Source organism: Streptosporangiales bacterium, from assembly GCA_009379955.1.
Lineage (GTDB): Bacteria > Actinomycetota > Actinomycetes > Streptosporangiales > WHST01 > WHST01.
Genome location: WHST01000019.1, coordinates 1 through 56154, shown reverse-complemented (window position 1 = coordinate 56154; position 56154 = coordinate 1). Strand labels below are relative to the sequence as shown.

The 56154-nt window shown below is 71.8% G+C and carries 57 protein-coding genes and 1 pseudogene (1 of these 58 only partly in view); 33 read left to right on the top strand and 25 right to left on the bottom strand.

The window, feature by feature from the left end; all coding sequences use genetic code 11:
• The 4 genes from GEV10_08440 to GEV10_08425 form a co-directional block, all read right to left on the bottom strand.
• A protein-coding gene (locus GEV10_08440) for a DUF4237 domain-containing protein (GenBank protein MQA78493.1) crosses the window boundary here: on the bottom strand, positions 1–3112 show its 5' portion. The gene continues 431 nt to the left of window position 1, outside the view; the window shows 3112 of its 3543 coding nt (coding positions 1–3112); its start codon is at positions 3110–3112; its stop codon lies off the left edge, out of view.
• Positions 3112–3684: a hypothetical protein gene (locus GEV10_08435; GenBank protein MQA78492.1), complete on the bottom strand. Its 573-nt coding sequence runs from the start codon at positions 3682–3684 to the stop codon at positions 3112–3114. The genes GEV10_08440 and GEV10_08435 overlap by 1 nt, the downstream gene beginning before the upstream one ends.
• On the bottom strand, positions 3681–5084 hold the full coding sequence (locus GEV10_08430) for a TraM recognition domain-containing protein (GenBank protein ID MQA78491.1): 1404 nt from the start codon (positions 5082–5084) through the stop codon (positions 3681–3683). The genes GEV10_08435 and GEV10_08430 overlap by 4 nt, the downstream gene beginning before the upstream one ends.
• A gap of 111 nt (positions 5085–5195) precedes the next feature.
• Positions 5196–6764 (bottom strand): M48 family metalloprotease, encoded by a 1569-nt coding sequence (locus GEV10_08425; protein ID MQA78490.1) that lies wholly within the window; start codon positions 6762–6764, stop codon positions 5196–5198.
• An 81-nt stretch (positions 6765–6845) separates the two neighbouring features.
• Between GEV10_08425 and GEV10_08420 the strand changes: the two genes are divergently transcribed.
• Positions 6846–7760, top strand: a complete 915-nt coding sequence (locus GEV10_08420; GenBank protein ID MQA78489.1) for a hypothetical protein — start codon at positions 6846–6848, stop codon at positions 7758–7760.
• Between the two features lie 7 nt (positions 7761–7767).
• Here GEV10_08420 and GEV10_08415 read toward each other — a convergent pair whose 3' ends face one another.
• From GEV10_08415 to pdhA, 3 genes are all read right to left on the bottom strand, one after another.
• The gene (locus tag GEV10_08415) at positions 7768–9144 is read right to left on the bottom strand and encodes a 2-oxo acid dehydrogenase subunit E2 (protein ID MQA78488.1); all 1377 of its coding nucleotides are present in this window, start codon (positions 9142–9144) and stop codon (positions 7768–7770) included.
• Between the two features lie 11 nt (positions 9145–9155).
• Complete coding sequence (locus tag GEV10_08410) at positions 9156–10130, bottom strand: alpha-ketoacid dehydrogenase subunit beta (protein ID MQA78487.1); 975 nt, start codon at positions 10128–10130, stop codon at positions 9156–9158.
• Between the two features lie 118 nt (positions 10131–10248).
• On the bottom strand, positions 10249–11334 hold the full coding sequence (gene pdhA, locus GEV10_08405) for a pyruvate dehydrogenase (acetyl-transferring) E1 component subunit alpha (GenBank protein ID MQA78486.1): 1086 nt from the start codon (positions 11332–11334) through the stop codon (positions 10249–10251).
• A 432-nt stretch (positions 11335–11766) separates the two neighbouring features.
• Between pdhA and GEV10_08400 the strand changes: the two genes are divergently transcribed.
• The 4 genes from GEV10_08400 to GEV10_08385 are packed head-to-tail and all read left to right on the top strand — an operon-like array spanning position 11767 to position 14411.
• Positions 11767–12525 carry an arginase family protein gene (locus tag GEV10_08400; protein ID MQA78485.1) on the top strand — a complete coding sequence of 253 codons (759 nt, stop codon included), beginning with the start codon at positions 11767–11769 and terminating at the stop codon, positions 12523–12525.
• 29 nt (positions 12526–12554) lie between these two features.
• Positions 12555–13013 carry a GNAT family N-acetyltransferase gene (locus tag GEV10_08395; protein ID MQA78484.1) on the top strand — a complete coding sequence of 153 codons (459 nt, stop codon included), beginning with the start codon at positions 12555–12557 and terminating at the stop codon, positions 13011–13013.
• Positions 13010–13999, top strand: coding sequence for a hypothetical protein (locus GEV10_08390; protein MQA78483.1), 990 nt, complete (start codon positions 13010–13012; stop codon positions 13997–13999). The genes GEV10_08395 and GEV10_08390 overlap by 4 nt, the downstream gene beginning before the upstream one ends.
• Positions 14000–14027: 28 nt before the next feature.
• Positions 14028–14411 (top strand): hypothetical protein, encoded by a 384-nt coding sequence (locus GEV10_08385; protein ID MQA78482.1) that lies wholly within the window; start codon positions 14028–14030, stop codon positions 14409–14411.
• An 87-nt stretch (positions 14412–14498) separates the two neighbouring features.
• On the opposite strand, the gene hisC is transcribed toward GEV10_08385, so the two are convergent.
• Positions 14499–15569, bottom strand: a complete 1071-nt coding sequence (gene hisC / locus GEV10_08380) for a histidinol-phosphate transaminase (protein ID MQA78481.1) — start codon at positions 15567–15569, stop codon at positions 14499–14501.
• A gap of 57 nt (positions 15570–15626) precedes the next feature.
• Between hisC and GEV10_08375 the strand changes: the two genes are divergently transcribed.
• The 7 genes from GEV10_08375 (at position 15627) to GEV10_08345 (ending at position 20177) form a co-directional block, all read left to right on the top strand.
• On the top strand, positions 15627–16442 hold the full coding sequence (locus GEV10_08375) for a hypothetical protein (protein ID MQA78480.1): 816 nt from the start codon (positions 15627–15629) through the stop codon (positions 16440–16442).
• Positions 16443–16576: 134 nt separating this feature from the next.
• The gene (locus GEV10_08370) at positions 16577–16780 is read left to right on the top strand and encodes a cold-shock protein (protein MQA78479.1); all 204 of its coding nucleotides are present in this window, start codon (positions 16577–16579) and stop codon (positions 16778–16780) included.
• A 70-nt stretch (positions 16781–16850) separates the two neighbouring features.
• Entirely contained in the window at positions 16851–17633 is a 783-nt protein-coding gene (locus tag GEV10_08365; GenBank protein ID MQA78478.1) for a methyltransferase domain-containing protein, read from the top strand.
• A gap of 39 nt (positions 17634–17672) precedes the next feature.
• Positions 17673–18557, top strand: a complete 885-nt coding sequence (pdxS, locus tag GEV10_08360; GenBank protein ID MQA78477.1) for a pyridoxal 5'-phosphate synthase lyase subunit PdxS — start codon at positions 17673–17675, stop codon at positions 18555–18557.
• 2 nt (positions 18558–18559) lie between these two features.
• Positions 18560–19099, top strand: a complete 540-nt coding sequence (gene pdxT / locus GEV10_08355) for a pyridoxal 5'-phosphate synthase glutaminase subunit PdxT (GenBank protein ID MQA78476.1) — start codon at positions 18560–18562, stop codon at positions 19097–19099.
• A 306-nt stretch (positions 19100–19405) separates the two neighbouring features.
• Complete coding sequence (locus GEV10_08350) at positions 19406–19615, top strand: hypothetical protein (GenBank protein ID MQA78475.1); 210 nt, start codon at positions 19406–19408, stop codon at positions 19613–19615.
• 187 nt (positions 19616–19802) lie between these two features.
• The gene (locus tag GEV10_08345; protein MQA78474.1) at positions 19803–20177 is read left to right on the top strand and encodes a VOC family protein; all 375 of its coding nucleotides are present in this window, start codon (positions 19803–19805) and stop codon (positions 20175–20177) included.
• Positions 20178–20209: 32 nt separating this feature from the next.
• Here the strand turns inward: GEV10_08345 and GEV10_08340 are convergent, their stop codons facing one another.
• From GEV10_08340 to GEV10_08330, 3 genes are read right to left on the bottom strand one after another with little or no spacing between them, the layout of a single operon-like run.
• Positions 20210–20983, bottom strand: a complete 774-nt coding sequence (locus GEV10_08340; protein MQA78473.1) for an SDR family NAD(P)-dependent oxidoreductase — start codon at positions 20981–20983, stop codon at positions 20210–20212.
• Complete coding sequence (locus GEV10_08335) at positions 20976–22184, bottom strand: AMP-binding protein (protein ID MQA78472.1); 1209 nt, start codon at positions 22182–22184, stop codon at positions 20976–20978. Before GEV10_08335 ends, GEV10_08340 begins: the two co-directional genes overlap by 8 nt.
• Complete coding sequence (locus GEV10_08330; GenBank protein MQA78471.1) at positions 22181–22432, bottom strand: acyl carrier protein; 252 nt, start codon at positions 22430–22432, stop codon at positions 22181–22183. The genes GEV10_08335 and GEV10_08330 overlap by 4 nt, the downstream gene beginning before the upstream one ends.
• 147 nt (positions 22433–22579) lie before the next feature.
• Between GEV10_08330 and GEV10_08325 the strand changes: the two genes are divergently transcribed.
• Both GEV10_08325 and pseI read left to right on the top strand, forming a co-directional pair.
• A complete protein-coding gene (locus GEV10_08325; GenBank protein MQA78470.1) occupies positions 22580–23104 on the top strand; it encodes a GNAT family N-acetyltransferase in 525 nt (174 codons plus the stop codon).
• Positions 23101–24156, top strand: coding sequence for a pseudaminic acid synthase (gene pseI / locus GEV10_08320; protein MQA78469.1), 1056 nt, complete (start codon positions 23101–23103; stop codon positions 24154–24156). The genes GEV10_08325 and pseI overlap by 4 nt, the downstream gene beginning before the upstream one ends.
• On the opposite strand, the gene GEV10_08315 is transcribed toward pseI, so the two are convergent.
• The gene (locus GEV10_08315) at positions 24153–24593 is read right to left on the bottom strand and encodes a hypothetical protein (GenBank protein ID MQA78468.1); all 441 of its coding nucleotides are present in this window, start codon (positions 24591–24593) and stop codon (positions 24153–24155) included. The two genes, pseI and GEV10_08315, sit on opposite strands and share 4 nt — an antisense overlap.
• 247 nt (positions 24594–24840) lie before the next feature.
• Between GEV10_08315 and uxaC the strand changes: the two genes are divergently transcribed.
• The gene (gene uxaC, locus GEV10_08310) at positions 24841–26256 is read left to right on the top strand and encodes a glucuronate isomerase (protein ID MQA78467.1); all 1416 of its coding nucleotides are present in this window, start codon (positions 24841–24843) and stop codon (positions 26254–26256) included.
• A gap of 177 nt (positions 26257–26433) precedes the next feature.
• Here uxaC and GEV10_08305 read toward each other — a convergent pair whose 3' ends face one another.
• Complete coding sequence (locus GEV10_08305) at positions 26434–27447, bottom strand: spore coat protein (GenBank protein ID MQA78466.1); 1014 nt, start codon at positions 27445–27447, stop codon at positions 26434–26436.
• A complete protein-coding gene (locus GEV10_08300) occupies positions 27444–28175 on the bottom strand; it encodes an NTP transferase domain-containing protein (protein MQA78465.1) in 732 nt (243 codons plus the stop codon). Before GEV10_08300 ends, GEV10_08305 begins: the two co-directional genes overlap by 4 nt.
• Before the next feature lie 135 nt (positions 28176–28310).
• On the opposite strand from GEV10_08300, the gene pseB reads away from it, so the two are divergent.
• The 12 genes and pseudogenes from pseB (at position 28311) to GEV10_08240 (ending at position 39730) form a co-directional block, all read left to right on the top strand.
• Entirely contained in the window at positions 28311–29300 is a 990-nt protein-coding gene (gene pseB, locus GEV10_08295) for a UDP-N-acetylglucosamine 4,6-dehydratase (inverting) (GenBank protein ID MQA78464.1), read from the top strand.
• Positions 29301–29310: 10 nt separating this feature from the next.
• The gene (locus tag GEV10_08290; GenBank protein ID MQA78463.1) at positions 29311–30435 is read left to right on the top strand and encodes a UDP-4-amino-4,6-dideoxy-N-acetyl-beta-L-altrosamine transaminase; all 1125 of its coding nucleotides are present in this window, start codon (positions 29311–29313) and stop codon (positions 30433–30435) included.
• 106 nt (positions 30436–30541) lie between these two features.
• A pseudogene (locus GEV10_08285) lies at positions 30542–31351 on the top strand (hypothetical protein).
• A gap of 227 nt (positions 31352–31578) precedes the next feature.
• Positions 31579–33243, top strand: a complete 1665-nt coding sequence (locus GEV10_08280; protein ID MQA78462.1) for a hypothetical protein — start codon at positions 31579–31581, stop codon at positions 33241–33243.
• Positions 33243–34451 (top strand): hypothetical protein, encoded by a 1209-nt coding sequence (locus GEV10_08275; GenBank protein MQA78461.1) that lies wholly within the window; start codon positions 33243–33245, stop codon positions 34449–34451. The genes GEV10_08280 and GEV10_08275 overlap by 1 nt, the downstream gene beginning before the upstream one ends.
• On the top strand, positions 34448–35521 hold the full coding sequence (locus GEV10_08270) for a hypothetical protein (GenBank protein MQA78460.1): 1074 nt from the start codon (positions 34448–34450) through the stop codon (positions 35519–35521). The genes GEV10_08275 and GEV10_08270 overlap by 4 nt, the downstream gene beginning before the upstream one ends.
• A 77-nt stretch (positions 35522–35598) precedes the next feature.
• Positions 35599–35799, top strand: a complete 201-nt coding sequence (locus GEV10_08265) for a hypothetical protein (GenBank protein MQA78459.1) — start codon at positions 35599–35601, stop codon at positions 35797–35799.
• 97 nt (positions 35800–35896) lie between these two features.
• The gene (locus tag GEV10_08260; GenBank protein ID MQA78458.1) at positions 35897–37381 is read left to right on the top strand and encodes a flotillin family protein; all 1485 of its coding nucleotides are present in this window, start codon (positions 35897–35899) and stop codon (positions 37379–37381) included.
• Positions 37381–37881, top strand: a complete 501-nt coding sequence (locus tag GEV10_08255) for a low molecular weight phosphotyrosine protein phosphatase (GenBank protein MQA78457.1) — start codon at positions 37381–37383, stop codon at positions 37879–37881. Before GEV10_08260 ends, GEV10_08255 begins: the two co-directional genes overlap by 1 nt.
• A 55-nt stretch (positions 37882–37936) precedes the next feature.
• Complete coding sequence (locus GEV10_08250) at positions 37937–38434, top strand: carbonic anhydrase (protein ID MQA78456.1); 498 nt, start codon at positions 37937–37939, stop codon at positions 38432–38434.
• Between the two features lie 35 nt (positions 38435–38469).
• Positions 38470–39315 carry a phosphotransferase gene (locus tag GEV10_08245; GenBank protein MQA78455.1) on the top strand — a complete coding sequence of 282 codons (846 nt, stop codon included), beginning with the start codon at positions 38470–38472 and terminating at the stop codon, positions 39313–39315.
• Positions 39316–39340: 25 nt separating this feature from the next.
• Positions 39341–39730, top strand: a complete 390-nt coding sequence (locus GEV10_08240) for a phage holin family protein (GenBank protein MQA78454.1) — start codon at positions 39341–39343, stop codon at positions 39728–39730.
• 30 nt (positions 39731–39760) lie between these two features.
• Here GEV10_08240 and GEV10_08235 read toward each other — a convergent pair whose 3' ends face one another.
• The 4 genes from GEV10_08235 to GEV10_08220 are packed head-to-tail and all read right to left on the bottom strand — an operon-like array spanning position 39761 to position 44629.
• Positions 39761–40948, bottom strand: coding sequence for a hypothetical protein (locus GEV10_08235; GenBank protein ID MQA78453.1), 1188 nt, complete (start codon positions 40946–40948; stop codon positions 39761–39763).
• Positions 40908–42254: an MFS transporter gene (locus GEV10_08230; protein MQA78452.1), complete on the bottom strand. Its 1347-nt coding sequence runs from the start codon at positions 42252–42254 to the stop codon at positions 40908–40910. Before GEV10_08230 ends, GEV10_08235 begins: the two co-directional genes overlap by 41 nt.
• A gap of 24 nt (positions 42255–42278) precedes the next feature.
• Positions 42279–43844, bottom strand: a complete 1566-nt coding sequence (locus GEV10_08225) for a propionate CoA-transferase (protein ID MQA78451.1) — start codon at positions 43842–43844, stop codon at positions 42279–42281.
• The gene (locus tag GEV10_08220) at positions 43841–44629 is read right to left on the bottom strand and encodes an enoyl-CoA hydratase/isomerase family protein (protein MQA78450.1); all 789 of its coding nucleotides are present in this window, start codon (positions 44627–44629) and stop codon (positions 43841–43843) included. Before GEV10_08220 ends, GEV10_08225 begins: the two co-directional genes overlap by 4 nt.
• Between GEV10_08220 and GEV10_08215 the strand changes: the two genes are divergently transcribed.
• Positions 44618–45430: an FCD domain-containing protein gene (locus GEV10_08215; protein ID MQA78449.1), complete on the top strand. Its 813-nt coding sequence runs from the start codon at positions 44618–44620 to the stop codon at positions 45428–45430. The genes GEV10_08220 and GEV10_08215 overlap by 12 nt on opposite strands.
• A gap of 36 nt (positions 45431–45466) precedes the next feature.
• Here the strand turns inward: GEV10_08215 and GEV10_08210 are convergent, their stop codons facing one another.
• The 3 genes from GEV10_08210 to GEV10_08200 all read right to left on the bottom strand — a co-directional run bounded on the left by GEV10_08210 (position 45467) and on the right by GEV10_08200 (position 47511).
• Positions 45467–45751, bottom strand: coding sequence for a molybdopterin synthase sulfur carrier subunit (locus GEV10_08210; protein MQA78448.1), 285 nt, complete (start codon positions 45749–45751; stop codon positions 45467–45469).
• Positions 45751–46839 (bottom strand): exo-alpha-sialidase, encoded by a 1089-nt coding sequence (locus tag GEV10_08205; protein MQA78447.1) that lies wholly within the window; start codon positions 46837–46839, stop codon positions 45751–45753. The genes GEV10_08210 and GEV10_08205 overlap by 1 nt, the downstream gene beginning before the upstream one ends.
• 156 nt (positions 46840–46995) lie before the next feature.
• Positions 46996–47511 (bottom strand): AAA family ATPase, encoded by a 516-nt coding sequence (locus GEV10_08200; protein ID MQA78446.1) that lies wholly within the window; start codon positions 47509–47511, stop codon positions 46996–46998.
• 75 nt (positions 47512–47586) lie between these two features.
• On the opposite strand from GEV10_08200, the gene GEV10_08195 reads away from it, so the two are divergent.
• The gene (locus GEV10_08195; protein ID MQA78445.1) at positions 47587–48315 is read left to right on the top strand and encodes a VIT family protein; all 729 of its coding nucleotides are present in this window, start codon (positions 47587–47589) and stop codon (positions 48313–48315) included.
• 10 nt (positions 48316–48325) lie between these two features.
• Here the strand turns inward: GEV10_08195 and GEV10_08190 are convergent, their stop codons facing one another.
• Genes GEV10_08190 through GEV10_08180 form a run of 3 tightly spaced genes read right to left on the bottom strand, consistent with a single transcriptional unit; the run spans position 48326 to position 50509 of the window.
• Positions 48326–49132, bottom strand: a complete 807-nt coding sequence (locus GEV10_08190; protein MQA78444.1) for an ABC transporter permease subunit — start codon at positions 49130–49132, stop codon at positions 48326–48328.
• Positions 49107–50018, bottom strand: coding sequence for an ATP-binding cassette domain-containing protein (locus GEV10_08185; protein ID MQA78443.1), 912 nt, complete (start codon positions 50016–50018; stop codon positions 49107–49109). The genes GEV10_08190 and GEV10_08185 overlap by 26 nt, the downstream gene beginning before the upstream one ends.
• Before the next feature lie 5 nt (positions 50019–50023).
• Entirely contained in the window at positions 50024–50509 is a 486-nt protein-coding gene (locus tag GEV10_08180) for a MarR family transcriptional regulator (GenBank protein ID MQA78442.1), read from the bottom strand.
• Between the two features lie 209 nt (positions 50510–50718).
• Here GEV10_08180 and GEV10_08175 point away from each other — a divergent pair, with 209 nt between their 5' ends.
• The 3 genes from GEV10_08175 to GEV10_08165 are packed head-to-tail and all read left to right on the top strand — an operon-like array spanning position 50719 to position 54297.
• Complete coding sequence (locus tag GEV10_08175) at positions 50719–51915, top strand: amidohydrolase (protein MQA78441.1); 1197 nt, start codon at positions 50719–50721, stop codon at positions 51913–51915.
• A gap of 2 nt (positions 51916–51917) precedes the next feature.
• Positions 51918–53072 (top strand): hypothetical protein, encoded by a 1155-nt coding sequence (locus GEV10_08170; protein ID MQA78440.1) that lies wholly within the window; start codon positions 51918–51920, stop codon positions 53070–53072.
• A 37-nt stretch (positions 53073–53109) separates the two neighbouring features.
• Positions 53110–54297: an isochorismate synthase gene (locus GEV10_08165; GenBank protein MQA78439.1), complete on the top strand. Its 1188-nt coding sequence runs from the start codon at positions 53110–53112 to the stop codon at positions 54295–54297.
• Positions 54298–54300: 3 nt separating this feature from the next.
• Here GEV10_08165 and GEV10_08160 read toward each other — a convergent pair whose 3' ends face one another.
• Positions 54301–54645: a tRNA-binding protein gene (locus GEV10_08160; GenBank protein MQA78438.1), complete on the bottom strand. Its 345-nt coding sequence runs from the start codon at positions 54643–54645 to the stop codon at positions 54301–54303.
• A 90-nt stretch (positions 54646–54735) separates the two neighbouring features.
• Here GEV10_08160 and GEV10_08155 point away from each other — a divergent pair, with 90 nt between their 5' ends.
• Positions 54736–56019 (top strand): gfo/Idh/MocA family oxidoreductase, encoded by a 1284-nt coding sequence (locus GEV10_08155; protein ID MQA78437.1) that lies wholly within the window; start codon positions 54736–54738, stop codon positions 56017–56019.
• Positions 56020–56154 lie beyond the last annotated feature (135 nt).

Below are 56154 nucleotides of genomic sequence, written 5' to 3'. Positions count from 1 at the left end.
CACCCTGCTTCGCGGCGCCCTGCTGCTTCGCCGCACCCTGCTGCTTCGCCGCACCCTGCTGCTTCGCGGCACCCTGCTTGGCGGCACCCTGCTGCTTCGCAGCACCCTGCTTCGCGGCACCCTGCTGCTTCGCAGCACCCTGCTTCGCAGCACCCTGCTTCGCGGCACCCTGCTTGGCGGCACCCTGCTGCTTCGCGGCACCCTGCTTCGCGGCGCCCTGCTGCTTCGCCGCACCCTGCTGCTTCGCCGCACCCTGCTTGGCGGCACCCTGCTTCGCGGCGCCCTGCTGCTTCGCCGCACCCTGCTTCGCCGCACCCTGCTTCGCCGCGCCCTGCTTGGCAGCGCCCTGCTGCTTCGCGGCACTCTGCTGCTTGGCGGCGCCCTGCTGCTTCGCCGCGCCCTGCTGCTTGGCGGCACCCTGCTGCTTCGCGGCACCCTGCTTCGCGGCACCCTGCTTGGCGGCACCCTGCTTCGCCGCGCCCTGCTTCGCGGCACCCTGCTTCGCGGCACCCTGCTTCGCCGCGGCACTCTGCTGCTTGGCGGCACCCTGCTTCGCGGCACCCTGCTTGGCGGCACCCTGCTTCGCCGCGCCCTGCTTGGCAGCGCCCTGCTGCTTCGCGGCACTCTGCTGCTTGGCGGCACCCTGCTTCGCCGCGCCCTGCTTGGCAGCGCCCTGCTGCTTCGCGGGACTCTGCTGCTTCGCCGCGCTCTGCTTGGCGGGACCCTGCTGCTTCGCCGCGCCCTGCTGCTTCGCGGGACCCTGCTGCTTCGCCGCGCTCTGCTTCGCGGGACCCTGCTGCTTGGCGGGACCCTGCTGCTTCGCCGCACCCTGCCGCGGTTGGGACGGCTGCTGGCCCTGCGCCCCTTGCTTGGTGGTGCTCTGGTGCTGGCCCTGCTTCGCCGCACCCTGCTGAGGCTGCGCACGGTTTACCGCCGCCCCTGAACCCTCTCTGGCTTGCCCGGCCTCTCGCTGAGCCTGCGCTTCCCGTCCCGAGTCCGGCTGGGTCTCCTTCGGCGTGATCTCGCGGAGGTATCCGTTCTCCTGCAGCCAGCCGACCGTCGCCTTCCCCGGTCGCTCCGGCAGATAGTCGCCGTTCGTCTTGTACTGGATACCGCCACCGGGCTGCTCGAACGCCTTCTCCGCCGGGCCGGCATCGACGGTGAACGGCTTCATCACCTCGTACTGGTGGTAGTTGTCCGGCGGTGGTGACGGCTGCTCCTTGGGATTGGGCGCCAGGTTGCTCGGTGGTAGCGCCCGCCCTCCGTACGAGGTTCCCGCGGGGCTGAGGTACTCCCCGTTGGGACCGCCGAAGCGATCGATGATCTGGCCCTGCCTCAGCTCGACCGGAGTGCGCTCGTACTCCTTCGAGCCGTCGCCGGCGGTCCCCGCAGCGAACCCGTCGCCGTCCGGATAACGCCATGCGCCGGTGTCCGAGTTCCAGTGCTTGGCGAGGAAGTCGTCCTTGGACATCCCGCCGAAGCGGTCGTATCCCTGGAGGAGGCCACCGGCGGCGCCACCGGTCGGCAGCTTCTCCGGTCCGAGCCGCCAGTCCCCGTCGATCGGCTTCGAGCCGGACCCACCCGCCGCCGCGGAGCCAACCGGCCCGGTCGACGCAGTAGCACCGGCGTTGCCCGACGCCCCGGGCGAACTCCGACCGGGTATCGCGGGCCGACCATCCAGACCACCCTGGGCTCCGTCGTTCGACCCGGGTGGGACGCGCTGCCGTGGCTCCTTGTTGGGGTCGTCTCCTCCGCCACGCTGCATCGCGGCGTTCGGGTCATAGCCGTGGCCTGGAGACGCCTGTGGCGATTGTCCGGCCGGTGCCTGCTGTGGTGTGGATTGCTGCTCGGCCCGTGTGGACGCGGCCGGCTGTTCCTGGCCGCTGGCGGAGGGCCGCTCAACCTTGCCGTCGGCAGGTCGGTTGCTCCGTTCGAGCCGGGCCGCACCTCGATTGGCCTGCTTCTCGAGCCAGGCACCGGCCGAGTCCCTCGCGCCCTCGAAGCCGGTTCTCGTGGCCTCGTCCTGCGCGTACTTCCCGACATCGCTCGTGTTGCCAGACTCGGCAGCGGGTCGCTCGGCCGGCTGGCGAGTCAGGTCGGACTTGACCACCTCGTTGGCCGACCTTCCGGCAAAGCGGAGTCCGCTGGCCGCGTATCGCCGCCATGCCGGCACCGATGTCTCCGGTCCCGCCTCCTTGGGACCCGGTCCACCACCGTCTCCCTTCCCCGCACCGGCCTCGCCTGCGCGGCTCTCCTTGCCGGTGTCCGCGGCCTTCGCCTTGGCCTCGCTCGACTCTCGCTTGTTCTTCGCTGCCCGCGCGATCTCCGTGCCGAGCACCTTCGAGGCGAGCGGAGCAACCGCAGCCGCGCCCGGTACGAAGGTTCCGACGCCCGCCCCCACCGTTTCGCAGACAGCGGGTGCGCCCTTCTCGACCGCACGCAGGACGCGATGTCCGCCCTGGTCGGCGGCCGCCTTGCTCGGAGTTCCCTGAGCTGCCTTCGCGGCGTCGGCTCGCGCAGCCGCGTCTGGATCCTGCAGACGCCGGTTGATCTCCTGACCGTCGCGAAGGTCCTTGTCGAGCTGCGCCTGCGCGAACTTCTTGGGGTCCTTCGACGCCTTGTCGAACGCGTCCTTCTCGGCCGCCGATCGGTCGCGTTCGGCCTTGCCCCTGGGATCCAGTTTGTCCCGCGCCCATTTCGAGAAACCCGAGGCGGCGGGGGCGGTGAGCTTGCTCATCACCTTGCCCACGGGCCCGAATCGGGAGCCGAACTCGCTGATGCCCTCCGACGCGACCACTCCCGTGGCACGCGCCGCCCTTCCCAGACCCGGGCGCCCGGCGGGCAGCTCCTTGTCCGCCGGGCTCTGTCCCTCGTGGCCTGGCACGGCCGGACGTGCAGCGGCCTCGCGTCGAGCGTTGATGCGATCCGCAGCCGCCTTCAGACCAACGCCGCCGACCTTGCCGAGATAGCCTCCGGCCGCTGCCCCTGCCGGGCCGTGCACGGCGAAGCCGATGGTCGCGCCCGCCCATTGACAGACCCGGGGGCCGTGTCTGCTGACGCCGTCCAGGAAACGTGAGCGACCGCCACCCTCGTCCATCTCAGGCGCCGACATCACACACGGTCCAGGAAGCCTGATCCCGTACCGATCAAACCGGGAAGGTTCTCGGCGATGTTCCTGACGATCCCTTCGAGATCACGCTCTCCACCGCTGGTCATGTCGCGGCACAACCGCAGAATCGAAGCTCCGTTCGACGTCGCCCAGAGGGTGTAGACGTCGAGGTTCATCCGCACACGTGGCTCCAGCTCCGGCCCTCCCACGGAGAAGGTTCCGGGTTCCTCGGGGGAGTTCCCCATCCCGACTCCACCCGGTGTGAGCCGATGCTCGTCGAGGACCGTGGCCAACGTGTCCATGGGGCCGGCAGGGTCGACGTTGATGAACAGTCCGAGCTCGAGGTACGCCTCGATGACATCGCGCGAATCGGTGACACCGAGCTCCTCGGCACGCCGGACGAGGTCATCGTCATCCGTCGGACCGAATGCCATGAGCCAGATCCGGTACTCGCCCGGACTCAGCTCCTGGATGTCGTCACCGACGCGGACCGACGCGGCGGGCTCGCCGTCGCCCGCAGCGAACGGGTACACGAATCCCAGTGGTTGACCTACCGGAAGGAGCACGTCGGTCATGGCGTGAAGCCCCTGATCGCCTGGTACTCGGGGATCGCGCCCGCTGGTCGGGTCTCGACCCTCAGGGGTCGGTCGCTGCGGTAGAACAGCCAGGCGTTCAGCGGTGGCAGCAGCTGGATCGCGTTGACCGGCAGGGCCGGGTACATGAAGCTGCTGACCTGCTGCTCGCGACCCATCGTCCGGCTGTGACCACTGATGCCCCCGGAGTCGCCGCCCCACGGGCCGACCCGGCCCTGGCCGCCCTGGCCGGACGAGAAGGTGACCTGGGTCTGCTTCTCCTCACCGGCCCAGGCCGAGATGTCGTTGAGGTCGCGACCGTTGGACAGGCCGCCGAAGATGAGCTTCGCCGTCGTCGCCGCGAGGATCGACGCCTGCTGCTCCTCGCCGTACCTCACCCGCAGCTGCGCGAGGCTCTGCGTCGCCCACATGGTGATGACGCCGCGGCCGCCGCCCTCGCTGACGAGGGACGGCAGGCTCTCGATCGGGGCGATGTTGGCGACCTCGTCGAGGGCGAGCAGCAGCGGCGGGTCGAGCCGGCCGCCCTGCTGGGCGGCGAGCTCCGCGGCTCGGTGCGCGATGCTGTCGACGAGGCCCGCGATGAGGGGCGCCGCGGCCTTCTGCTGGTGCGACGGGCCGATGATGAACAGCGACGACGAGCTCCGCAGGAAGTGGTCGATGTTCAGGTCGGTACGCGAGCACGACTCGAGCGCCTTCGGCTCCGACAGGGCCTCGAGGGTGTTGCGCGCCGTCGAGTAGAAGCTGCCGCGTTCCCGGTCACCGAGGTGACGCATGGCGTCGAGGTCGTCCGCCCACATCGCCGCGGGGCTGCTCGACATGCGCATGATCGCGGCCGCGTCGCTGATGTTCTGCGTGGCGAGCCACCGGCGTACATGCGTGATCGACAGGCCCTCCAGTGCCGCCGCATGGAAGTAGCCCCGCAGGATCGACGCGGCACCGCTGCGCCAGTGGTCACCGTCCTGCATGCCCTGGCTGGCCGCCGCCGTCATCGCAGCCACCCGGCGATAGCACACACTCGGGTCCGCGCAGTCGGCCAACGGGGACCAGTGCATCGATCGGTCCGGGTACTCGCTGCCGAACGGGTCGTAGATCAGCACGTCGCCGCCGTAGTACTGCGCGATCGAGCGCCGCCAGTTGCCGGTGAAGCCGAGGATGTCGCCGCGGGTCGACGTCGACACCACCGGGCCGCCCCACCACAGGACGGACGGGATCACGAGGCCGGACGACTTGCCGTACCTCGGTGGACCGATGATGCCGACCGAGTCCTCCGGTCCGCTCCAGCACTTCTCGTAGTTGCGCGCCTGGTCCCAGCCCAGGAAGACGTTCGGCCGCGGCGTCACCTGGAAGGGCGGGATCGCCGCCGGCTGTTCTGCCGTCGTCATGAGCCGTCCTCCGAAGTGAGCATCGCAGCGACCCGAAGAGGGTCCAGCGCCCGCCCACCCGGCGAGCGAGGAGCGGAGCGGAGTAGGACGGCGGGAAGCACAGTCATGCCGCTAGTCCCTCATCAGGCTGCCGCCCCCGGCACCGGCAGCCGCGACGCTGGACGTCGGGCCGTCCGGGTCGGGAAGCGGGTAGCTCTTGCCCGGCTCCTCCATCCGTTCGAGCCGCAGCTCCGTCGGCGGGTGGGTGCGGCACATCGCCTCGTCCCAGCCGCTGAGGCCGCCGTCGATGGCGTGCTTGATACGGACCAGGGCCCTGCGCATGCCGACGCGCTGACCCGCCTGGACCGCGCCCCGGTCGGCGATGATCTCCGCCGGACGGGTGTCGGTCGCGTGGGCGGGGGCGATCATCACCCGCATGATGAAGTACAGCGGCCAGATCAGCCAGATGAACAGCAGCATGAAGATCGGCCCCAGCATCGGCCCGAGCGCCTTGCGCACCCACTCGCAGAACGTGTACATCACGTAGATCGGGAACGCGACGCCGCGCACGAACGCGTTCGACACGGGGTCGGCGTTGTGCCAGTGCGTCAGCTCGTGGGCGATGACACCGGACAGCACCTCCTTGTCGTACTCGAACTCGTCGAGCAGGCCCTGGTTGAGCACGATGTGCCGGGCGCCGGCGTACGCGTTGACGTCACGGGACTCGTTCATCAGCACCCGGGGGACGCCGTGCATGCCGAGCCGGTGCGCCATCTCGCGGACGATCGGCATGATCAGCTCGTTCTCGCGCCGGCTGAGCTGGCGGGCGCCCTTCCACCGCATGATCGTGCCCTCGAACATGTTGTGGAACAGGGTGTAGAGCCAGCCGATGACGATGCCGCTCACGATCTGCCCGATCACCCAGCCGATGACCGGGACGATGTCCTCGGTCACGCCGTAGATCAGCAGGGGCGACCAGAGGATACCGGCCAGGAAGCCGGCGAGCACCCCGATCACCAGGCCGAGCGCCGCGCCGAGGGCGCCGCTGATGTTGAACGCCGCGTTGGGCATGAACTGACCGACCCCGGTGTCCCCGATGAACCCGACCGCGGTCGTGAGGCCGCCGAGCCAGCCGGCGATCACGCCGGTGACGCCGCCGATCGCGGCCAGGACGAGCCCGAGGTACACGTTGAACCAGGTGGTGAAGAACGCCATCATCGGGCCGCGCGGGTTGCGCATGCACGCGCGGGTGATCCAGTACAGCGTCGTCGGGTAGTGCAGCGGCCGGCCGCGGAAGGTGCGTTCGAGCCAGCTCACCTGCTCCCCGGGGCCGCCGCTCGCCGCGTTCGGCGGGACGTACGGCTGGGAGCCCGCAGGCCCGCCGCCCGGCGCGGTCGGTCCGCCGGGGGGTGCGCCACCGCCGGGTGGCGGGAGGGTCGTGGTGGTCTGCGCCTGGTGCTGCTGCCAGGGTGGGACGAGTCCCGAGGACGCCCACGGCGGTGTCGCTCCCGGTCCGCCGTTGCCGCCGCCCTGGCCACCCTGCGGGCCACCGGGACCGCCGCCGAGCGTAGCGCCGCAGTTTCCACAGAACTGGCCCGCGGACTCGTGTCCGCACCGTGCGCAGGTCGCCATGGTCTTCGGGTCCTCTCGGCACGCTCGATGCGCCGGCCGCCGTGACCGGACGCGTGAGATCGACGCCATTCGGGTGGGCGTCGGCTGCCGTGCCCCCGACTGGCTTGCTACCGTTCCCGATAGCAGCAGCAGAGTACCGTCGGGGGTCCCGTGAGTCAGCCACCGCACGGAGGTTGGCAGGTTCCCGACCGCCCCGTGTCGCCGTACGGCCAGGCGCCGTACGGTCCACCCCCCGGCCAGGCACCGCCGCCAGGTCCACCCGGCGCGCACCGGTATCCGACCAGGCCACGTCCGGTTCCCGTCCCGCCGCACTCGATCCGACCGCTGCCGCCCCCGGTGTCGCCTCCCGGCTCGCCGCACCCGCGGCCCTACGGCTACCCGGCGCGGCCGCCACGCAGCGTCGTGCCGCCGGTACCCGTCGTCGACCCGCCGGGATCGTACGCGGCGAAACCACCGCCGATGCAGCTCCCGCCGCCTCCCGGACCGACGGGGAAGGCGCCTACGCTGCGGACCGCCAAGCGCGTGCCGAGCGACCTGCCGTTCGTCGTACGCCCGCGGCTCAGCATGTGGCTGCTGCTGTTCTGCGTCCCGCTCGTCGTGCTGCTCGCGGTGACCGGCTATCTGTTCGTGACCGGCGGCTGGCGGATCGGCCTGATCGGCCTCGTCGTCGCGGTCGGCCTGTACACCGTCGGCTTCGGGTTCCGGGTCTTCAACCAGGTCACGGGCGGCCCGCTCCTCGCCGCGGACCGGCAGGGCGTGTGGCTGCGGATCCGCAAGTGGCCGGTGCTGGCCGCGCAGATCCCGTGGGAGCTGATCGCCGAGATCCGGCCCAAGCGCTGGCTGGTCGAGAAGGTGATCTGCGTGGTTCCGCGCGACCCGCGCGTCGGTCAGCTCAAGGGGTCGTGGTCGGCGCTCGACCAGGCACGCACCACCGCGTTCTTCGGCTCTCCGCTCACCGCCTCGACGGCGTACAGCGACAAGCCGGCCGACGAGACCATGCGGGCACTCGCCGACCTGTCCTTCGGTCGCGCCAGGATCGTCGGCGCGAGACCGAAGGACGACTAGCGCCCCGTCAGGTCCAGGCGAACAGGCGGGTCTGCGGGTCCTCGACGAAGTCGGCGATGTCGCGCAGGAACCTCGAGCCCTGCTCGCCGTCGACGATGCGGTGGTCGAACGACAGCCCGAGCGTGGTCACCATCCGCGGGACGACCGCGCCCTTGTGCACCCAGGGCTGCTCCCTGATCGCGCCCATGGCGAGGATGCCGGCCTCACCGGGGTTGAGGATCGGAGTGCCGGTGTCGACGCCGAACACGCCGACGTTGGTGATCGTGAACGTGCCACCCTGCATCGCCGCGGGCGTCGTCTTGCCCGCGCGCGCGGTGTCGGTCAGCTCCTGCAACGCCCCGGCCAGGCCGGCGAGGGACAGACGGTCGGCGTCGGGGATGTGCGGCACCACGAGCCCGCGCGGGGTCGCGGCGGCGATGCCGAGGTTGACGTAGCCGCGGACGACGATCTCCTGCGACTCCTCGACCCAGGTGGAGTTGACGATCGGGTTGCGCGCGAGCGCCAGCAGGACACCCTTGGCGAGCAGCAGCAACGGGCTCACCTTGACGCCGTCGAACTCCGGCGACGCCTTCAGCCGGCGGACGAGTTTCATCGTGCGGGTCGCGTCGACGGTGACGAACTCGGTCACGTGCGGCGCGGTGAACGCGCTGGTCACCATCGCCGCCGCCGTGTGCTTGCGCACGCCGCGCACCGGGATGCGGGCGGAGCGGTCGGGTCCGGCGAACGACAGCTCGGGCACCCAGCCCGCCGCGGGGACGACGACCGGCATGCCGGCGCCGGTGGGCGCGGGTGCTCCGGCCGGAGCCGCCACTGGTGCGGACGGCGCCTCGGCGGCCGCCCTGACGTCGTCGCGGGTGATCGTGCCGCCGGCGCCGGTGGCGGTCACCGCCCGCAGGTCGACGCCGAGGTCCTTCGCCAGCTTCCGCACGGGCGGCTTGGCCAGGACGGTGACGCCGACGACCTCGGCCGCCGGCTCCGCGACGGGCGCGGGCTCCGGCTCGGGTGCGGGCGCCGGTTCCGGCTCGCGGACCGCGGCCGCGGCCGTCGCCTTGCGCGGGCGGCGCCTGGACGCGCCGGCCTTGGGGCCGTAGCCGACGAGCATCGCCGTGTCCTCGTCGCCGCCGGTAGCGTCGTCGGGCTCGCCGGGGACGTCGATGGAGATGATCGGCGCACCGACGTCGACGGTCGTGCCCTCCTCGACATGCAGGGTCGCGACCACGCCGGCCCATGGCGACGGCAGCTCGACCGCGACCTTCGCCGTCTCGACCTCGACGAGGTTCTGGTTGACGGTCACCTCGTCGCCCGGCTTGACCAGCCAGTGCAGGATCTCGCCCTCGGTGAGGCCTTCACCGACATCGGGCAGCTTGAAGTGCTTGAGGCCCACGGTCTAACCCCTCAGTACGCGAGCGATCGGTCGACGGCGTCGAGGACGCGGTCGAGGTCGGGGAGGAACGAGTCCTCGACCCGGGCGGGCGGGTAGGGCGCGTCGAAGCCGGTGACCCGCATGACCGGTGCCTCCAGGTGGTAGAAGCACCGCTCGGTCACCATGGCCGCGATCTCGCCCGGCAGGCCACCGGTGCGCGGCGCCTCGTTGACGACGACGAGCCGGCCGGTGCGCCGTACCGAGTCGTACACCGGCTCGAGGTCGAGCGGCGACAGCGAGCGGAGGTCGATCACCTCGAGCTCGGTGCCCTCGTCCTGTGCCGCGGCGGCCGCGTCGAGGGACGTACGGACCATCGGACCCCACCCCACGACCGTGCAGTGGCCACCAGGACGGACGACGCGGGACGCGTGCAACGGGTCGGGCGTCGACTCGACGTCGACCTCGCCCTTGTCGTGGTAGCGCCGCTTCGGCTCGAAGAAGATGACGGGGTCGTCACTCGCGACCGCCTGCTGGATCATCCAGTACGCGTCGGCGGGGTTGGAGCAGGCGACGACCTTGAGCCCGGCGATGTGGACGAAGAACGTCTCCGGCGACTCGCTGTGGTGCTCCACCGCGCCGATGCCGCCGCCGAACGGGATGCGCACGACGACCGGCATCTGCACCCGGCCCTGCGACCGGTAGCGCAGCTTGGCGAGCTGGCTGATGATCTGGTCGAAGCCGGGGAACACGAAGCCGTCGAACTGGATCTCGCACACCGGCCGGTAGCCGCGCATCGCCAGGCCGACGGCCGTGCCGATGATGCCCGACTCGGCGAGCGGGGTGTCGACGACGCGGTCCTCGCCGAAGTCCTTCTGCAGCCCGTCGGTGACGCGGAAGACGCCACCGAGCCGGCCGACGTCCTCGCCCATGATCAGGACCTTCTGGTCATCCTCGAGCGCGCGACGCAAGCCCATGTTGACGGCCTTGCCCAGGGTCACCTTGCTCATGCGCGCCCGCCTCCTCGCACCGCTCCGGCAGGTGCCGCGACAACGTCGTGCCCACTCCTGACCACACCGCAGCCCCTCCCTCCGCGGTACTCGTCGAGCTCCTGCGCTGCCTTGCTCATCAGTGCCCTCCTTCGAAGCCCGCGAGGTAGCTCAGGTACTCCTCGCGCTCCTGGTCGAGCAGGGGGCTCGGCTCGGCGTAGACCTGGGAGAACATCCGCGTCGGGTCGGGGTCGGGCATCTCGACGCACCGCTTGCGCAGGGAGGCGGCGAGGTCGTTCGCCTCCTCCTCGATCGAGTCGAAGAACGCCTGGTCGGCGAGGCCGCTGCGGGCGAGGTAGACGCGGACCCGTTCGATCGGGTCCTTCAACCGCCACTCCTCGACCTCGCTCTCGATGCGGTAGCGCGACGGGTCGTCGTTGGTGGTGTGGGCGCCCATGCGGTACGTGACCGCCTCGATCAGGGTGGGCCCGTTGCCCTCCCGCGCGCTGGCGAGCGCCCGGGACGTGACCGCGTGCACCGCGAACACGTCGTTGCCGTCGACCTGGATGCCCGGGAACCCGAAGCCCTGCGCGCGCTTGTACAGCGGGGTACGGCTCTGCCGCTGCAGGGGCACCGAGATGGCCCACTGGTTGTTCTGGCAGAAGAACACGACGGGGGTGTTGAACACGCCGGCCCAGATCAGGGCCTCGTTGACGTCGCCCTGGGCGGACGCGCCGTCGCCGAAGTAGGCGAGGACCGCGTCCTCGGCGCCGTCGCGCATCATGCCCATCGCGTAGCCCGTGGCGTGCAGGCACTGGGCGCCGATGACGATCGTGTAGAGGCCGAAGTTGAACTCCTCGGGATCCCAGTTGCCGTGGTCGACGCCGCGGAACAGCCCGAGCAGGTGGATCGGGTCGATGCCACGGCACCACGCGACGCCGTGCTCCCGGTAGGTCGGGAAGACGAAGTCGTTCGGCCGCAGCGCGCGGGCGGAGCCGACCTGCGCGGCCTCCTGGCCGAGCAGCGACGCCCAGATGCCCAGCTCACCCTGCCGCTGCAGGGCGGTGGCCTCGGTGTCGATCCGGCGGACGAGCACGAAGTCGCGGTAGAAGTCGCGTACCTCGTCGGCAGTGAAGTCGATGTCCTCGTACCCGGCCGGCCGAAGCCGTTCCCCCTCAGGGGTGAGGAGCTGGACGCAGTCCGTCCCGGCAGCCGACGATCTCATCGAGCTCTCCACGGTCAATCGAGTCTCCTCGTCAGTTCAGCCAACTGGCAGGATCACCGCCAGCGGGGGAACAGTACTCGGACGCGATGTGGTCGACACCGGGCCCAATGCACCAAATCGGCACAGTACTGCGGTCCTGCCGTGGGCACGCCGCACGATGGTGCGCCCGGCGTGGTGAGGAGATCGTACGCGGTTCCCGGGTGGCTGCGTCCAGCCTCTCGCGTCGAGTATGGCTGTTTCCGCCGGTCACCCCCGCATCCGCGACCGGACGGTCACACGATCGGTCGACCAACGTGGACGTCCTTCGACCTGCGCCGCAGGCGGGCCGACCCGACCGCCACGCTGGGTCGACCAAGCTGGACGTCCACGTTTCCGGGCCGCAGCACGCGTCATGAGGTTTCACCGGTGCCCCACCGCGGGTACGGTGCTCGGGTGGGACATATCACTGTGCCGTACCACCTGGACGAACTGGTCGACCCGTATCCGGTGCCGGTCCCCGACGGGCTGGTGGTCAAGGGTCCGCGCCCGCAGGGATCCGGCTGGGACGCCTTCACGCCGCTGTACACGAGCGTCGCGCAGATGGTCTTCGGCACGGAGAACCCGGTGGTCTGGACGAGCGACTGCGCCGTCCCGCTCGCCGTGGTCGCCGGCCTGCAGCGCCGCGGCATCGACCCGGCCGTGGTCTGGATCGACGCGCACGGCGACTTCAATACGCCGACGACCACGGTCAGCGGCTACCTCGGCGGCATGCCGCTCGCGATGCTCACCCAGCGCGGCGAGGTCGACCTGGCGATGCACATCGGGATGCGTGCGATCCCCGACGACCGGGTGATCCTCGCCGGCACCCGCTCCGTCGACCCGGCCGAGCAGGAGCTTCTCGACGAGTCCCGGGTCAGCCTGGTGGAGCTCGGCGCGCTCTCGGCCGACCTGCTCCCGTCCGGCTCGGTCTACCTGCACGTCGACCTCGACATCCTCGATCCCGGTGAGCTGCCCGGCATGCGGTTCGCCACCCCGGACGGCGCCTCACTCGCCCAGCTCGCCGCGGCCATCGAGGCGGTGACCGGCAGCACCCGGGTCGTCGCCGTCAGCTTCACCTTCACCCTGGAGCCGGACACCCGCGACGACACGCGCACCGCGGCGGTCGCCACGGGTCTGCTCGAGGCACTGCGCCGAGGAGGATTCCAGCCTTGAACGACGGTGGCGGCGCCGGCGCACCACGCATACGCCTCGCCACCGGAGCCGACGTAGCCACGCTGGCCGCCCTGCGCCGGGCCTGGACCGAGGAGGACGGGCGCGGTGGCGGCGACCCCGACTTCGAGGAACGCTTCTCGGCCTGGTTCGCCACGGAGCAGCAACGCAGGCGCACCTGGCTCGCCGAGCGCGACGACGTGCCCGTCGGCATGCTCAACCTCGTCCTGTTCGACCGCATGCCGCGACCCGGGCAGCGGGCCACCGGCTGGGCGTACGTCTCCAACGTGTTCGTGCTCGCCTCGCACCGCGACGTCGGCATCGGCCGGCTGCTGCTCGACGCGGCGGTGTCGTACGCGCAGGAACGCGGCCTCGACCGGGTGGTACTCCATCCGAGCACCAGGTCGGTGCCCTTCTACCGACGGGCGGGCTTCGACGTCGCCGACAGCCTGATGCTGCGTAGCTTCGAGCCACCCGATGAGGACCGATGACCGAGGCCATGGAACCCGGCGCCGTACGCGAGGCGCTCGGGCTCGGCGAGGACGCTGAGCCGTGGCTGACCGAGCTCGCCGCGCTCGGCCCGCCGCCGGAGCCCGCCGTGCTCCCGCACGGCGACGAGGCCCGCGAGCTGCTGCGCCGGCTCGATGTGCCCGACCGCGACGCCGACGAGATCGTCGCCGCCGTCCCCGCCGTCGAGGCCGACCCCGCCCTGTGGTGGCTCCTCGAGCGGACGCAGCACTCGCTCACCCGCGACGTGGGCGGCTTCGGTGACCTGTCCGGCGGACCGACGCTCCCGTACGAACGTGGTGACCCGGACCGCTACTTCTACGTCTACGTCTTCCTGGCCGCCTTGCCGGCCGTCCGGCGGTTCCAGGTCGCCCGCGGCATCGCCGACGACGTCGCCTGGGGCACCCTCGACCAGCTCGGCGAGATGGTTGCGATCCACCGGCGCAAGTTCGGCGGTGGCGGCATGAACACCCAGGTATGGCTCACCCTGCACCTGCGTGGGGTCATCTACCGGCTCGGTCGGCTCCAGTTCAACCTGGAGCACCAGCGCGAGGACGCGGACGGCCTGCGCGCCGGGCAGCCGATCCTCAACACGCACATCCCCGAGTTCGGGGGGCCGATGACCCCGCAGGCGTGCGACGAGTCGTTCCACCGGGCACGCCCCTTCTACGACAGGTACTTCCCCGAGCACGGCGCCCGCGTCGCGGTGTGCACGTCGTGGCTGCTCGACCCCCAGCTCGCCGAGTACCTGCCCGAGTCGTCGAACATCGTCTCGTTCATGCGGCGGTGGACCCTGGTCGACGACGAGCCGCGGGAGGGCGACGACTCGGTGCTGGAGTTCGTCTTCCGCCGCGACGGCCAGCCGCTCGAAGAGCTGCCGCAGCGCACCTCGCTCGAACGCGCCGCCGTCGCCCACCTCCGGGCCGGCCGCCGGTGGCACGCCCGCCAGGGCCGCCTCGACCTCCCCTGACACCGTCCGCCCGACCGTCCACCCACTCGTGCTCACCTGCAGCGTCGCGCTCCTGGTGATCGGCTTCTGCGAGACGTTGATCTTCGCGGTCGTCGACGACGGGCTGCACCGCTCGCCGTCGTTCCTTGGAGTGCTGATGGCGGCCCAGGGGGTCGGCGCGATCGTCGAGGGCACGACCGCGGCGGCCGTGATCCGCCGGGTCGGGGAGCAGCGCGCCGCGGCGTTCGGCTTCCTGCTGTTCGCCCTCGGCGACGTGTTCCTCGTGTCCGGCAACCTGCCCGCCGTGCTCGGCGGGCTCGTGGTCGCCGGTCTGCCGTGGCTGCTCGTCGCGCTCTACACGCTGATCCAGCGGCGGACACCGAACCACCTGATGGGGCGGGTCGGCACGACTACCGCATCCTGCTGCTCGTGATGGCCGCCGTGATCATGGGCTGCGGCGTGTTCCTGCTGGTCAGGCGGGCCACCACGTCGAAGCCGGTGTCGCCGGACGCCGCGCCGGTCATGCCTTGAACTGCTCGGCCACGGCCAGGAAGCGGTCGTTGGCCTCGGGCTCGGCGACGCTGATCCTGGCGCCCTCGGCGCCGAAGGGCCGCACCGCAACGCCCTGCGCGTCGCACGCCTGCGCGAACTCCGACGTGCGCTCGCCCAGCCGCAGCCAGACGAAGTTCGCCTCGGTCGGCGGCACGACGTAGCCGTACGAGAGCAACGCGTCGTGTACGCGCGTGCGCTCCGCCACGATCTCGCGCACCCGTGCCAGCAGCTGGTCCTCCGCGTCGAGCGACGCCACGGCGGCGGCCTGCGCCACCGACGACACGGTGAACGGGAGCATGGTCTTGCGGACCGCCTCGGCGACGGGCTCGTGCCCGACGACGAAGCCGATGCGCAGGCCGGCGAGGCCGTACGCCTTGGAGAAGGTCCTGAGCACGCAGACGTTGGGCCGGTCGCCGTAGAGCGTGAGGCCGTCCGGCACGAGCTCGTCGCCGACGAACTCGCGGTACGCCTCGTCGAGCACCACGAGCACGTCGTCGGGCACCTTGTCGAGGAACGCCGTGAGCTGCTCGCGGCGGACGGCGGTGCCCGTGGGGTTGTTGGGGTTGCAGACCAGCACCACCCTGGTGCGCTCCGTGACCGCCTCGGCCATCGCGTCGAGGTCGTGGCGCTCGCCGGACAGCGGCACCTGCACGCTGGTCGCGCCGGTCAGCTGCACGAGGATCGGGTAGGCCTCGAACGACCGCCAGGCGTACACCACCTCGTCGCCCGGGCCTGCGGCGGCGAGCATGATCTGCTCGGCGACGCCGACGGAGCCGCAGCCGACGGCGACGTGGGCCGCCGGGACGCCGAAGCGCTCCGCGATGCGGGACACGACGGCCTGCGCGCCGTTGTCCGGGTACCTGTTGGCTTCGCTCGCGGCCTGCGCGATCGCCTCGCGCACGCTGGGCAGCGGGCCGAGCGGTGTCTCGTTGCTCGACAGCTTGAACGCCCTGCCGTCCGGCGAGACGGCCGGCTTGCCCGGCTTGTACGCGACGAGCGCGTCGAGGGTGTCACGGAACCGTGGGGACGGGCCGGCCACGGATGTCGTATCGCTCACGACCACACTCTGCCATGCCCGGTGTGGCACCGTAGACGGATGCAGGCACGGCTGGCCAGGCCGATCGTGATCGCGGCCGGAGCCGCATGCGTCGTCGCCGCCGTGATCGTGGCGGCGGTGTTGCTGCCCGGGTTCACGAAGCCGACTCCCGCCGGCGAGTTCAAGGGCTACACCCTCACGACGACGGGCGGCGTCGCCGGTGTCCAGCACACCGTCGAGGTCACCGCCGACGGCACCGCGCTGTTCGTCGACGAGGAGCCCGTCGCCGGCGTCCTCCCGCGCCGCAGCGTCGAACGGCAGCGCGTCCTCCTCGCCGACCGGCGACTCGCGGAGGAGGGCGGGCCGAGGCACCCCGACTCACGCTGCGCCGACGGGTTCCAGCACACCCTGCGCGTCGACACGCTCACCGTCTCCACGTACGCCTGCGGCCGCACGGAGAAGACGCCGGTGTTCGACGAGATCAGGTCGCTCACCACCAAGGACGGGCTGCGCCCGCTGAGCGACGACCGACCGGAGTTCCGCGGCCTCCGCGCCGAGGTGCGGAGGCCGCGCGCCGGGATCGACGCCGCGGTCGCGATCGACGCGGCCGGCCACGTCACCGTCGATCGCGCGGACAGCCCACCCGAGCGCGCACAGCTCGACACGGGCACCGAGGACGCGCTCCGGCTGCTGTTCGCCGAACCCCTGGTGGCGCCCTCGGCCGATTCGTCGCGCAGCTGCGTGCCCGAGGACACGTCCGTCTACCAGGTCACCCCGACCGGCGGACCGACCACGACGGTGTCGCCCTGCGAGCGGATGACGGACCTCCGGTGGGTGGCACGCCTGCGGATCCTCGACAACGCGATCGGGGCCTAGGCCCCCTCCTGACACCCTGGTCGGGGAGGTGCTCGCAGGTCGGATCGGCAAGGATCTAGGATGTCTGAGGTTGCGGGTGGCTATGAGAGGTCCTCGCAGGTAGGGCCTGTTAGGGCCATGAGGAGAAGATCAGTATGCCGCAAGGCACAGTCAAGTGGTTCAACGGCGAGAAGGGCTTCGGCTTCATCGAGCAGGACGGCGGCGGCGCAGACGTCTTCGTCCACTACTCGCAGATCCAGGGCCACGGCTACAAGTCCCTCGACGAGGGCCAGCGGGTCGAGTTCGAGCTCGGCCAGGGTCAGAAGGGTCCGCAGGCGCAGGACGTCCGCGCCGTCTGACTCCGTTGACGTAGCGCAGGGCCCGCATCCACCGGATGCGGGCCCTCCGCTTTCCCGGGCGACCGGCAGAATGGCGGGCATGTCGACGTTCGATGAGCTGGTCGCCGAGGGCGAGCTGGTCGACGTGTCGACGTGGGGTGCCGGCTTCCTCGTCGGACGCACCGTCGAGGAGGCGCCACCCTGGCGCTACCGCGACCTCGTCGCGCCGTACCTCGCCGGCGCCGACACGCTGCTCGACATGGGCACGGGCGACGGCAGCGCGCTGCTCGACCTCGCGCCGCTGCCGCCGCGCACGGTGGCCGTCGAGGAGTGGGCGCCGACGATCCCCGCGGCCGTGGCCACGCTGCGGCCGGCGGGTGTACCGCTCGTGCGATGCCGGGGATCGGTGGAGAACACCGATCCCCCTCCAGCCGCCGACCACCCGACGCTGCCGTTCCGCGACGCGACGTTCGACGTCGTGGCCAACCGGCACGACTGCTTCGACCCGGCCGACGTACGGCGGGTACTGCGCCCCGGCGGAGTCTTCGTCACCCAGCAGGTCGGCGGACGGCACGGCGACGAGGTGCGCGCACGGCTCGGCCTGCCGCCCGGCGACGCCGCACCGTGGGACATGTCGGTGGCGACTGCGCAGCTCGAGTCGGCGGGGCTGACGGTCGTGGGCAGCGGGGAGGCACACCCGCGGCTGAGCTGGACCGACATCGGCGCGTTCGTCGCCTATGTCAGATCGGTCCCCTGGTACGTCCCCGACTTCAGCGTCTCCGCCTACCGCGAACGGCTGCGTGAGCTGTCCGAGTCCGGCGCCATGGCAACCGGACTGCACATGTTCTGGGTCGCGGCGCGGTGTGCCACTTGACCCGAGGAGCAGTCCACTTCCGGTCATACGCTTGAAGGCATGCGAGACGAGTCGACGTTCCGGGTCAAGGCCGGTCTGGCCGAGATGCTCAAGGGCGGCGTCATCATGGACGTCGTCACCCCCGACCAGGCGAAGATCGCCGAGGCCGCGGGCGCGTGTGCGGTGATGGCGCTCGAGCGTGTGCCCGCCGACATCAGGAGGGACGGCGGCGTCGCCCGCATGTCCGATCCGGCGATGATCGAGGGCATCAAGGAGGCCGTCACCATCCCGGTGATGGCGAAGGCCCGCATCGGTCACTTCGCCGAGGCGCAGGTGCTCGAGGCGCTCGAGGTCGACTACATCGACGAGTCCGAGGTGCTGACCCCCGCCGACGAGGTCAACCACATCGACAAGTGGGCGTTCAAGGTGCCGTTCGTCTGCGGCGCCACCAACCTCGGCGAGGCACTGCGCAGGCTCGGCGAAGGCGCGGCGATGATCAGGTCCAAGGGCGAGGCCGGCACCGGCGACATCGTCGAGGCCGTCCGCCACATGCGGGTGATCAACGGCCAGATCCGCCGGCTCGCCGTGCTCGACGACACCGAGCTGGCGACCGCGGCGAAGGAGCACCAGGCACCGCTCGACCTCGTCAGGTCGGTCGCCGCCGCGGGCAGGCTGCCGGTCGTCCTGTTCTGCGCGGGCGGCATCGCGACCCCCGCCGACGCCGCGCTGATGATGCAGCTGGGCGCCGAGGGCGTCTTCGTCGGCTCCGGCATCTTCAAGTCCGACGACCCGGAACGCCGCGCCGCCGCGATCGTCGAGGCCACCACCCACTTCGCCGACCCGGTGCGCGTCGCGTCGGCGTCACGCGGACTCGGCCCCGCGATGACCAGCATCGAGTCGGCCAAGCTCGACGAGGGTCAGCTGCTCGCCCAGCGCGGTTGGTGAACGTGACGAACGTCGGCGTGCTCGCGCTGCAGGGCGACTTCGCCGCGCACGCGAAGATCCTCACGACGCTGGGTGCGACCGCGCGCGAGGTGCGCGTCCCCGCCGACCTGAACGGGCTCGACGCGCTGGTGATCCCCGGCGGGGAGTCGACCACCATGACGCTCGGCATCGAGCGCGAGGGACTCGCCGACCCGTTGCGTGAGCTCGCCGCGCACAAGCCCGTGCTCGGCACCTGCGCGGGCCTGATCATGCTCGACCAGAAGCACCTCGGCGTGCTCGACGTCGTCGCCGAGCGCAACGCGTTCGGCCGCCAGGTGCGCTCGTTCGAGACCGACCTCGACATCGTGGGCATCGACTCCCCCGTGCACGCGGTGTTCATCCGCGCGCCGTGGGTGGTGTCGCACGGCGCGGGTGTCGAGGTGCTCGCCGAGGTCGACGGTCACCCGGTCGCCGTCCGCGAGGGCCGCGTGCTCGCGGTCGCGTTCCACCCCGAGCTCACCGGCGAGACCCGGCTCCACGAGCTGCTCCTCTCGGCGGCCTGACGGGTCGCTCGGCGCGCTTACGCCACGCGACCATCTGCGGTCACGTCACACCGGCACCACCACGGCCGCGGTCTGCCTGCTAGGCATGCGTGTAGCGACGAAGCAGCCCTGCCGGTGAGGAGTCCCCCATGACCTACGGCCCGCCGCCCGATCCGCACGCGTCGGGCCCGATGCCGCCACAGCCTCATCCGCAACAGCCCTGGACCAACCCCCACGGCCCCGGGTGGTCTGGCGGAGCACCTCCGATGGACCGTCCCAAGGGGTTCGGGCCGGCCGTGGCCGCGGTGATCCTCGGTCTTCTCGTGCGTGCTGCCGTTCCTCCCGATCGACATGACCGGCGTGCGACCGTACATCGCCTTCCCGTTCGGGCTGCCCGGCATCGTCCTCGCGATCGTCGGCTGCATCGGTCGCCGCCGCGGCAAGCCGCTGGCCGTGGTCGGCGCGATCCTGTCCGTCGTCGGACTGGTCCTCGGAGGGATCATGCTCGTTCTCACCCTGGCGAACAAGATCTCCTAGACGGTGACCGTCAGGAACGCGGCGGTCGTGCGCTGCGACCGGCGCGCACACCGGAGAACGGTGCGGGCACGGGAGCGTACGCACCACCGCATCGCGCCGACATCCCTGTCGAGGTCCCAAACCCGGGCATATCGTCAAGGGCTCCGGGAACGCGTCGCGTTCCCCCGACGGCAAAGGGGCACGGCCCATGGACTCGGTTGTGCACTTCGAGATTCCCGCGGACGACGTCGCGCGGGCCGGATCGTTCTACCGTGACGCGTTCGGCTGGAACCTCATGCCGATGCCGGAGATGGACTACACGAGCGTCAGCACCACGGCCACCGGTGAGGACGGCATGCCGTCGTCTCCCGGCGCGATCAACGGCGGCCTGTTCACCCGCACCGAGCCGCTCACGTCGCCGGTCCTCACCATCAACGTCGACGACATCGAGGCGGCGCTCACGAAGGTCGAGCAGCACGGCGGCAAGACGCTCCTCGGCAAGCAGGCGGTCGCCGACATGGGCTTTACCGGTTACTTCACCGACCCCGAGGGCAACACCATCGGCCTCTGGCAGAACGCCTGACACCCGAGGACGGCCGACCGGACGAGGTTCGGTCAGATGCTGGCGCCTCCGTCGGTCGTCAGCACCTGCCCGTGCACATTCGTGTGCTCGAGCAAGAGCATGCGGACGAGTGGCACCACCTCGTCCGGCTCGGTCAGGTGACCTGTCGGCGTGCGCCTGACGATCTGGTCGAGCTGCGTCTGACCCAACACCGCCGACATGTCCGAGGCGAAGAACCCGGGTGCCACACAGTTCACCAGCATCCGCCCGCGCAGCTCTCTGGCCAGCGCACGCGTCGCCGCCTCCATCCCGCCCTTGGTCGCCGCGTACGTGACGAGGCCGGGGAAGCCGCGCTGGGCGCAGATCGACGTGACGTTGACGACGCGCCCGCGCCGGCCCTTGGCGAGGAGCCGCCGGACGACGAGCCGGGTGAGCAGCAGCGGCGCCGTCAGGTTCGTCTCCACGATCCGCGCGATCGCGTCCGGCGAGGTGTGCACGTGCAGGGAGTCCTGGCCGATCGCCGCGTTGTTGACCAGACCGTCGACGGGTCCGAGCTCCGTCTCGACACGGCGGACGAACGCGGTCGCGGCCGCCGCGTCGGTCACGTCGACCGACTGCACGAGGAGGTGCTCAGGGCGTTCCTTCGCCAGCACCTCGAGCTCGGGGGTGACGGTACGCGCGAACGCCGCCACGCGCGCGCCGCGGTCGAGCAGGTCCGTCACGATCGCGAGGCCGAGGCCGCGCGACCCGCCGGACACCAGGACGACGGACGCCGGCGGGACGGACGTGCCCTCGCCGACCGGCTCGGGCGCGTGAGTCTCAGACATCGCTCTTCAACGTCTCCTTCACCGGGATGTCCGCCAGCCGCGTCAGCCGGCGCGGCACGCCGTACTCGGGCAACCGCTCCGCCGCCCACCTGGTCAGCTCCGCGTCGCCGATCGCGTCGTCGGCCACGATGTCCGCAACGACCACGTGCCCGACGATCGGCGCCCTGCGCGCCCTGACCCGCGCCCACGTGACACCGGGGTGCGCGTGCAACACGTCGCGGACGGCGCCGGCGGAGATCTTCGCCCCGCCCACGTTGATCTCGTCGCTGCCGAGGCGTCCGGTGACCAGCACACGGTCGTCCGTCAGCTCCACGCGGTCTCCCGTGCGAACGGCGCCGTCGAGCGTCGCGCCGTGGTGGGGGGAGGCGACGACCAGCTCGTCGTCGCGGACCGAGAGCACCGGGCGGCCGGGCGACTCGCGGTCGAGCCACGACCGCGGGAACCCGGCGCGGCCGTCGTGTACGACGATCGCCGCGCCGACCTCGCTCGAGGCGTAGATCCAGCTGATCCGCGCGGCGGGGAACGTCTCGCGCAGCCGGTCGAGGATCGCCTGGTCGACCGGCTCGCCGCCGAGTGTCACCTGCTCCAGCGGGACCTTCGCGACGTCGTCGCCGCTGCGCAGGAGCGCCTGCCGCCAGAACGTCGGCGTGCCGGAGACCGCCGTGACGCCGTGTGCCAGCGCGTCGGACGGCCACGCGTCGAGCCGGTCCGGTGACACCGTGACGAGGTCCTGCCCCGGCTGGGTGAGGCCGAGCGTGACGAGCTGCCACCAGGCGTACGTGCCCGGCGAGTACGGGCAGAGCCACACCCGCGGCGGCTGCACACCGGAGACGGTGGTGAGGCTCGCCAGGGTGTGGCCGATCCGCTTGGGCCGACCCGTGCTGCCGCTGGTGAGGATCCAGACCCGGTCGTCGTCGGCGGGCCTTCGGCGGGACGAGGGGATCGTGGCGTCGTCGGTCACCAGGCGGAAGCCGTCGCCGAGCAGCTCGGCCCGCAGGTCCGCGTCGACCCGGCCGGGCGCGGCGACGAGCAGCTCGCCGCCGTGCTCGGCGTGGTCGCGTACGGCTGCCAGCGCCGTACGGGAGTCGCCGGTGAGCACGGCGACGGGAGACCCGGCGCCGCGCGGTCCGGGCAGCTCGCGCCACGTCGACGGCTCCCCGTCGACGACGACGCGGTTGCCCTCGCCCTGGGCCCGAGTCACGCCACCTGCAGCTTCTGCAGGAAGTCGAGGACGTCGCCGACGGTCGCGATGCTGCGCAGGCCCGGGGCGTCGAAGTTGAGCTCGGCACCCGTCTCGTCCTCGACCCGCAGTGCGAGCTCGGAGAAGTCCAGCGAACGGAAGCCGACGGCCCGCAGGTCGGCGGACTCGTCCTCGGGAAGGGTCGCGCCCTTCGCCGACAGCACCTCGGCCATCAGCTCGCGGATCCGCTCCCGGTCGAGCTGCGTCATCGTCCCTCGTTCCCGCTCGGTGTCTTCCCGTCGTCCGTGCGGACGCTAGCCAGGGCCCACGTCGCGAAGGTGAACGTCGTTCGACCACCGTGTGAACTGGCCCGTGCACGGTCTCGACGGTCGCGGAACGCTGGCATCCTCGTACGCGTGCTACGTGACGCGACCGAGGCAGACCTCGCGGACATCCGCCGCTGGCGCAACCACGAGCAGGTCAGATCGGTGAGCCTGACGTCCCACGAGATCAGCGCCGACGAGCACCTGCGGTGGTGGCAGCGGGCGGCCGCCGACCCGTCGCGACGGGTGCTCGTCTACGAGCGCGACGGCGTACCGAGCGGCGTCGTGAACTTCTTCGACCACGACACCGCCGACCGTTCGGCCGGCTGGGGGTTCTTCCTCGACAGCGACGGCCTCGACGGTCGCGGCGAGACCCTGCCGGCGTGGATCGAGGTGCAGCGCGAGGCGCTCGACTACGCGTTCGGCCCGCTCGACGTCGACGTGCTCACCGGCGAGGTGCTCGAGGACAACACCGTCGTCCGGCGGATGAACCGGCGCTTCGGCTTCACCGAGGGCGAGCCTCGCACGCACACCGTCGACGGCCGGACGGTCCGCGTCCTCCCCCTACGTCTGCACCGCGACGAGCGCAGGGCCCGTACCGCACTGGAGTCGCGATGAGCTCACCCTCGATCCCGTTCGGCAAGTCCGAGATCGGGCCCGACCACCCGCCCGTGATCGTCGCGGAGATCTCCGGCAACCACGACGGCGACCTCGAGCGCGCGCTCGACATCGTCCGGGCGGCGGCCGAAGCCGGCGCGCAGGCGGTGAAGCTGCAGACCTACACGGCCGACACGATCACCGTCGACGTCGATGCTCCGCACTTCCGGCTGTCGGACGACCACGAGCTCTGGGGCGGCCGCAACCTGTACCGCCTCTACCAGGAGGCGCACACGCCGTGGGAGTGGCACGAGCCCGTCTTCGCGCTCGCGCGCGACCTCGGCCTCGTCGCGTTCTCGTCGCCGTTCGACCCGACCGCCGTCGACTTCCTCGAGGACCTCGACGTGCCGGCGTACAAGCTGGCGTCGTCGGAGATCGTAGACCTGCCGCTGGTGCGCCGGATGGCCGCGACGGGCAAGCCGCTGCTCATCTCCACGGGCATGGCGTCGATGGCGGAGATCGACGCGGCCGTCCGCACCGCGCGCGCCGAGGGCAACGACCAGCTCGTCGTGCTCGCCTGCACCGCGTCGTACCCGGCGTCGCCCGAGCACAGCAACCTGCGCCGCCTGCCCGTTCTCGCGGACGCCTTCGGCGTGCACGCCGGCCTCTCCGACCACACGCTCGGCATCGGCGCGGCCGTCGCCTCGGTCGCGCTCGGCGCGACGCTGATCGAGAAGCACGTCACGCTGCTGCGCGCGAAGGGCGGCGTCGACTCGGCGTTCTCCCTCGAGCCCGAGGAGCTCGCGGCACTGCGCCGCGAGAGCGAGACGGCCTGGCGCGCCCTCGGCCGTCCCGTCATCGGGCCGACCGCGTCCGAGGCCGAGGGCCTGCGCTTCCGGCGCTCGCTGTTCGTCGTCGAGGACGTCCGCGCGGGCGACCGGGTCACCGCCGGCAACGTCCGGTCGATCCGCCCCGCCGGCGGCCTGCCGCCCGACGCGTTCGACACGGTGGTCGGCCGTACGTTCACCCGCGACGCGGCGAAGGGCACGCCGCTGACCTGGGATCTCGTCTAGGGCACATCATCGGCACGACGGTCGTGCCCCAGCGGGGATCCCTGCTGAAGCAGGCGTGACCTGGCCTTGTACGCAGCGAACCACGCCCCACCCGTGGCCACGAGCCTGATGGCGTTCACTCGATACCACGTCTGCAGCAGCATCGCTCGCTCGTCGCCGGTCACTGAACGCGTGCCGAAGAACAGTCTCAGGTTGACGGCCCTTACGAGATATGCGCCCAGCGCGCCCCCGACGATCGAGCACGTGGCGGCGGTGAGGAGCCAGCGACGGCCACTCCGGTCGTCCCAGCCGGTCACCACTGCGGCGAGAACGGCCGGTGACGTGGCCGGCGCCGCTGCGGCGTAGTAGCGAACGGGGCTGCCCGCCCCGAGCGGTGACACCACTGACCCACTGCGGCGGGGTGAGCCGTGCGCCGCCAGCCGGTCGGGAACCTTCACCACGGCTTCGTAGAGATTCCCGAAGAACCACTGGGCATGGCCGAGCTGAGCCAACCCCAGTAGCCCGGCAGTGACACGGCGGCGTCGAGACGCCACGCCGCACGCGAGATCTCCTCCAGCCATACAGCCAGCTTGCCAGAGACCTCGACGACAACGGGCCTGTCGTTGGTGCGGCCGGGTGGGCTGCTGGTAGACCTTGTCCGCGACGGCCGTGGATCGACCGTCCAGCAGGGACCGAGGGGGCGTGATGGAGCTGAGGTCGCATCCGGACCGGCTCCTCCCCGCCGACCCCCGGGTCAGGTCGGTCGCGTCGCGGCTCCACGCGAGCGTGGCGGACCTGCCGCTCGTGTCGCCGCACGGGCACGTCGACCCCGCTGTGCTCGCCGACGACGTCCCGTTCGCCGATCCCGCCACGCTCCTCGTCACCGTCGACCACTACGTCACGCGGCTGCTGCACGCGCACGGGGTGCCGCTGTGGCGGCTCGGCCTGCGCAGCGCGCGGCACGACGATCCGCCCCCGGCGGCGCCGCGCGAGGTGTGGCGCACGTTCTGCGAGCACTGGCCCGTCTTCGCGGGCACGCCGACGCGCACCTGGCTCGAGGCAGAGCTCACCGAGCTGTTCGGCGTCACGATGCGACCGTCCGCGCAGACGGCGGACGCGCTCTTCGACCAGCTCTGCGCCCGCCTGGCCGAGCCCGCGTACCGGCCGCGCGCGCTGTACGAACGGTTCGGGCTCGAGGTGCTCGCGACCACGGACGACCCCGTCGACGACCTCGACGCCCACCGGCGCCTCGCCGACGACCCCGGCTTCCGCGGCCGCGTGGTGCCGACGTTCCGTCCCGACCACTACGTCCACCCGGACCGGCCGGGCTGGACCGGCGACCTGGCCCGGCTGGCCGAGGCGGCGGACGTCGACACCGGCACCCTCGCGGGACTGGTCGCCGCGCTGGAGGTCCGCCGCGCGTACTTCTCGGAACACGGGGCGACGGCGACCGACCACAGCCCGCCCGACGCCGGCTCGCACCCGCTCACGACCGGCGAGGCGGAACGCGTCTACGCGGCCGCCCGCGCCGGCGAGGCGATCGACGCGGAGCTGACCGCGTTGCGGCAGCACCTGCTGTTCGAGCTGGCCAGGATGTCCTGCGACGACGGCCTCGTCATGCAGTTGCACCCGGGCGTGCTGCGCAGCCACCACCGTCCGACGCTGGAGGCGTACGGACCCGACACCGGGCACGACATCCCGGTGGCCACGGAGCTCACCCGCGCGCTGCGGCCGCTGCTCGAACGCTTCGGCACGCACCCGAACCTCCGCCTCGTCGTGTTCACCGTCGACGAGGACGTCTGGTCACGCGAGCTCGCGCCGCTGGCCGGGTTCTACCCCGCCGTCTACGCGGGGGTGCCGTGGTGGTTCCTCGACACTCCCGACGCGATCTCGCGGTTCCGGCGGGCGGTGACCGACACGACCGGCTTCCACAAGACGTCGGGGTTCGTCGACGACACCCGCGCGTTCTGCTCCATCCCGGCCAGGCACGACATGGCCAGGCGCCTCGACTGCGGCTACCTGGCCGGCCTCGTGGCCGAGCACCGCCTCGACGAGGACGAGGCCATCGACCTGGCCCGGGACCTCGCGTACGACCTCCCCCGCCGCGTCTTCCGCCTCTGACCGCTGGGGACCCCGGCTGGGGTCCCGAGCACCGCGGGGGACCCCAGCGGGGGTGGGCACCACAACCGGGGACCCCGGCGGGGGTGGGCACCACAACCGGGGACCCCGGCGGGGGTGGGCACCACAACCGGGGACCCCAGCGGGGGTCAGGACCACGATTGGGGACCCCAGCGGGGGTCAGGGGAGCAGGGCGAGGAGGGTGTCGGCGACGCGGGTGCGGCCGCGGCCGTCGACGAGGTCGCGGCCCTTGCGGCGCAGGGCGGCGCGTTCGTCCCGATCGGTCAGGAGCCTGGTGAGCGTGCGGGCCGCGGCGGACGGGTCGGCGTCGACGTCGGCGAGAGCACCGAGACCCGCGACGGCACCGGTCGCGACGGTGCGGTCGTAGCCGACGACCTGGTTGTCGGCGACGCGCACCAGGGCGGCCGCCGCGCCCAGGCAGAGCAGCTCCCAGATCGACGTGCCCGACGCGGCGAGCACGAGGTCGGCACCGACGACGAGCGCCGCGATGCGGTCGGTGGGGGCGATCACCTCGACCTGCTGGCCAGCGGCGAGCGGCACCTCGCCCACGCGCCGTACGAGGTCGTCGCGCGACGCCACGACGGTCGCGTCGAAGGGGCGCCCCGCGGCGGCGAGCGCCCTTACGAGCACCGGCGCGGCGCCGAACGCGTCGGTGCCGCCGAAGAACGCGAGCACCCGAGGCGTCCCCGTCTCGCCGGACGCGTCGGGCGACGCGGGGCCTGCCCCGATCACCTCGGACCTGAGCATCGCGAAGCGCAGTCCGGCGAGCCGGACCGCGCCATCGGGCACCGCAGGGTCGTCGTCCTCCGCGCCGAGGTTCTGGTCGACGTACACGTCGGCCACGTGGCCGCGCAGGTCGCCGTCGACGATCGCGAGGACCGGCAGCCCCGCTGCCCGCAGCTCGCCCGAGACCTCGGCCGGGAGCAGGTAGGAGTCGAGCACCACCGCCGACGGCGCGCACGCGAGCACGCCGTCGACGTACGTCGTCTCCGGCGCCACGACCGCGAATCCGCGACGCTCCACCTGCGCCCGCGCCCACGGCACGCCGGCGAGGTCGGCGACGAAGACCGGAGTCGCCCCGCGGGCGGCGAGCTCCTCCGCCAGTGCGAGGCACCGCATGACGTGGCCGATGCCGATCGCGGGTCCCGCGTCGCAGCAGAACGCGACCCTCATCCGGCCTCCAGGACCTTCTGCTCGATGTGCGCGTTGAGCGCCACGACGTCGGGACGCGACCGCAGGAACGGCACCAGCTCGGGCAGCGACGCCGTGCGGTCGCCGAGCTCCGCGACGACCGCCTCGAGCAGGCTCAGGTCGTCCGCCGTGTCGAGGGTCACCCGCAGGTCGGACGCGTCGGGTCGCAGCGTGAGGCCGAGGAGCCGGTACCTGTCCGGCTGGGTGTAGACCGCCGACGTCACGTGGGTGCGGTGGTGCGCGGTCGCCGTCGCGTCGATGTCCCTGAGCGTCTCGCCGCGGACGACCTCGACGTCCATGCCACGCGGGACGCACCGCGGCATCGCCGTGCTGACGTAGTCGAGCCACGGCGCCGCGCGCCACGCGCCCACGGCCGCCGCGACGAGCGACGGGTCGAGCAGCGGGCAGTCCGCCGTGAACCGTGCGATCGCATCGGGCTCCCACCGCTTCGTCGCGTGCAGGAACCTGCTGAGCACGTCGTCGACCGGCCCGCGGTACACCTCGACGCCGAGCTCGGCGCACTCCGCGACCACCGCGTCGTCGCCGTCCTCCGTCGTCGTCGCGACGACGAGCTCGTCGACGCTGTCCGACTCGCGTACGGCCCTGACCACCCAGCCGAGCACGCTGCGCCCCGCCAGCGGCAGCAGCACCTTGCCGGGCAGCCGGGTCGAGCCCGTCCGCGCCTGCAGCACACCGACGACCGTGCTCATCCGATTCCTCGCACTCGCCTTGTCACTTTCTGTACCCCTTCGAGTTCATGTTCAGGACACCTACGCTCCATAGCGTTCGCGCGGACCCAGTCACTACGAGCGCGCCATCGCGCGATCACCGGGAGGGTGCACGGCGTGTCTGTGCTCAACGGATCGGACGTTCTCGTCACCGGCGGGACGGGCTCGTTCGGCAAGACCTTCATTCGTCATCTGCTCGACCATCACGACCCTCGTCGTGTCGTCGTCATCTCTCGTGACGAGCTCAAACAATACGAGGCGCGCCAGCTGTTCGACGACGACCCGCGCCTTCGCTGGTTCATCGGCGACATTCGCGACCGCGAGCGGCTGGTGCGTGCGATGCACGGCGTCGAGTACGTCGTTCACGCTGCCGCACTCAAGCAGGTCGACACCGCCGAGTACAACCCCTTCGAGTACGTACGCACCAACGTGTCCGGCTCGCAGAACGTCGTCGAGGCCGCGATCGACAGCGGGGTGCAGAAGGTCGTCGCGCTGTCGACCGACAAGGCCTCGAGCCCCATCAACCTGTACGGCGCGACGAAGCTCGTCGCCGACAAGCTGTTCGTCTCGGCCAACCACTACGCCGCCAACCACCCGGCGCGGTTCGCCGTCGTCAGGTACGGCAACGTCATGGCCAGCCGCGGCTCGGTGATCCCGTTCTTCCGCAAGCTCGCGGAGCAGGGCAAGTCGTTGCCGATCACCGACAAGCGGATGACGAGGTTCTGGATCACGCTCGACCAGGCGGTGAAGTTCGTCGTCGACTCCTTCGACCTGATGGCCGGCGGCGAGCTGTACGTGCCACGCATCCCGAGCATGAAGGTCGTCGACCTCGCCCAGGCGATCGCCCCCGATGCGCCCATGCACGAGATCGGCGTGCGGCCCGGCGAGAAGCTGCACGAGGAGATGGTGTCGCCCGAGGAGGGCCGCCGCGCACTCCGGCTCGGCGACAGGTACGTGCTGCAGCCGACGATCGCGACGTGGGGCTACGAGCCGCCCGCCGACGGCGTGCCGGTCGGCGACGGGTTCGCGTACCGCTCGGACACCAACGACCTGTGGCTCGACGTCGACCAGATCCGCGAGATGCTGTCGACGAGCCTGGCTTCCTAGGGGGCGCCGCATGCTGCCGTACGGACGGCAATCCGTCGCCGCGGAGGACATCGCGGCGGTCACGAAGGTGCTGGCAGGCGACTGGCTCACCACCGGCCCCGCGGTGCGCTCGTTCGAAGAGCGTCTCTCGGAGTGGGCCGGCGGCGCCGACTGCGTCACCGTGACATCGGGCACGGCCGCGCTGCACGTGGCGTACGCGGCCTGCGGGATCGGTGCGGGCGACGAGATCGTCACGAGCCCGATGACGTTCGTGGCGACGGCGTCGTGCGCGATGATGCTCGGCGCCTCGGTCGCCTTCGCGGACGTCGACGACGACACGGCGTTGCTCGACCCTTCGGCGGCGAAGGCGGCGATGGGCTCGCGCACCCGTGCCGTGGTGGCGATCGACTATGCCGGCCAGCCCGCCGACTACGACGCGCTGCGTCACGTCGCCGACGCGGGCGGCGCCCTCCTCGTCGACGACGCCGCCCACGCGATCGGGTCGACGTACCGCGGCCGCGCCGTCGGATCGATCGCCGACGTGACGACGTTCTCGTTCTTCCCCACCAAGAACCTCACCACCGCCGAGGGCGGCGCGGTCGCCACGACCGACGGCGAGATCGCGAGACGGGCGAGGCGCTTCCGCACCATCGGCCTCGTCCGCGACCGCGAGGACATGCGTTACCCGGACGAGGGCGGCTGGCACCAGGAGGTGCACGAGCTCGGCCTGAACTACCGGCTGCCCGACGTGCTCTGCGCGCTCGGCGAGGCACAGCTAGGCCGGCTCGCCGCGTTCAAGGCGCGCCGCGCGGAGCTGGTGGCGCGGTACCGCGAGGCGCTCGCCGAGGTCGACGGCGTCCGGCTGCTCGGCGTGCGTGACGACGTCGACCCGGCCTGGCACCTGTTCCCCGTGCGCGTGCGGGACGGCCGCCGCCGCGAGGTGTACGACCGGATGCGCGCCGCCGGCATCGGCGTGCAGGTCAACTACGTCCCCGTCTACTGGCACCCGGCGTTCGAGGACCTCGGCTACCGCCGTGGGATGTGCCCGAACGCCGAGGCGTTCTACGCCGAGGAGCTGTCGCTGCCGCTGTTCCCCGACCTCACCGACGCGGACCAGGACCGGGTCGTCGACGCCCTCCTGGCAGCCCTGCGATGAGCGCAGGAGCTGAGGAGAGAGCCGTAGGACGCCGTCGCGGCACCTGCCGGAGGCGAGCGACGATGCGGGCGCGTGAACCGATGAGACAAGCCACGGGTTGAACACCGTGCACCACACCAACCACTACTACGGCCACGCGCACCTGATGGCCAGGTACGCGGGCCTCACCGACTGGCGCCGTCCGCCACGGATCTGGGGCTACCTGCAGCACGGCTGGAACGTCCACCACGGCTTCGACCCGACCGCCGAGCTCGTTCCCGGCGTGCCGAAGCTCGTGTGGTCGGACGGTCCCCGCGAGGTCGGCCGGGCGCTCGGCATCGACGGTTACGACGTCGTCGGCGCGCCGTGGGGCTACCTGCTCCGACTCGAGCCCGACCTCGGCGGCACCGAGCGCGCGGGCACGATCTACTACCCGTTCCACGGCTGGGAGAGGCAGCCGGTCGTCGGCGACCACGCCGCGCTCGCCGCGACCGTACGCGCGCGGGAGACCGGCCCCGTCACGGTCTGCCTGTACTGGCTGGAGTACCAGGACCGCGCGGTGCGGCGGTCGTACGAGCGCACCGGCTTCCGCGTCATCACGCACGGACCGCGCGGCGGACGCAGGCGCGGCACCGACCTGCGGTTCCTGCACCGCCAGCTCGCCGAGCTGCGCCGCCACCGCCGGGTCGCGTCGAACCGACTGAGCACGGCCGTGCTGTACGGCGCGTCGGTCGGCTGCGAGGTCGGTGTCTACGGCGACCCGATGCGGCTCGTCGACGACGCCATCGTCCCCGGTGGCGCGGACCGCATCAGGCGCGAGTGGCCCGAGCTGCACGCGCACGCCGTCCCGCAGGCCATCGCGGAGAAGGTCGCGCGGGAGGAGCTCGGCCTCGACCGGCTGCGCGGTCCCGCGGAGATCGTCGACGCGTTCGGCTGGCAGGCGTCGCGGATCGGCGACCGCGGCCAGGGGGACACCCCCGCCGCCGACGAGTCGGCGACGGTCGCCGAGCTCCGGGCACAGGTGCGGTGGCTCGACGGGGTCGTCCAGGAGCGCGACCTCGAGCTGCGGCGCACCAGGGAGTCGGCCAGCTACCGGCTCGGCAACGCGATCGTCCGTCCGCTCGGCGCGGCGCGCCGGCGGCTGCGGCACAGGGGAAGGCAGCGGTGAGACTTCAAGCCCAGACGGTCGAGTTCGACCGGTTCCGTGAGACCGCCGAGGTGTTCTGGCGCAACGCGGTCCAACCGGGCGGCGAACGCTGGATCCTCGTCGAGGCACTGCACCAGGACATTCGGGTGTCGCTGCGCAACCTCACCGTGGCCAACGCCCTGCGCCGGGTCTTCCCGGCGAAGCTCGCCGTCCTCACCGGCACCGACGAGGACTGGTACGCCGCACTGTGGAGCGACTTCGACGTCTCGAAGGTCGAGCAGCTCGCCCGGGCGTACGCCGCCGACGCGGTGATCGACATCCACGACCTCGTCGACACCAGGATCGCCGCCGGCGAGGCCGTCCCGTCCGAGCTGCACGTGGCGGGACGCCGGATCGACGTCGACGCCGCGCCGACGAGGATCGACCCGGAGCAGCTCGACCACATCGTCGACGCGACCGCGTGCCGCGTCCTGCGGGTGCCCCGCCTGTCGCCCGGTGACCTCGCCGGGGTCGCGCACGAGCGGGTACGCAGGCGCAGCGAGGAGTTCTCCCGCGTCTACGACGCGCTGTTCCACGCGCTGTCACCCGCCGCGCTCGTCACGAGCCACGTCGACTACAACCACTGGGGCCTCGCGGTCGAGTCGGCGATGCGGTCGTCCACGCCCGTCGTCCACGTGCAGAGCACCGGGTCGCTCAAGGCGTACGCCCTGTTCCCCGAGCACGCGACCGGCGCGCAGTCGTTCCGCGCCGAGCTGACGCTGCAGATCGGCGAGTACTTCGAGAAGCACCTGTGGGCCAACCGCGACCTGCTGCGCCGGCATGCCGAGCTGGTCGCCTGGCGGGCGAAGGGGAACCTCGGCCGTCCGTCGTGGTGGCGCGCGGGCAGCAGCGCGTCGATGGACATCGCCACCCCCACCGAGCGCGCCCAGCTGCGCCGGCACGCCGTCGACCGGCTCGGTCTCGACGCGCAGCGACCGGTCGTCGCGGTCTTCAACCACGCGGTGTCCGACGCGCTCGGCACCAACGTCGAGACGTTCGACGACCTCGCCGGCTGGTTCGAGGAGACCGCGGCGTACGCGCGCACCCGCACCGACGTCGGCTGGCTGTTCCTCGACCACCCGAGCCAGGCGCTCTACGACGTCACCGGCTTCTTCGAGGAGGTCGCCGACAGGTACGCGGACGCGCCGCACATGGTGTTCCGGCCGAGCCGCGCGCTGAGCAAGAACATCCTGTGGAGCATGGCCGACCTCGGCGTGACCGTCCGCGGGAGCGTCAGCAACGAGCTGCCGGCGTACGGGATCCCCGCGCTGCAGGCGGGCTGGTCGGAGTGGAGCGCGTGCGGACTGTCCGCGGTCGCCGCCGACCGCGATGACTACTGGGCCCTGCTCGACGGCTCCCTGTCCGGCCTCGCCCGCGGCGACCGGCTCGTCAGCGACGAGCAGGTCGAGCGTGCCCGGCTGTGGCATTGGTTCTACCGCAGCGGCAACGACGTCACGACGCCGCTCGTCCCGCACTGGGACGTCGGCGCGAGCGACCAGCTGCTGCGGGTCGTCCGCATCGCGATGACCGGGATGGAGAGCGACGGCGACCCCGTGTTCACCGCCACCCGCCGGATGTGGGAACGCCGCGAGCCGTTTCTCACCAGGTTCGACCTGACCCACCTCGAAGCGAGCGATCTCTGATGGGCACGCAACCGTTCGGCATGACGACCGCGTACGACCGGGTGGTCCCCGCGCTGCCGGTACCCGGCACGGTGACCAGCGGCGACCAGCCGGAGCTGCAGCTCGTGGACGGGCTGACGCGCGGCAGCGGCGTCGTCGGCAGGTTCGACGAGAGCCCGGGGCTCGTCGCGGTCAAGGTGGCGCCGACGGGCGGGCGGTTCCGCGTGACGGTCCGGCTCGCCGCCGACGGCGACACCGCCGCCTGGTGGGAACGCCGCGTCCCCGAGCACGTCTCGCCGCGACGGCCACACGGGCCACGCCTGCTCGCGATCCGTTCGCAGGGCCTGACGCGGGGCGCGGTGCTGCTGGCCCGACGCGTCGAGGACTTCCACCTGCGGGCCAGGACCGCGTTCGCCTTCGACCTGTCGGCGGACGAGCTGCCCGCCGACGGCTTCCTCGTCATCGAGGTATGCGACGTGGCCGCCGCGCTGCCGGCGTGGGCGGCCGAGCCGCTGACCGCGCACCCCGCCGTGGGCGTCCGGGTCGACGCCGTCGAGATCGCGGCGGCGGCCGAGGCACCGGGCCCGCTCGCGCAGGGCGGCTCGCTCGACGGCTCGGCCTGCGAGCGGCTCGGCCTGGTGGGCACCGGCGGCCTGCCCGGGCAGGGAACCGCGTCGATCCCGGTCCGCGCCGGCTTCCTCCTCGTTCGTCCGCCGGACGGCGTCGCCGCGACGCTCAGCTGGACCCTGCGCGCCACGTCGGCCGGGGAGTCACGCCCGGACCCGATCGCCGCGGAGCTCGGGCCCGTCCTGCCCAAGCGGAGTCCCGACGAGCCGCGGCTGTCGACCAGGGAGAAGGCGGTGGCCGTGGCGCGGCACGAGCTCGGCGTGCTGCGGGAGGACGTCCGCCTGCGGGCGCGGCACGTGACGGCGCGCGGGCTGCGCCGGGCCGCGCGTCCCGTCGACCGCGGACTCGCCCCGCTGATGTGCGACGACCTGCTCGCCCGCGGCCTGCTGACGGCGCGCCTCGCGCCGCTCGACGGGAGCGAGCCACCGGACTGCGAGGTGTCCGCGGCACCGGGTGGCCGGGTGGCCGTGACCTGCGCCAAACCACTCGCCGGACCCGCGGTGCTCGCGCTCACGGCGCGTACCGCCACGGGCGGCCCGCTGACCCGCGTGGGCGGCGGCCGGCTCCACTGGCACCTCGTGTCGACGAAGGTGCACCGGTGACGGCGGAGTACCGGCCGCGGCTCGACGGGACACCTCGCGACAACGCGGCGGAGCTGCGCCGCCTCCTCGCGACCGAGCGACCTGGACGGTTGCTGCTCCCCGCCGGACGCCACCTCGTCGCGGGCAACCTCGTCCTGCGCGACGGCTGGTCCCTGACCGGCGCGACCGACGCCGACGGCGCGGCACAGACGGCGCTCGTCCAGTTCGCCGCCGAGGAGCAGCCCTTCGTCCACGTCCTCGGCTCGCACACGACGGTCGCCGACCTCGTCCTCGACCTCCCCGACGCGCATCCGGGCATCCACGACGGAGACCGCTGGACGGCGCTGACCATCGGCAGGTATCTGTACCCGACCCGCCCGGCGTGGGTCGAGGACGTGACCGTCCGGGGCGTCCTCGTGTCCCGTGCCGGCCGGTGTCCCGCGAACAGCATCGCCGTGATGGGCGCGGTACGCCGGCTCGACCTCGGCGACGTCGAGGTGCGTGGCGGGGGCACGGGCGTCGCCGTGCACTGGGGCGCGGTCGGGACGGACGTCAGGGACCTGACCGGGCCGTCGTTCCACCCGCACCTGCTGACGATCCACGACCTGCTGGTCGCCGACGCGTACGAGGGCTTCTACCTCAGCTCGGTGCACGACGTGTCGGTGCTACGGACCCGGCTCGACGGCGTCGAGATCGGCTTCCGGCTGCTGCCGGGCGACAACACCGACCGGTTCCACGAGGCCGGGGACGGGGCCCGGGTCAGTTCGCGCATCGACGTCCACGACTGCGAGATCGGCTGGCGCGGCGACCTGTACGCGCTCCGCGTGGCAGGCTGGGGACGCAGCGAGATCGACCGGCGGGTGACCCGCCTCGACTACCGCGACCTCACGATCAGGGACGTCGTCGTCCGGCCGTGCCGCCCACTCGACGGCTCCGCGTGCGCGACCGGGGACCGGGTCGCTATCGTGATCGAGAACGTCGGTGCGGTCGCCTTCGAGCGGCTGCACCTCACGGGAGGCTCCGGCATCGTGCCGGTGCGGCTCGACGGTCGCGACGTCCCGCTCTCCGCCCTGACGGACACGAAGTCCTAACTTCGGCGAACGTCGGGACCTGTGGACGGCGGCGCTCCGCTACCGTTTGGCATCAGCAGTCCGTTGCGGAGGGATTCTTGGTCGGCAGGCAGGGCCGGGTCACCGGCAAGATCGCGTCCGGTCTTGTCGGCGAGGTGATGGTCGAGGTACGGGGCGGAGTCGAGGCGTTCTACGCCTACCCCATGGTCCCGGACGAGACGTTCGAGCTCGGTCAGATCGTGGTGGTCACCGACTATCACCCGCCGCGCACCGTCTACGTCGCGGCGGCGTACGGCTGACGGGTGCGCGTGCCGAGCAGCGCCACACGGAACGACCGATCGACCCACCCGCCCGGGGATCGCTGACCCGGTCGACGAAGGAGTGAGCACGTTGTTGATGACCTACGTCTACATCGCCATCGCGGTGGTGGTCGCGATCATCGTGATCGCGATCCTGTTCCGCCTGATCTGGAAGGTGGCGGAGCCCAACGAGGCCCTGATCATCTCCGGTCTCGGGGCACGCGGCGAGCGCAGCGGCACCGCCGAGAGCCTCGGCTTCAGGATCGTCACCGGCAAGGGCACGCTGGTCCTGCCGGGCTTCCAGACCGCACGCCGGCTGCTCCTCGACTCCCGGGCCGCGACCCTCGGCGTCGAGTGCGTGACCAAGCAGGGCATCCCGGTGCGCATCCGCGGTGTCATCATCTACAAGGTCGGCGACGACTTCGTCTCGATCGCGAACGCCGCCCGCCGGTTCCTCGACCAACAGAAGCAGGTCGACGAGACCATCCACGAGCTGTTCGCCGGTCATCTCCGCTCGATCATCGGCAACCTCACCGTCGAGGACCTCATCCTCAACCGCGAGCGCCTCACCTCCGAGATCCGCGGCTCGTCCGCCGACGAGATGAGCAAGCTCGGCCTCGTCGTCGACTCCCTGCAGATCCAGGAGATCGACGACCAGTCCGGCTACATCACCAACATGGGCAAGCCGCACGCCGCGGCGATCTCGGCGTCGGCGCGCATCGCCGAGGCGCAGCGCGACCAGGAGGCGACGAAGGCCGAGCAGATCGCCGCCGCCGAGAAGGCGTCGTGGATCAGGGACAGCCAGACCAAGCAGGCCTCCTACCAGGCCGAGGTCGACACGGCCGCCGCGACGGCACGGCAGGCGGGTCCGCTCTCCGAGGCAACCGCCAGGCAGGACGTCATCAGGGCCGAGACCGAGGCCGCGGAGCTCGCCGCCCTGCTCGCCGAGCAGAAGCTGCAGTCCGACGTCCGCAAGCCCGCGGACGCGAAGGCGTACGAGACCCGCACCCTGGCCGACGCCCAGCGCGACGCGCGCATCTCGTCCGCACAGGCCGAGGCGCGCGAGACCGAGCTGCGGGCCACCGCCGACGCGACCCGCGTACAGACCGCGGCCAACGCCTCTGCCGAGGCGACGAAGATGCGCGGCGACGCGGAGGCACACGCCACCCGGGCGACCGGCGAGGCCGAGGCGGCCGCGGCGCAGGCACGCGGTCTGGCCGACGCCGAGGCGGCCAAGGCGAAGGGCCTGGCCGAGGCGCAGGCGATCAAGGCGCGGGCCGACGCGCTGGCCGAGAACCAGGAGGCCGTCGTCGCGCAGCAGCTCGCCGAGCGGTGGCCCGAGATCGTCGCCGCCGGCGCGCAGGCGCTGGGCAACGTCGACCACATGGTCGTGCTCAACGGCGCCGACGGCATGTCCGAGATGCTCGCGAAGACCCTCACCCTGGGCGGCACGGGTCTCGGCCTGGCGAAGACGCTGCTCGGCAGCATGAAGGAGAACGGCACCTTGCCGTCCACCAACGGCAGCTCGGAGGCGACCGCGTCCGCGGTCGTCCAGCCGCACGAGGATACCCCCGCGAGCTGATGTCGGAGACCGACGGCGCGTCCACGCCCTTCCGGGTGTGCTTCGTCTGCACCGGCAACATCTGCCGATCGCCGATCGCCGAGGCCGTGTTCCGCTCCCACGTGGAGCGGGCCGGCCTCGGCGGTCGCGTCGCCGGCGACAGCGCGGGCACCGGCGGGTGGTACGCCGGTGAGCCGCCGGAGCCCGACGCGCTCGACGTCCTCGCCGCCCACGGCGTCGACGGTTCCTGGCTGCGCGCCAGGCAGTTCGACGTCGCCGAGCTGGCGACCCTCGACCTCGTCATCGCGCTCGACCGCGGGCACCACGGCATCCTGACCTCGCGTGCCGGCCCGCACGCCGGCAAGGTGCGGCTGCTGCGCGAGTTCGACCCCGGCGCCGACGGCCTCGACGTCCCCGACCCCTACCGCGGACCGCGCGAGGGCTTCGAGCACGTGTACCGGCTCGTCGAGGCAGCGATGCCCGGGCTGCTCGACCGCATCCGGGCCGACCTCGGCGGCTGAAGCGGGCGCGTTGCTGAGCTGACCACGGTCGGCCGGATCCGGCACAATGGGGACCGTGACGGCCACCGACGAACTGCTCGCCAGGGCCGAGCTCTTCCGCGAGTCCTTCGGCGGCGGCAACCTCCCGCGGCAGCCCGCCACAGGCGTCACCGTGGTCACCTGCATGGACTCGCGCATCGACCTGTTCCGCCTGCTCGGCATCGGCGAGGGCGACGCGCACGTCCTCCGCAACTCCGGCGGGATCGTGACCACCGACGTGCGCCGCAGCCTCGCCATCAGCCAGCGCCTCATGGGCACGACCGAGGTCGTCCTGATCCAGCACACCGACTGCGGCATGCTCACGTTCACCGACGCCGAGCTCGACGCGGCGCTCCGCAGCGAGACCGGGCGGGCACCCGACTGGTCCGGCGGCGCCTTCACCGACCTCGAGGTAAGCGTCCGGCAGTCGATCAACCAGCTGCGCGGCGACCCGTTCGTGCCGCACCGGCAGTCGATCCGCGGCTTCGTCTACGACGTCGACAAGGGCTCGCTGCGCGAGATCGACCCGGGTTAGCAGTGTCCGTTTCTCCCGCGGCACTCACCGAGCGCCTGCTCGGCCTTCAAGCGACCGACTGGCGGCCCGTCGGCGGCGGCTGCATCGGCGACGGGGCCCGGGTGACGCTCGACGACGGGCGCCGGGTCTTCGTGAAGACTATGCCCGACCCGCCGGACGGCATCTTCGCCGCCGAAGCGCGGGGTCTGCGCTGGCTCGGCGAGACCGACACCGTTGCCGTCCCCGCGGTCCTGGCCGCGGACCGCGAGGGGATCGTGCTCGACTGGGTCGAGCCGGGCCGGCCGAGCATCGAAGCGGCGAGGCGGCTCGGCCGCGAGCTCGCGGCACTGCACCTCACCGGCGCGCGGGCGTACGGCGCGCCGTGGTCGGGGTGGATCGGCAGCACGGCGATGGACAACGGTCCGGCGTCGAGCTGGCCGGAGTTCTACGCCGAGCGCCGGCTGCTGCCGACCGCCGCGCTCGCGCGCGACCGGGGCGGCCTCGACGCGTCCGACCTGCGGGCGGTCGAGCAGGTCGCCGCGTCCCTCGCCGACCTCGCGGGGCCTGCCGAGCCGCCGGCACGCCTGCACGGCGACCTCTGGGACGGCAACCTGCACTGGTCCGCCGACGGGAGGTGCCGGGTCATCGACCCGGCTGCCCACGGCGGGCACCGGGAGACCGACCTCGCGATGCTCGCGCTGTTCGGCGCGCCGCACCTCGACGCCCTGCTGCGCGCGTACGCCGAGGAGTCGTCGGACCGCGGCCGCCCCCTCGCCGACGGCTGGCACGACCGTGTGCCGTTGCATCAGCTCTGGCCCCTGCTGGTGCACGCGGCCCTGTTCGGCGGCGGGTACGGAGCCCGGGCGGGCGGCGCGGCGCGTGCCGCCCTTCGCCGCAGTTGACGCGGCCGGCTGGCACCATGGGCACGTGAGAGTGCTGCTGAAGTTCGTCGCCACGGCGATCGCGCTGTGGGCGGCCTGCCTGCTCCCCGGCATCGGTGTCGGCGAGGGCGACAACGCCCAGCGGATCGTCACGCTGATCGTCGTCGCCTGCGTGTTCGGCATCGTCAACGCCGTGATCAAGCCGATCATCAAGACGGTCGGCTGCCTGTTCTACGTGCTCACGCTCGGCCTGCTGACCTTCGTCGTCAACGGCGCGCTGCTCCTGCTGACCGCGTGGATCACCGGCAAACTCGGCCTCGGCTTCCACGTCGACGGCTTCTGGTGGGCCGTGCTCGGCGCGATCATCGTCAGCGTGGTCAGCTACCTGCTGAACCTCGCCATCCCCGACCGCGGGGACGACCGCGAGCGCGCCTGACGTCCCCGGGGGCCCGGGTACGGCTCGGCGTCAGGTCCCGGACGTGTCGAGCTTGCCGGTGAGCGTGAGCACGGCCTCGAGGAGGAAGTAGGTTCCCCAGACCAGCTCGTTCCTCGTGGCGAGGCCGATCCTGCGGTTGTAGCAGGCGTCGCCGACTATGCCGGCCGGTCGGCCGGGTTCACCCGGTCGACTGACGTGTCGGTCGACCACGGCGGTGACCATGTCGCGCGCTACCCGCTCGTACTCGCCGGCACGGTCGGCGTTGACGTCCCTCATCTTCAGCAACGACGCGGCGGCGATCGCGGTCGCCGACGTGTCGAGCAACGGCTGGTCCTCGTGGAGTGGCGCGTCGAAGTCCCAGTAGGCGACGCCGCCGGGAGGCAGGTGCTCGCACCACCAGTCGCAGACCCGCGTCGCATCGTCGGCGAAACGGGAGGGCTCGTATCGACACGCTTGGGCCAACCCCAGCATCGCCCAGGCCTGCGCACGAGCCCACGTGCTGTCGTCGCGCACGCCCTTGTGCGTATAGGTCTTGATCAGGTCGCCAGTGTCCTGGCCGAAGGTTGCCGACTGGACGACGGATCCGTCCGCTCGTACCAGGAACTCGACGTGGCGGGCGACATGCGAGCGGGCCTTCTGGCGCAGCGTGTCGTCGCCGGTGACGTCGGCCGCCCAGTACAGCAAGGCGCTTCCGCCGGGGACCCCGTCGATGTTCGTCTCGTTGGCGCCGACGCTGTGCGCCTCCTCGGCCGCGCTTCCCAGCGGGAGCAGACCCGCAGCGGTGTGGAAGCTGGACGCCAGAGCCGACGCGCCCTCCAGGGCGAGGTCACGGCTACGCTCGTGTCCGACCAGCCGGGCGCCGAGGGCGGCGCCGTACCAGAACAGAAAACCGCGGAAGAACGTGTCCGAGGTGACGCGGGGACGCAGCTTCTCGGTCCATCGTGCTGCCAACTCCGCGTCACCGGCTCCGGTCGCCGCCGCCAGCCACAGCTGGCCGACGAAGAAGCCACCGGTCCAGTCGCCGTCGGGTGAACAGGTCCACTCGCCACTGCTCATGTCGGCGAAGTGTGGGAAGCCCTCGGGGTCGGCCCTGGCGGTCTGCAGCCCGCGGCCGATGATCGCGTCGCCCGCAGCGGCCAGATCGAACTCCGTTGTCGTAGACACGTTCAGGTCTCCCTCAAGGATTGGACTGTCGCTGCTCTGCGGTGGCCTCGACATCGAACTTGCGGCCGCGGGTCTCCGGCGCCCACACGACCGAAGCGACGGTCACCACGCACATCGCGATGACCAGCGCGGCGACGGCGAGCCCGGTCGAGTACACCGCGAGCAGCGCCGTCGCGGCCAACGGGACGACCCCGCCGACGCTTGCGCCGAGCTCTCGCGCTCCGGCGACTCCGGTGTAGCGAACCCGGGGATGGAAGAGCTCGGAGAAGAACGCCGGCTGGCTTCCCGCCATGGCCGAGTATGCGAGCCCGCCGACGAGCACGATCGCCAACCAGATCAGCCACACGTTCCCGGTGTCCAACAGCAGGAAGTAGGGCACCATGACGACCGCGGCTGCCGCCGCTCCGCCGCCGTACACGAGACGGCGGCCGACGCGATCGGACAGCGAGCCGAACATCGGGATCGCGACGACCTGCACCGCAGCAGCGAGCAGCACACCGATGAGGCCCACGCTGCTGCTCATGTTCGCTTCCGACAGGTAGGTCAGGGTGAACGCCACCGGTATGTAGAGGACGGCGTTGTCCGCGAAACGCATCCCGAGCACCGCGAGGAAGCTCTTGGGCTGACTGCGCAGCACCTCGGCCAAGGGTGACCGAACGACCTTCTCTTCCTTCTGGACCTCGCGGAAGACCGGTGTCTCGCTGATACGCATCCGGATCCAGGCGCCGACGAGCAGGACCACGGAGCTGGCGAGGAACGGGATCCGCCATCCCCAGGACTCGAAGTCCTGCTCGGGGAGCAGGCCGACGAGCACGAAGACGCCGCTCGACGCGGCGAGCCCGATCGCGACCCCGATCTGCGGCCAACTGCCGAAGAAGCCACGACGGTGGGCCGGCGAGTACTCGACGGCCATGATGGCCGCTCCGGCGAACTCGGCTCCCGCCCCGAAGCCTTGCGCCATCCGGAGCAGGACCAGCAGGACAGGCGCCCAGATCCCGATCTGCGCATAGGTGGGAAGCAACCCGATCACCGTCGTCGTGACGCCCATGATGATCAGGGTGGTGATCAGGATCGTCTTGCGGCCGAGCCGATCGCCGAAGTGACCGAAGACTGCACCACCGATTGGGCGGACCGCGAAACCGACGGCGTACGTGGCGAACGCCGCCATGGTGCCGGCCAGGGAGCTCGTCGCCGGGAAGAACAACTGCCCGAAGACCAGGGCGGCCGCGGTTCCGTAGATGAAGAAGTCGTACCACTCGATGATGGTTCCGACCACGCTCGCAGTGATCACCGGCCGGATACGACGGATGTCGGAGTCTGTTGATGCTGGTATCTGGTGTTGCGCCGCGCTCGAGCTCATGGACCTCTCCGGTGAGGTAGGACGTCAGGGACGCAGGAGGGATGCGTCCCAGGTGGACAGATGGTCCGAGACGGAGACCTCGAACCCGATGAGATCGAGGACGTCGCGCTGCATGTCGACGCCCGGGGCGATCTCGACCAGCCGGAGCCCCTGGGCCGTGACGTCGAAGACGGCCCGTTCGGTGATCACCAGCGCCCGCTGTCCCCGGTCACGCACGCCTGGCCCGAGTCGGTAGGTGATGTCGTCGGCCTGCTCGACGAACTTGGACACCTTGCCCTCGCGGCGGATGTGGAGCCGGCCGTCGCTGCAGTCGACCTGCAGGCCGCCGGTGGTCAGCGTGCCGGCGAACACCAGCCGCTTCGCGTTGTGCGCGATGTCGATGAACCCGCCGGCTCCGGGGTTGGCCGTGCCGAAGCGGCTGACGTTGACGTTGCCCGACGCGTCGAACTGCGCGAACGCCAAGGCGGCGAACGGACATCCACCGCCGTCGATGAAGTCGAACTGGTACGCGCCGTCGAGCAGCGCCTCGGGGCCGTAGTTGGCGGAGAACTGCCAGCCGCTCATGACCGCTCCACCGAACGGCCCATGCTCGGTGGTGAACACGTAGTCGTCGAGGCGTCCGTCGTCGAGGGCACCGTCCTCGGCCATCGCGAGAACCGCGTCCGACGACGCGCCGAAGCCGAAGATGGCAGCCTCCCCCGGCCGGATCTCCCGCGCCACCCGGCGTGCGATGACCTTGTCCGCCCCGCTGGGCAAGCGGGGCAGCCGGTCGACGACGTCCGGCACGTACCCCAGATATCCCGGGTCGTCCCGCACGTCCGTACCGGTCATCTCCTCGGCGGCAACCACGACGTGGTCGACGAGTGTGCCCGGTATACGGACGGCGTGCGCCGGACGTGACCCGCGCGACACGACGCTCCCGACCTGCGCGATGACCGTTCCGCCGCTTGCCTTGACGGCCAGCGCGAGCGCGATCGCGCTGGACACGAGCGGCTGGTCCTCGAAGGAGAGGTTCCCGGCCTCGTCGGCGCTGCCGGCCCTGATGATGCCCACGTCGAGAGGCCAGGTCGGGTAGAAGAGGTACTCCTGACCGCGGAACTCGACGACCTCGACGAGCTGGTCTGTGGCACGGCTGGTGAACCGTCCGCCGCCGTACCGTGGGTCGACGTAGGTGCCCAACCCGATCTCGGTCAGGTACCCCGGGCTTCGTCGTGCGACCTCGCGGAGCCAGTGCATGGACGCGCCGATCGGCCAGCTGTAGGCCTCGATCAGATCGCCCTGGATGAGTTCCATGAGCGCCGGACGCTGCCCGGTCTGCGGATGCTTCGGGTTGATGTAGGAACCCGAGACGATCCGGCGCATCAGCCCCTTCTTCGCCACATGGTCCATGCCGGGGATCCCGATCGCGTCCCCGGTACCCACGGGGAAGTAGAAGGTGAGCCCTTCGGGCGAGCCGGTCGATTCGAAGCGCTCACCGAGTGCCCGCAGCACCACGTCCGGGGTCAGCCACCCGATCACCCCGGTGCTCGCCACGGTGTGGCCGTCACGAACCACGGATACGGCCGTGGCCGCATCGCAGACCTTGCTCATGGAGACTCCTCGGAGAGCTGCACACGAAAACGGTCGAGACTGTGCCGAGCGGCACCGGATTCACAGTTCTGCGCGAACATCCAGTTCGTGCGGGCATCGAGCGTCTCGGCATTCGCCGACGCCGAGTCCGCGAGCGCACGTTTGGTCGCGGCGACGGCGGCCGGGGGAAACGCGGCCAGGCGCGAGGCGATGCCGACGGCGACATCGAGAGCATCGTCAGGAGCGGCGAGCTCGTCCACGACACCGAGTCGGTGCAGGTCCGCACCGGTCGACGGCTCGTCTCCCCACGCCAGCCGTCTCGCCACGGTCGGTCCGCCTCTGGCGACCAGCGCCTGTATGCCCCACGGCGGGACCCAACCCAGCTGGACCTCGGGGAGATGCCACCGCGCCGCCGCGGTCGTGACCACCAGGTCACAGGCGAGGGCGAGGAGGAAGCCGCCGCCGATCGCGAAGCCCTCCACCGCGGCGACGACCGGCGTGCCCAGTTGCGCGACCGCGCGCGCGACCTGACCGGCCCTGGCCTCGTGATGGGCCATCTCCCGCACGTCCATGCGTCCCAGTTCGCGCAGGTCGGACCCGGCGCAGAAGCCGGGTGACGCTCCCGCGAGCACGACGGCGCCCACGGCTTCGTCGGCGTCCAGCTCGGCAAGACTCCGGTCGAGGTCGTCCACGAGCTCGCGGCACAGCGCGTTCCTCGCCGCCGGCCTGTTGAGCCGGACAACCGCGACTCCAGCATCCACAGCGCACTCGAGCACCGCGGACGACTCCCGAACATGTCCAGCCATGGTCAGTCATATTGGTCTGGCCACAGGCCAAATGTCAAGAGATTGGTCTGGTCACAGTCCACTGACAGGTCGCCACTCCGATGTGGTACAAAGCGGAGTGTGAACCCAGCAGGCGGGCTGCCCTTCGACCTCCAACCGATCCGGAAGGTCGAGACCTTCCGGGCGGTGCTCGACCAGCTGTCGAGCTTCGTCGAGCACCTGCAGCCGGGTGACCGGCTCGGCTCGGAGCGGGAGCTCGCGACACGCCTGCACGTCAGCCGCGTGACCGTTCGTGAGGCCCTCAGAGCCCTCGAGGGAATGGGCAAGGTCGACATCCGCAGGAACAGCGGCACCTTCGTCGCTCGCCCCGCCCCGCACACCCTGGTGAGCGTCCGGCCCCCCGACCATGTCGACGACGAGTACGTGCGCTATCTCTGCGACATCCGGGCCGGGATCGAATGCGAGATCCTGCGGGTGCTCTCCCGGCAGGCATCGCCGGACCTCAGCACCGCGGAAGCTGCCCTGGTCCGTGCCGAGCGCGAGATCGCCGAAGAGACCCAGCAAGGAAGCCTGGACACCAGCTTCGAAGCCGGCTTGGGGCACGCCACGGGCAACCCGGTCCTGATGGAGTTCCAGCAGGCCATCCACGAGCTGTGGCTCCACGCCTGGATCACGCTCGGCGGCTCCATCGCCAACCGCCGGCATCTGCACGAGGAACACCTCGACATCGTGGACGCGCTGAAGAACGGCGAGCACGACCTCGCAGAACGGCGGATGCGTGAGCACATCACCGGGCTCGAGGAAGATCGGAACAGGATCTGAACGCTGCGTCTCGATCCGTCTCGGACAGCGGTGAGGTCAGCCTCCCGAGACGGACGGCAGGACGGTGATGTCGACGCCGGCGCGTACCGGGGTGTCGAGCAGCTCGGCGTCGCGCACGTTGGTGTCGCCGACGAAGACGTTGACATGACGGCGCAGCCCGCCGGCCTCGTCCTGGATGCGCCGGTGCAGTGTCGGCCGGTCGGCGGCCAGGGTCTGGAGGACGGTGCCGACCGTGGCGTCGGCCGGCACGTCGAGCTCGATCCTGGACTCCCCCGCGGTGAACTGGCGCAGGGCACCCGGCACCACCACGGCGATACGCATCACAGGACGAGCGCTCGGAGGGACAGGACGTCGGGCAGGTTGCGCGCGAGCAGCTGCCAGCTCTCGCCCTCGTCACGGCTGGCGTAGAGCTCGCCGTTGCGGCTGCCGAAGTACACCCCGGCGGGATCTGCGGTGTCGGCGCACATCGCGTCGCGCAGCACGACCGAGTGATAGCCCTCCTGCTGGAGTCCCTCGCCGAACGACTGCCAGCTGGCGCCCGCGTCGTCGGACCGCCACACGCGGCACGCGCCGCCGGGCGGGATGCGCTCACCACCGGAGATGACCGGGAAGAGGAAGATGGTGTCGGGCCGGTGCGGATGCACCACCATCGGGAAGCCGAAGTTGGTCGGCAGCCCGTCCTCGATCGGCTGCCACGAACCGCCGCCGTCGTCGGTGCGGTAGACGCCGCCGTGGTTCTGCGCGTACATCCGGTCGGGTCGATCACGGTGACTGGTGACCTTGTGCACGCACTGACCGAACTCCGGGAACGGGTCGGGCATGAACTCCGCCGCGATGCCCTTGTTGGCCGGCGCCCAGCTCGACCCGCCGTCGGCCGTGCGGTAGACGCCGCCGGTGGACATGGCGACCGTGACACGCTGCGGGTCGGTCGGATGCGGGAGGACGGTGTGGATCGCCTGCCCACCGAACCCCGCGCCCCACTGCGACCGGTGCGGGTGGTCCCACAACGCCTCGACCAGCTCGAACGTCGTCCCACCATCGGCGGAGCGGAACAGCGCGCTCGGCTCGGACCCGGCGTAGACGACGTCGGGCTCGGACTCGGCGCCGGGCTGGATCTGCCAGACCCGGCGCAGTGCCTCGCCGGTGCGTTCGGGGAACCGGACGGGCGCCGACTCGGGCTCGGTCCACGTCGCGCCGAGGTCGTCGGAGCGGAAGACCGAGGGCCCCCAGTGCTCGCTGTCGGCCGACGCGAACAGGCGCGGCGTCGCCCGCCGGGTGTCGATGCCGACCCCGTAGACGGCGTTCATCATGAACCGCATCGGCTCGACCTGCCAGCGGCTGCGCCCGTCCTGGCTGCGGGCGATCACGAGACCCTTGCGGGTGCCTGCCAGGAGAAGGACCTCTGTCATGCCCGAGATTATGCGCCTTCCCGCCGACACTCGCTTCTCCTATCTTGGCGCGTCGCTCTGGCCCGTGGCCGGCGAGGGTGACCCGTCACGTCCGAAACACTGGTAGCTATCGCCACCAGTTCCTCGGACGCAACGGTGCGGGCGGAGAACCGACCGTCACGCGGCGAACCTCGCCGCGAGGTCGTCCACGAGCGTGTCGGCGGGCTTCGTCGCGTCGACCACGACACCGCGCTCGTCGGTGCCGAGTGGCTCCAGCGCCGCGAGCTGGCTGTCGAGCAGCGACGCCGGCATGTACTCGTGCGTGCGGTGCGACACCCGGTCGGCGAGCTCCTCCCTCGTGGCGTGGAGGTGGACGAACGCGACCTCGGGCCGATCCGCGCTCAGCACGTCCCGGTACGCGCGCTTGAGCGCCGAGCACGTCACCACGGCGCTGCGTCCGGACCTGATGTCCTCGTCGATCTCCTCGGCGACCCTGCCCAGCCACGGCCACCGGTCGTCGTCGGTCAGTGGCTCGCCCGACCGCATCTTCGCGACGTTGGCGGGCGGGTGGAGCTCGTCACCCTCGACGAAGCGCCAGCCCAACCGTTCGGCCAGCGGGCGCCCGACGGTCGTCTTGCCGGACCCCGACACCCCCATGACGACCAGGACCGTGGGCGACGTTTTCCGGGTCATGACCGACAACCCTCGCACATCAGGAGAGCCTTGCCTTGCTGGCGGGTGACCGGGCACCGACCTACCGTGAACGGCGTGAGCGCACGGACGCAGCCTGAGGACACGGGCCATGACGAGCCGCATCGCGAGGGGCTCGGGCAGCGGCTCAACTGGCTGCGCGCCGGCGTCCTCGGTGCCAACGACGGCATCGTGTCGACGGCGGGCATCGTGGTCGGCGTGGCCGGTGCGACGACGCAGACCGGCGCGATCGTCACCGCCGGCGTCGCGGGACTCTTCGCGGGCGCCATGTCGATGGCCGTCGGCGAGTACGTCTCGGTCAGCACCCAGCGCGACACCGAGCGCGCGATGCTCGACCTGGAACGCCGCGAGCTCGCCGAGGAACCCGCGGCCGAGCTCGAGGAGCTCACCAGGATGTACGAGGACAGGGGCCTGTCCCGCGACCTCGCGGAACGGGTCGCCGCCGAGCTCACCGACCACGACGCCCTCGCCGCGCATGCCGCGCTCGAGTTCCGCCTCGACCCGGACGAGCTGACCAACCCGTGGTACGCCGCGCTCGCCTCGTTCCTCGCGTTCACGGTCGGTGCCCTGTTGCCGCTCCTCGCGATCACGCTCGTCCCGGCACCGTTGCGCATCGTCGTGACGTTCGCCGCCGTCGTCGCGGCCCTCGCCCTGACCGGTTCGGTCAGCGCACGTCTCGGCAAGGCACCGCGCGGGGGCGCGGTCTGGCGCAACGTGCTCGGCGGCGCCGTCGCGATGGCCGTGACGTACGGCGTCGGCACGCTGCTCGGTTCGTTCTCCTGGTGACCCGCCGCGCTCAGGTCGCGATGTCGCGCCGGTCGAACACGACCGTGCCGGCTCCGACAAGGACGAGCGTCGCCGCGAGCAGCACGCCGAGATGGCCGAGGTCGACGCCACCGCGCAGCGGCGAGCTCTCCGCGTAGTAGTAGAAGGCCGACGCCCTCCGCACCCAGCCCATGCCCTCGATCATCGGGACGACGGTGTTGCAGGCGTACGCGACGACGCCGACGACCGCGACGGCGCCGACGGCAGGTGCCCGGCGTCCGGTGACCGCGCCCACGGCGAAGCCGAGAGCCGTGAACGTCATGCCGAGCATCGCCAGGTGCACGGCCATCGCGGCGTGGTCGCCGGCGCCGAGGTCGAGCTCGGCCGGGCCGTTCGTCGCGACGAGGGCCAGCCAGACGCCGGCGCAGAACACCAGCATGCCGACGAGCGCGGCGGCGAGCCGTTCCAGTGCCAGGGCGACCCGACCGACCGGATGCGCGAGGACGAGGTCGAGCGTGCCGGTCTCCTCGTCCGCGGCCACGGTGCGGGCGCCGAGACCCGCGGCGAAGACGAGCACGAGGATCGGCACGACGAGCGCGAAGACACTCGACTCCAGGTAGCCGACGGGCGACGACACGTCGGTCATGCCCATCGCCCGCAGCACCTCGGGCGAGAACGCCTCGAGCGACCTGGCCATCTCCGGGGTGTTCATCGACGGGTAGAACGCCGCGTACATGGCGACGACGAGGCCGACCGCGACCGCCCAGGCGAGGAACGACCTGCGCTGGTCCCAGACCGCCTTGGTGAAGACGTTACGCAGCATCGCTCGTCCCCGCATCGGCGTAGTAGTGGAGGAACAGCTCCTCCAGGTCGGGCTCCTCGGAGCGCAGGCTCAGCACGTCGTGGCGGGCGATCGCCTTGACGAAGCCGTCCGCGCTGCCGCCCAGCCGGCAGGTGAGCACATGCCCGGTGACGGTCAGGGCGCCCACGCCCGGGATCGAGGCGAACTCGGTAGCGGTGACCGGCTCGGCGAACCGCACCTCGACGTCGCGGACGGCGCGGCGGCGCAACGTCTCGACCTTCTCCACGGTGACGAGCCGGCCCGCCCTGATGATGCCGACGCGGTCGGCCGTCTGCTGGACCTCGCTCATGATGTGCGACGACATGAAGACGGTCTGCCCGCCCGCGCGCGCCTCCCGCGTGAGCGCCAGGAACTCCTGGCTCACCAGCGGGTCGAGACCGCTGGTGGGCTCGTCGAGGATCAGCAGCTCGGGCTCGTGCATGAACGCCTGGACCAGGCCCACCTTCTGCCGGTTGCCCTTCGACATCGCGCGCACTCGCCTGCCGAGGTCGAGTCCCAGCCGCTCCGCGAGCGCGTCGATGCGTGCGGCGGGGACGCCGCCGCGCAGGTGGCCGAGGTATGTGAGCAGCTCCCTTGCGGACTGCCTGCCGTCGACGACGAAGTCGCCGGCGAGGTACGACAACCGGCGCCGCAGCGCGGCACCTCCCGCCCGCGGGTCGGTGCCGAAGAGCTCCGCGCGACCACTCGTCGGGCGGAGCAGGTCGAGCAGCAGCCGGATCGTCGTGCTCTTCCCCGCCCCGTTGGGGCCGAGGAACCCGAAGACCTCGCCCCGCTCGACCACGAGGTCGAGCCCGTCGACCCCACGCGCGCGGCCGTACCGCTTGGTGAGTCGCTCGGTGCGGATGACCGGTCCGTCGCCCATCGGCGTCACCCCTTCCGCCGCCGGTCCCAGCGTTCGCGCATCCGGGGGATCTCCGCGTCGAGCCAGGCGAAGAGATCGTGGATCCCCTGCAGCCGGCGGCGCCTGTCCTCCCGGTCGCCGGGCATCATCGCCAGGCCGCGCGCGGCCAGGTCGACGAAGTGGCCGACACCCTGCAGCTGCGCCCAGGTCAGCTCCTCGAAGCCCCCCTCGCGCATCCGGTAGAGATCGCGCCGCTCGCCCGGACGGCCGAACCGTTCGACCCACTGCGCGCCCGTGAGGGTCTTCAGCGCCCCGCTGACCGACCCCTTGCTCGCCCCGAGTCCCGCCACGACCTGGTTGAACGTCTGCTCCGGCGGGTCGCAGATCATCAGCCAGCCGAGCGTGCGCCCGGTCATCCGGACGAGACCCATCCGCTCGAAGACGAGGGCGACCTCCTCGACGAAGGCGAGCTCGTCGTCGCTCGGCTGCCAGCCACCCGACTCCCGTTCCATGTGTTCAGCATGTACTGAACACATGGAACATGCAAGAGGGCTCAGCCGCCGGGCGCGTCCACCTTCGGCGCGACGCGCAGGCGGCGCCGACCACCCACAGCCCGGCGTTCTGCGAGCCGGTGCTGTCCCCTCGGTCGAGATCGTCACGATGGGCCGCGAACGATCATGCCGCGCTGGGCCGCCGGAGGCCAGAGCGGCATACTCGCGACATGCCTCGATTCCCTCGCCTGCTCGACGACGCGCGCGCCCTGCACGACCGCACGGTGGAGCTCCGCCGCACGATCCACCGCCGCCCCGAGATCGGTCTCGACCTCCCGCACACGCGGCGAGCGGTGCTGGCCGAGATCGCCGACCTCGGCCTGGCGCAGCGCCTGTCCGAGCGGACGTCCGCGGTCGTCGCCGTCCTCGACGGCGCCCGGCCCGGGCCGACGGTGATCCTGCGCGGCGACATGGACGCGCTGCCCCTGCACGAGGACACCGGCCTGCCGTTCGCGTCCGAGGTGGACGGCGCGATGCACGCATGCGGCCACGACACCCACGTCGCGATGCTCGCGGGCGCGGCCCGCCTGCTGAGCGCGCGCCGCGCCGAGCTCGGCGGGCGCGTCGTGTTCTTCTTCCAGCCTGGCGAGGAGACCCACGGCGGTGCGCGCATCGCGCTCGAGGAGGGTCTGCTCGACGACGTCGGCGACGTCGTTGGCGCATTCGCCCTGCACATCACCACCGCGGAACGCTCCGGCGTCGTCGCGCTCCGACCCGGCGCTCAGCTCGCGGCGACCGACACGTTCTTCGTGACCGTCGAGGGCCGGGGCGGCCATGCGTCGGCGCCCGCCCTCGCCAACGACCCGATCCCGGTCGCGTGCGAGATGGTCACCGCGCTACAGACGGTGATGACCCGGCGGGTCAAGGCGTTCGACCCGGCCATCGTGACGGTCGCACACCTCACCGCGGGCACGACCACCAACGTCATCCCGTCCACCGCGGTGTTCGAGGGCACGGTCCGCACCCTGTCCGAGGAGGTACGGGTCGCGGTGCGGGAGCACATCCACCGCGTCACCGCGGGAGTCGCCGCCGCCCACGACATGACCGTCGACGTCCGCATCGAACCCGGCTACCCGGTGACCGTCAACGACGCGGACTTCGCCGAGCGCGTCCACACGGTCGCCGGCGACCTGCTCGGCGCCGACGGCGTCCGCCGCATGGAGAACCCGATCATGGGCGCCGAGGACTTCTCGTACCTCCTGCAGCGGCACCCGGGCGCGATGGCGTTCCTCGGCGGCTGCCTGCCGAGCGAGGATCCCGCGTCGACCGCCTGGAACCACTCGAACCTGGTCGTGTTCGACGAGGACGCGCTGAGCGTCGGCGTCGCCACCCACGCCGCCGTCACGCTCGACCTGCTCGGCGACTGACGGTGCCGGCGCCGCCCGCCGACGTGCGGTACGTCCCGGTCGCGCGAGCGCGAGCCCTGTGGCCCGCGGCCGTGACACTCGCGGCGGGCGCCGTCCTCGCCGTGCTCTTCCTGCGCGTCCTGGGGCCCCGCGGAGTTGGCGCCGCGCTGGTGTTCGTCGTGTTCGCCCTCATCTTCCTCGCGAGCAGGACCAAGGGCGGCATGCAACGCCCGCCGCTCGGCGTCTCGCCGACCGGCCTCGTCGTGGACCTGCCCAGCGGCGGGCGGAGGGTGGTCCCCTGGGAAGCGGTTCGGGACGGCTGGATCGCCGCGCGCGGAAGACCACGGGCGGAACACGTCTGCTTCGCCGTCGACGGGCTCCCGGACGTCGCACCCGGACGGTCGCCGTTGGTCGTGGTGTCGGACGCCGACCGTCGGCACGTCGCGATCCTCGCGCAGTTCCTCGCAGCGGACGTCACCGCGATCGACGCGCTCGTCCGCGAGGCGTCGGGCGGGCGGGTGCGGCTGCTCACGACCCTCCCACCCGGCCTGCCGGCGGTGCTGCGCACCGACACCGGGGACGTGACCGTTCTGCGAGCCGGGCGGTCATGGGCCACCTTCCTGTCGTTCTGCCTGGCGGCCGTGTGCGGCGCCATCCTCCTCGCCCAGGTCCTCGGCCTCATCGTCGTGATCGCGTTCGACGTCGCGGCACCAGCGTGGGCCACGAGCGCCATGGCAGTCCTGTGGTTCATCGCGCTGGCCGGCTTCATCGTCGCCGCCGGGGCCACGGTCGCGTTCTCGCTCCTCACCGGCCCGGGCCGTCCGGTCACGCCGGCCCGGCTCACCGCGGACGGCATCGACCTCGTCGTGGCGTCGCGTACCTACTCGCTGCACGTGCCGTGGGAGCGCGTACAGATGCTCGACGTCGCGCAGGCACCGGCGGGGCTGCTGCGCCGCGGACGCGTCCGCGCGGTCCGCGTCGTCGTCGGGATCGGCGCGGGCGAGCTCGCGCGGCTGCCGCTCGACCAGCGACCGTGGCTCACCCGGGTGCGGAACGAGCTCGGCTGTGACGTCGCGTTCGCGGTGCGCCGCGACGAGGACCTCGCCGCGGCCGGCGAGGCGGCCCGCCGGTTCACGAACGGCCGGCTGCGCCTGGGTGACGCGCACGCAGGGCACTAGGTTGGGACACGGGCGGCGCAGAGATCTGGGGGTTCCGATGACGCTCGACGAGGCGGCCATCGAGGCCGTGCCGGAGGATCTGCTGGCCGCGTACGGCCCCGGGAGGTCGTACTACACCTCGCCGAGTGGTGGCCTGTTGACCGAGGGGGTACGCGCCCGGCTTCCCGTGACGGGGACGGCCGGTGACTGGGCCACGCTCGCCGAACGGGCCGGGGAGCTCGTCGCGTCCGGCGGCGACCCCGACGCGATCGTCCTCGGCGCCGTGCCGTTCGACCACGCGCAACCGGCGCACCTGGTCGTCCCCGAGACCGTGCACCGTGCTCCACCACTGAGCCCGCAGGCCGTCCTGCGCGTCGACGTCCCCCGGGTCCACGAGTGGCGGGAGCGGCACGACCTCGGCCCGGACGGCTACGCGCGAGCGGTGGCCGAGGCCGTACGCCGGTTCGCCGCCACGGAGCTGGAGAAGGTCGTGCTCGCCCGCGCGGTCGACGTGACCGTGTCGTCGGGCATCGACGTCCGTGCCGTCCTCACCTCGCTGGCCGCGCGCGACCCCGGCGGCTACACCTTCGCCATCGACGTGCCGGCCGGCCCGGGTGGTCGGCGTACCTTTCTCGGCGCGAGCCCGGAGCTGCTCGTCAGGCGGGCGGGCGACCGGATCGTGGCCCACCCGCTGGCGGGTTCCGCCGCGCGCAGCGCCGACCACCGCGAGGACCGGGAGCGGGCGCAGGCCCTGCTCCAGTCGGCCAAGGAACGGCACGAGCACGCCGTCGTGATCGACGACGTCGCTCGCCTGCTGCGGCCGTTCTGCCGCAGCCTCTCCGTGCCGCCGGGTCCCGAGCTGGTCAACACACGGTCGATGTGGCACCTCGCCACCCGCCTGGAGGGCGTACTCGCCGACCCGTCGACGAGCTCGCTCGACGTCGCCTGCGCCTTGCACCCCACCCCGGCGGTCTGCGGCACGCCGACCGACCTGGCCCACGACACGATCGCCGAGCTCGAGCCGTTCGACCGGGGCTACTACACCGGCATGGTCGGGTGGCAGGACGCCGCGGGCGACGGCGAGTGGGTGGTCACGGTCCGCAGCGCCGAGATCGAGGGCGAGCGGCTCCGGCTCTACGCGGGCGCCGGGATCGTCGACGGATCGGTGCCGGCGGACGAGGTGCGCGAGACGTCCGCGAAGCTCCGCACCCTGCTCGACGCCGTGGGCATCGACGCCGAACTGTAGACGTCAGCCGACCACGTCACCGGGCTCCGGCCCCGGCTGGTCGACGGAGAGCAAGCCGACCCGGCCGTCGCTCGCGTAGGCCCCGAGCATGAGGAACTCGCTCCTGACCCCCGCGATCTGCCGGCTGCCGATGTTGACCACTCCCACCACCAACCGGTCGCGCAGCTGCTCCACCTCGTAGTGCGCGACCTGCGCGCTCGTCGTCCTCACCCCGAGCAGGCCGAAGTCGACGTCGACCACGTACGCGGACTTGCGTGCCGTGTCGTGTGGTCGGATGTCCACGACGCGGCCGACGCGGATGTCGAGGTCGAAGAAGCTGCTCGGCTCCACTTCCGGCTTAGGGCGCATGATCCCAAGTCTGTCGAACCGCGTGCGGCAAGATCGACAAGATCAACATGACGGACCGGTGCATTTCGCATGCTGAGACGAAGGACGAGAATGGTCACGGAACGCAACCAGCAAGGGGAGACCGGCCCGGGTGAGCCCTTACGCCTCGTGATCGTGGGCGCCGGCAACAGGGGCAGCACGTACGCCCGTCTGGCGACGGCGTCGGGGCGTGCCCGGGTGGTCGCCGTCGCCGAGCCGCGCGACGCCAGGCGCGAGGCACTCGCTGCCGAGCTGGGCGTCGACGCGGACTCCTGCGTCGCCGACTGGCGCGAGCTCGCCGCGCGACCGAGGTTCGCCGACGCGGTGACCGTCACGACCCTGGACCACGACCACGTCGAGCCCGCCGTCGCCTTCGCCGAGCGCGGCTACCACCTGCTGCTGGAGAAGCCGATGGCCACCAGCGAGGCGGACTGCCTGCGCATCGTCAACGCGGTCGAGCGCGCCGGCGTCACCTGCGCGGTGTGCCACGTCATGCGCTACACCCCCTACAGCCGGGCGCTGGACACCCTCCTCGACGCGGGTCGGATCGGTGGCGTCGTGGGCATCGAGCACCTCGAGCCCGTCGGCTGGTGGCACCACGCGCACTCGTTCGTCCGCGGCAACTGGCACCGCTCCGAGGTCGGTCCGATGCTGATGACGAAGTCGTGCCACGACATCGACTGGCTGGCGAGCGTCGCCGGCACCCGGGTCCGGCGGGGGTCGTCGTTCGGCGCGCTGCACCACTTCCGGCCGGAGAACGCGCCCGCCGGTGCCACGGAACGCTGCCTCGACTGCCCGGCCGAGCCGGCGTGCCCGTACTCGGCGAGGAAGATCTACCTCGACCGCACGCCGGAGGAGCGGCGGCGCTGGCCGGTGTCCGTCGTGTCGCACGACCCGAGCGACCAGGCCCTCACCAGGGAGCTGCGCGAGGGACCGTACGGACGCTGCGTCTACTCCGGCGACAACGACGTGGTCGACCACCAGGTCGTGAGCCTCGAGTACGAGGGCGGCATGACCGCGTCGTTCACCATGACCGCGTTCGCCGAGGCGGCGCACCGCAAGACCAGGATCTTCGGCACGCACGGACGGATCGAGGGCGACGGCGTCCACCTGTCCGTCCTGGACTTCCGCGACGGCACGACGGAGACGATCGACGCCCACGCCGGAGGCGACGCGACCGCGGCCGGCGGCCACGGCGGCGGTGACGGCGGCATCGTCACCGCGTTCCTCGACGCCCTGGCCACCGGCGAGCCCGGCCACATCCGCACCAGCCCCCGCGACAGCCTCGCGTCGCACCGGGTCGTCTGGGCCGCCGAGCGCGCCAGGCACACCGGCACGGTCGTCACCCTGGACTGACCAACCTATGAGGTCGAAGTCAAGTCCGGGCTTGAGGTGAGCTTGGGCATGGTGGGCTGGCTCACCGGCTGGATGCCGCTGAGCTTGGTCGTGGGTGGATGGTGGTGCGTCGCTGCGGGCGGTGCCTCGCGCCCG

Bases quoted from the DNA above. Each gene is read 5' to 3' on its own strand.
- GEV10_08375 (MQA78480.1), top strand. From the start codon at position 15,627: ATGCAGGCACGGCTGGCCAGGCCGATCGTGATCGCGGCCGGAGCCGCA.
- GEV10_08180 (MQA78442.1), bottom strand. From the start codon at position 50,509: ATGGAACGGGAGTCGGGTGGCTGGCAGCCGAGCGACGACGAGCTCGCC.
- GEV10_08215 (MQA78449.1), top strand. From the start codon at position 44,618: ATGTCCAGCCATGGTCAGTCATATTGGTCTGGCCACAGGCCAAATGTC.
- GEV10_08435 (MQA78492.1), bottom strand. From the start codon at position 3,684: ATGACCGACGTGCTCCTTCCGGTAGGTCAACCACTGGGATTCGTGTAC.
- GEV10_08300 (MQA78465.1), bottom strand. From the start codon at position 28,175: ATGAGCACGGTCGTCGGTGTGCTGCAGGCGCGGACGGGCTCGACCCGG.
- pdhA (MQA78486.1), bottom strand. From the start codon at position 11,334: ATGAGATCGTCGGCTGCCGGGACGGACTGCGTCCAGCTCCTCACCCCT.
- pseI (MQA78469.1), top strand. From the start codon at position 23,101: ATGAGCTCACCCTCGATCCCGTTCGGCAAGTCCGAGATCGGGCCCGAC.
- GEV10_08345 (MQA78474.1), top strand. From the start codon at position 19,803: ATGGACTCGGTTGTGCACTTCGAGATTCCCGCGGACGACGTCGCGCGG.
- GEV10_08255 (MQA78457.1), top strand. From the start codon at position 37,381: ATGTCGGAGACCGACGGCGCGTCCACGCCCTTCCGGGTGTGCTTCGTC.
- GEV10_08370 (MQA78479.1), top strand. From the start codon at position 16,577: ATGCCGCAAGGCACAGTCAAGTGGTTCAACGGCGAGAAGGGCTTCGGC.
- GEV10_08305 (MQA78466.1), bottom strand. From the start codon at position 27,447: ATGAGGGTCGCGTTCTGCTGCGACGCGGGACCCGCGATCGGCATCGGC.
- GEV10_08290 (MQA78463.1), top strand. From the start codon at position 29,311: ATGCTGCCGTACGGACGGCAATCCGTCGCCGCGGAGGACATCGCGGCG.
- GEV10_08210 (MQA78448.1), bottom strand. From the start codon at position 45,751: ATGCGTATCGCCGTGGTGGTGCCGGGTGCCCTGCGCCAGTTCACCGCG.
- uxaC (MQA78467.1), top strand. From the start codon at position 24,841: ATGGAGCTGAGGTCGCATCCGGACCGGCTCCTCCCCGCCGACCCCCGG.
- GEV10_08205 (MQA78447.1), bottom strand. From the start codon at position 46,839: ATGACAGAGGTCCTTCTCCTGGCAGGCACCCGCAAGGGTCTCGTGATC.
- pdxS (MQA78477.1), top strand. From the start codon at position 17,673: ATGCGAGACGAGTCGACGTTCCGGGTCAAGGCCGGTCTGGCCGAGATG.
- GEV10_08220 (MQA78450.1), bottom strand. From the start codon at position 44,629: ATGGCTGGACATGTTCGGGAGTCGTCCGCGGTGCTCGAGTGCGCTGTG.
- GEV10_08190 (MQA78444.1), bottom strand. From the start codon at position 49,132: ATGCGGGGACGAGCGATGCTGCGTAACGTCTTCACCAAGGCGGTCTGG.
- GEV10_08235 (MQA78453.1), bottom strand. From the start codon at position 40,948: ATGTCGAGGCCACCGCAGAGCAGCGACAGTCCAATCCTTGAGGGAGAC.
- GEV10_08185 (MQA78443.1), bottom strand. From the start codon at position 50,018: ATGGGCGACGGACCGGTCATCCGCACCGAGCGACTCACCAAGCGGTAC.
- GEV10_08425 (MQA78490.1), bottom strand. From the start codon at position 6,764: ATGGCGTCGATCTCACGCGTCCGGTCACGGCGGCCGGCGCATCGAGCG.
- GEV10_08200 (MQA78446.1), bottom strand. From the start codon at position 47,511: ATGACCCGGAAAACGTCGCCCACGGTCCTGGTCGTCATGGGGGTGTCG.
- GEV10_08225 (MQA78451.1), bottom strand. From the start codon at position 43,844: ATGAGCAAGGTCTGCGATGCGGCCACGGCCGTATCCGTGGTTCGTGAC.
- GEV10_08390 (MQA78483.1), top strand. From the start codon at position 13,010: ATGACCGAGGCCATGGAACCCGGCGCCGTACGCGAGGCGCTCGGGCTC.
- GEV10_08365 (MQA78478.1), top strand. From the start codon at position 16,851: ATGGCGGGCATGTCGACGTTCGATGAGCTGGTCGCCGAGGGCGAGCTG.
- GEV10_08410 (MQA78487.1), bottom strand. From the start codon at position 10,130: ATGAGCAAGGTGACCCTGGGCAAGGCCGTCAACATGGGCTTGCGTCGC.
- GEV10_08160 (MQA78438.1), bottom strand. From the start codon at position 54,645: ATGCGCCCTAAGCCGGAAGTGGAGCCGAGCAGCTTCTTCGACCTCGAC.
- GEV10_08165 (MQA78439.1), top strand. From the start codon at position 53,110: ATGACGCTCGACGAGGCGGCCATCGAGGCCGTGCCGGAGGATCTGCTG.
- GEV10_08230 (MQA78452.1), bottom strand. From the start codon at position 42,254: ATGAGCTCGAGCGCGGCGCAACACCAGATACCAGCATCAACAGACTCC.
- GEV10_08430 (MQA78491.1), bottom strand. From the start codon at position 5,084: ATGACGACGGCAGAACAGCCGGCGGCGATCCCGCCCTTCCAGGTGACG.
- GEV10_08260 (MQA78458.1), top strand. From the start codon at position 35,897: ATGACCTACGTCTACATCGCCATCGCGGTGGTGGTCGCGATCATCGTG.
- GEV10_08155 (MQA78437.1), top strand. From the start codon at position 54,736: ATGGTCACGGAACGCAACCAGCAAGGGGAGACCGGCCCGGGTGAGCCC.
- GEV10_08275 (MQA78461.1), top strand. From the start codon at position 33,243: ATGGGCACGCAACCGTTCGGCATGACGACCGCGTACGACCGGGTGGTC.
- GEV10_08330 (MQA78471.1), bottom strand. From the start codon at position 22,432: ATGACGCAGCTCGACCGGGAGCGGATCCGCGAGCTGATGGCCGAGGTG.
- GEV10_08175 (MQA78441.1), top strand. From the start codon at position 50,719: ATGCCTCGATTCCCTCGCCTGCTCGACGACGCGCGCGCCCTGCACGAC.
- GEV10_08340 (MQA78473.1), bottom strand. From the start codon at position 20,983: ATGTCTGAGACTCACGCGCCCGAGCCGGTCGGCGAGGGCACGTCCGTC.